The sequence below is a fragment of the Catenulispora rubra genome, assembly GCF_015356825.1.
Classification (GTDB): domain Bacteria; phylum Actinomycetota; class Actinomycetes; order Streptomycetales; family Catenulisporaceae; genus Catenulispora; species Catenulispora rubra.
Genome location: NZ_JAACYW010000049.1, coordinates 1 through 54234, shown reverse-complemented (window position 1 = coordinate 54234; position 54234 = coordinate 1). Strand labels below are relative to the sequence as shown.

Sequence of the window (54234 nt, the reverse complement as noted above, 5' to 3'; positions counted from 1 at the left end):
GGGCGGGGGCGCGGGTGCGGGCGCGGGTCAAGGTGGGAATGCCGTCGGGAGTACTGTCCCGGCGGGGGTGCTGCCGCAGTAGCCTGCGCTCTCCGTGTGACGACCAGGGGTCGGCTGAGGGGGTGTATGTGCTGTTTGTGTGTGGTTTCACAGGCGATCTTTACGGCTTCGCCAATGGTTGGATGGCCTCGCGGGGGACGCAGTTCGGTTGAGCGTGGCAGGTTGCGCTGGCGGCCGCCGGTTGTCGTGGGCACGACCGCGCACCGGCCCGAGTTCGGGCGTGGCGCGCTGGCGGCCGCTGGTGTGGGTGTGGGTTGTCGGTGGCGCGTGCTATATCTGTGTATAAGGGGCGATAATTCCCTAACAAAATGCCGCCATGCCTGACCCGCGCGCTCGGTTGCGCTGGCGGGTGGCGGTTTTCGCGTGCACGATCGCGCGGCGGTCCGAGTCACTGCGCATGCGTTTGGTCTGGCGGGTGGCGGCCGCGTTTGGTGGGTGCGTTGAGGCCTCTGGCGGGCCTCCTCGACGAGGGGGCGACCCGTGCGTCGGGCTTGATGGCGGCGGTCCGTGACTATTCAGTTTTCTGTCCGCTGTTGCCTGCGTTGCGCTGTTTGCTGGCGGTCGCTGCTTGTGGTCGCCAAGGTTCTGGGTCCCTCGCCGCGTCATCGCCGTAAACGGAACCTGCCCGGTTTGGCGGAATCAAGCCGGATCACACTTGCTGTGGTCCATCTCCGTCCGGCTTGACACCGCCAAACCGGGCAGGTTGGCTGCGCCCGCTGACGCGGCGAGGGACCCAGAACCAACACCCCGCATGGTCCGGTCGGACCCACGAACCACAGGGCCGGTCGTGCGCGCCCTGTCGCCACCGAGCCTGAACAGAGCCGGCCCCCGCGCGAACGGGGACCGGCTCGGCGTTCCTCACCTCAGGAAGCTGATCCGCATCGGATCAAGCGTCCGTCCGGTGGCCGTCGCTTCCTCAGCCCGACATCGCGCAGCCGTTGGCCGCGTTGCTCCATGTCGGCTGCATGGCGAAGCTGCCGGTGGGCAGGCTGATGGAGCCGAGGTTGTACCAGGCGCACAGGTCGCCGTTCTCTTCGCCGTCGCCGGCGACCCAGCCGGAGGAGGGCTGGGGGTCGGTGGCGGACTCGGCGTACTCGTGGCCTTCGACGATGCTGAAGCCGTCGAGTTGGTTGGAGACGCTGTTGGCGCCGCAGCTGCTGCCGGCGTCGAGGACGTACGGCATGTTGGTGTAGGACACCGTGCCGTCGTAGTCGTGCCAGGCGCAGAAGCCGGAGTTGGGGAAGCCGTCGGGGTTGGTGCCGGAGGGGCTCAGGACCACGATCTGGGTGTCGCCGGTCGGGGTGATGCCGAAGTGCGAGACGCCGTTCTCCGCCTCGGCGGCGATGTCGGACTGGGCTGCGGACTGCGGGGCCGCGTTGCCGTCGTCCACCCAGGTGCCGGCCAGGACGGCGCCGCCGAAGGTCGGGCCCGAGCCGGAGTTGTCGGTGTACTGGCTGGTGACCGTCGACCAGGAGTCCGAGCTGGTGCCCAGGCCGCTGAACAGGTTCTGCATGTAGCTCTGGACGCCGTTGGAGTCGCTGTCCCACTGGGAACCCCAGAAGACGAGGTACACCTGGACGTTGTGCTGGACGGGGCCGCCGCCGTAGTTCAGCGGGCCACCGGTGCCGCCGGATTCGGGGGAGAAGGTGTGGACCCGGGAGGCCGTCGACGCTGTCGACGTCGACCGCATCGGGACGATGCCGAACCGGCCGTGCGGCTGCGGCTGCGGCTTGTGGTGCTTGGCCAGCGGTGCGGCGTGCGGCGCGGAGGCCGCTGCCGTCCCGCCGCCCAGGGCGGCCAGGCCGGCGGCCAGCGCGACTGCGCCGATCACGGCCATGCCCCGGCGAAGCCGGCGCGGGGCGAGGTTGCGTTCACTCATTTCCCAGTACTCCATTCCGTCGCATCCGGAAGCACGCGGGCAGGGGTGGGCCCGCGGACTGGTGGCGACTGTGGGGGATCCGGGTGGAGCGGGATGGTCCACCCGGCGGAGCGGTGGATCAGTGACTTGATGTCAGGTCTCTGAACCCACTGCGACGGAACCTAGCGCCGCCGGCTGGAGCGGTCGAGGAATGATCGGGTCAAAGATGTCAAGAACGAGTAAAGGCCCGTCCATTGCGTCCAACCCGTCACTCCTGTCACTTGCGTCACATGGGGGTGGGGGTGGCGTGAAGGGAGCCTGTGAGCAGTGCGTGAGAGAACAAGGGCAGGAGGGGGGATTCGGCAAGGGGTGGCCGCGTCGGGGATGCTTGACCCCATGCCCACCTCGCTCAAGGTCACCTTCACCGGCGGCGGCGACACCGCCCTGGCCGCCTGTCTGGAGCTCCCCGACGGCGCCGAGCCCCGTGCGTACGCGATCTTCGCCCACTGCTTCACCTGCGGCAAGGACGCTGTCGCGGCCTCCCGGATCGCCCGGGCCCTGACCGACCACGGCATCGCCGTCCTGCGCTTCGACTTCACGGGCCTGGGCCAGTCCGGCGGCGACTTCGGCAACACCGGCTTCAGCTCCAACGTGCACGACCTGGTCGCCGCCGCCGACTATCTGCGCGCCGAGCACGCCGCCCCGAGCCTGCTCATCGGCCACTCCCTCGGCGGCGCGGCGGTCCTGGCGGCCCGGCACCTCGTCCCCGAGGTCCGCGCCGTGGCGACGATCGGCGCGCCGGCCGACCCCTCGCACGTCGCGCACCTGCTGCGGGACGCCCGCGACACGATCGAGCGCGAGGGCGAGGCGACGGTCTCCCTGGGCGGCCGCGACTTCTGCGTCCGGCGCAGCTTCCTCGCCGACATCGCCGACCAGCCGCAGGCCGAACGTATCCGCGAGCTGAAGGCCGCGCTCCTGGTCATGCACTCCCCGCAGGACGAGGTGGTCGGCGTCGACAACGCCCGGCGCATCTTCGACACCGCGCGGCATCCGAAGTCGTTCGTCTCGCTGGACGGCGCCGACCACCTGCTGACCCGCCGCCCGGACGCGGAGTACGCCGCGGTGGTGCTCGCGGCGTGGGCCTCGCGCTACCTTCCCGAGCCGGACGCTTCCGCTGAAGCGCAACAGGCCGTCTTCGAGGCACAGCAGGACACTGCGGTCATCGTCGCCGAGACCGGAACCGGGCCCCTGCAGCAACTGATCACCGCCGGACGCCACCACCTCGTCGCCGACGAACCGGTGCCGGTCGGCGGCGACACCGGCCCGAACCCCTACGACCTCCTGCTCGCCGCGTTGGGCGCCTGCACCTCGATGACCCTGCGGATGTACGCGGACCGCAAGAGCCTGCCGCTGGAAAAGGTGACGGTCTCCCTGCGCCACGACCGGATCCACGCCAAGGACTGCGAGGACTGCGAAAGCACCGCCGGATTCATAGACCGCATCGATCGCGTGATCCGGCTTGAAGGTCCGCTGACGCAGGAACAGCGGGCCCGGCTTCTGGAGATCGCGGACAAGTGCCCGGTGCACCGTACGCTGACGTCCGAAACGGTCATCCACACCTCGCTCCACAGCGATGATCAAGCCCTGACCGGCGCACAGTAACGAATCAAAGCCCTGTCGCCTCTGGTATTTCTGGAGGCGGCACTTCGTCGTCTGCCGGACACGGAGGTAGAACGACGATGTTCTCGAAGACAAGGTCGATATCGGCGCTGGCCGCAGCGGGGGCGCTGGCCGTGATGACGGCCGGCGGCGCGCAGGCCGCGGCCGGATGGCAGCAGGAGCCGGTGCCGGTCCCGTCCGGCAACATCGCCGCGCTGGTGCGCGTCGCGCCGCACGTCACCTGGGCCGCCGGATTCCAGGTGACGTCGACCGGCGGCAAGACCGAGCGGCTCAATCCGGTGGTGCTCTCCCGCGACGACCGCACCGGCCAGGGCTGGCAGCGCGTGGTGACGCCGGGCGACACGGTGCGCTCGCGGGTGAACGCGATCTCCGCACACGGCAAGGACGACGTGTGGGTCGTCGGCGACAACGACTCCGGCAACCCCGTCGTCTACGGCGCCCCGATCTTCACCGAGCACTGGGACGGCCATGCCTGGAAGACCGCATCGGCCCCGGTGCCCTCCGACACCCTCTCGGCCAACCTGCTCGGTGTCAGTACCCTGAATCAGCACGACGCGTGGGCCGTCGGCGCCGTGCAGCGGGTCGACGGGAACGTGTTCACCGGCGGGAGTATGATCGAACACTGGGACGGTACGTCCTGGCAGCCGGTCAAGATGCCCGTCGACCCCGCCGCCACCTACCTGTCCTCGATCGCCGCGAGCGGCCCGAACGACGTGTGGGCGGCCGGCTCCCTGAACCAGCAGACGGTGATCCTGCACTTCGACGGCAAGACCTGGTCCCGGGTGCCGAACCTGCCGACGGCCACCGGCGGCTCCGAGTTCGACACGATCGCGGCCGACGGCCCGAACGACGTCTGGGCCGCCGGCGACAGCGGCCCCGCCTCCGGCCCGCTCGTCGAGCACTTCGACGGACACCGCTGGAGCCAGGTCGCCGCCCCCGGCACCGGCGAGATCTTCGCCATCACCAAGACGTGTTCCGGCACGGCCTTCATCGGCTACACCCGGAACACCGGCGCGCCCTACGGCGAGGTGTTCGACGGCCGGACCTGGACCGATCTGAACCTGCCGGCCCTCGGCGTGTTCGACTCGCCCTACAGCGCGGTCGCGGACGGCGGCACGCTCACGGTGTCCGGCGCGTACGACACCTCGGACGGCGCCATGCACCCGCTGATGATCAGCCGCCCGTACAACTAACGAGCCAATAGGCAATCGGTGCCCCGCTGACGCGCTCGCTCACGGCCTCGCACGTTCCCGGCCCGGCGTGATCCAATGGTGGACGGCCGCCGACCCGGGAGTGCGGCCGGGCAGGCGCGTCAGCGGGAGAGGCGAGAGAGGAAACCCCATGGACTGCGACGAGTTCATCGAACTGGTCACGGACTTCCTCGAAGGCGCCCTCCCCGAGGCCGACGAAGCCCGCTTCGTCGAGCACCTGACCGGCTGCGACGGCTGCGAGACCTACCTCGCGCAGTTCCGCCAAACCATCGACACCCTCGGCGAGCTGCCCGCGGAGTCCATATCCGACGAGGCGCGCGACAAGCTCCTCACCGCCTTCCGCGGGTTCCACCGCAGGGAGTGAGCGCGGTTCAGCCCCGGCCGCAGTCCCGAAGCGTCGGTCGTACAGCCTCAGCCCCGTGCCGCCCGGAACGCCGCGGCCGGCTGCTCGCGCCGCTGTGCCGCTGCGGCTCGTTCGAAGCGAAGTACGTCTCCAACCGCGTCCGCACCGCAGCCCGCGCCCGATGCAGGATCACGCGCTGGTTCCCCGGCGAGATGTTCAGCAGGTGGCAGACCTCGTCAGACGTGTAGCCCTCTACGTCCCGCAGTGTCACCACCACCCGATGCCGATCCGGCAGCGCCGCCAGCGCCTCGCCGACCACCCGCCGCACCTCGCCGTGCAGCGCCTCGCTCTCCGGCGACGCCCACGCCTGCGGCTTCTGCCCCGGATTCCAGTGTCCCGGATATGCATCGGTGTCCGGCCGGAAGCGCGACGGATCCACCGACGGCCCCTCGTCTTCCGGCAGCAGGCTGCTGAACGGCAGCGTCCGGCTCTCCTTGACGCCGCGTCCCTTGGCGATGTTGACCAGGATCCGGAACACCCACGTCTTCAGCGACGAACGGCTCTCGAAGCGGTCGATCCCCTGGATGACCCCGAGCCAGGACTCCTGCACGACCTCCTCGGCGGAGTCCCCGGTCGAGACGAACGAGCGTGCCAAGCGCAGCATCGACGGCGACCACGCGTCCACCACCAAGCGGAAGGCCGCCTCGTCTCCGACACGCAACCGCGCGACGAGCTCGGCGTCCGGCGGTAGCCGGGACGGATCCCCCACGACGACTCCCTGCGGTGCGGCTGCGGTCTGGCGAAGGAAACCCTAGCCCGTCCCGGCCCTGTTCCATGATCAGTTCCTCGACTCGTAAGGACTCTCAAGTCATCGGGCTGTAACGCCTGGCCCGGAATCGGAACTGCACATGTGTGCGGACGTGAGTCCGCCGTAACTGTATGAACCGCGAACGAGGAGTGCACCCCGTCATGTCCAAGATTTCCCGTCGCACGAGCCTGTCCGTGGCAGCCGCCACCTTCGGCTGCGCGGCCATCGCGCTGACCGCCGCCCCGGCGAACGCGGCCACCCCGGCCGCTGCCACTCCGATCGCTGCAACGTCGACCCCTGCCGCCGCCGCCCACATTGCCGACGGTTCCGACGCCGTCTTCGTCCAGACCGACAACACCGCGGGCAACCAGGTGGCCGCCTACCACCGCGCCGCCGACGGCACTCTGAGCCTGGCCCACACCTACAACACCGGCGGGCTCGGCGGCATCCTCACCGGCAGCGCCGTGGACCACACCGCCTCGCAGGGCGCGCTCACCTACGACGCCGCGCACCACCTGCTCTACGCGGTCAACGCGGGCAGCAACACCGTCTCGGTGTTCGCCGTCCACGGCGCCGGGCTCACGCTGGTCCAGGTCGTCTCCTCCGGCGGGGCGTTCCCGGTGAGCGTCGCAGTGCACGGAGACGCCGTCTACGTGCTCAACGCCGAGAACGGCGCCAACATCCAGGGCTACCAGGTCTCGTACGGCCGCCTTGAGCTCAGGAAGGACTGGAACCGTCCGCTCGGTCTAGACGCCACCGGCACGCCGCAGTTCACCCACACCCCCGGCCAGGTCGGCTTCACCGGCGACGGCCGCCAGCTGGTCGTGACCACTAAGGCCGCGAGCAACGACGTGCTCGTCTACCGCCTCGGCTTCGACGGCGCCCCGGCGCACACCCCGACCGTCAACGCCTTCCCCGGCACCGTGCCCTTCGCCTTCGTCGCCACCGGCCGCCACGAGATCGCCCTCGTCCAGGCCGGCGCCGGCGCGGTCGTGAACTACCGCGTCGCCGCCGACGGCACGCTGACGCAGCAGTCCTCCTACGCCACCGGCCAGGCGGCGACGTGCTGGATCGCCCGCGACGGCGACCTGCTGTTCGCCTCCAACGCCGGCAGTGCCACCGAGACCGGCATCCGCCTCGGCGAGCACGGCGCCCTGACCGGCCTCGGCAACACCGCCACCGACGGGGGCACCGTCGACGCCGCGGCCGCCGGCCGCAACCTGTACGTGCAGACCGGCGCCAAGGGCATCGTGGACGAGTACTCGGTCGCGCCCGACGGCTCGCTCACCGCGATCGGTTCGGTCACGGTGGCCGGGGCGGCCGGCGGCGAGGGTATAGCAGTGGGCTGATCCAGGGCTTCGAGGAGCGGTGGCGTCGGCGGGCAGCCCGATCGGCTCACGGGTCGGCGGGGAGTTCGCCGGCGCGGACGGGCCGGAACTCGGTGCCTGCCCGCAAGGACTGATCGCGGACCGTGGGGCTTCCCCGCGGTCCGCGACTGCGTTCGCGAAAGCGGGGACGGCCACCCCACTTGGGCCGCCCCCGCCGCTCTCGGATCCGCGCTGTCGCCAAGCCTAGCGTCAGGGTACTGATTACGTCCGGTGTTCGGCGATGCCCGTCGAGGTCTGTCGACAACCCCGATGCCGCATGGCGCGGGCATACGTGGGTAAATGCTGTTGTGAATCCGCAGCCTGTAACTTCCCCGCGACCATCTACGAGCACTGCGACCAGCGTGTCGACTGCTCGTTCCGCCCGGAGAGGGACCTGGCTTCTGGCCGCCTCGGCTGCCGCGTTGATGTTCTGCGCCGGTTGCAGCAGCCAACTCCGTTCCGGCGGCGGCAAGTCGGGCGGCACCTCCGGCAGTAGTGCGCCCACCACTACCGCAGCACACGGCGGCGCCGGCTCACCGCTGGCCCGGACCCGGCTGGCGCCCGGCACCGTCACCATGCCCGCCGCTGGCATGCACTGCCACATGACCGGCAGCACGCCCACGACGTACCGGCCCGACCCCGCGTGCACGCCGGGCACCGTCGAGGACACCGTCACGCAGAACAACATCGACTCGACCATCTGCGTCACCGGCTACACCACCAAGATCCGCCCCCCGGCGTCCGCTACCGACAAGGTCAAGCGCGACCTGTACACCGCCTACGGCGTCCCGGACAGCACCTCATCGGAACTCGACCACCTGGTGTCCCTCGAACTCGGCGGCAGCAACGACCCCCGGAACCTGTGGATAGAACCCGGCTCGCTGCCCAACCCGAAGGACACGGTCGAGAACGCCCTGCACAAGGCCGTCTGCGACCACAAGGTGACGCTCGCCGCCGCCCAGCAGGCCATAGCGACCAACTGGACGACGGCGCTCGCCGTCACCGGGGCCGGCAAATAGCTTTCCCAGCCTCCGCGCCGCGACCCGGAAAGGTCAGCCGAAGCTCATCGCGATGTCGTCGATGTAGCCGTCATCGCCGGTCCCGGCCTGCCGCGTGTAGTTCACGGTGAACAGCACGCTGCTGGTCCCGACCGGCACCGTCCCGGTCGCGGTCTCTTGCACCAGCTCGGTCTGGTTGCCCCGCTGCGCCGCTGTGACCGGCGCGAGCGTCGCAGTACCCAGCGACGCACCCGAGGCGTCTGCGCAGACCGGCGTGAGCGGCTCACCGCACATCGAAGACGCGCCGCAGCGCCGGGACAAGGTGCCGCGCAAAGTGTTCACCAAGACCGCGGCTATCACTGCCATAGCCGAAAACAGGCGCCCCCTGCGGCCTCGCGAATCTAAGTCACATTACGGAAGCCGCCCCGAAACCGCTCCTCATAGTGTCCATCGCATGCCACACCGATCCACTGCGTGAGGAGTCCCATGAGTACAGAAATGTCCCGCCGCAAGGTGCTGGCTGCCGGAGCGGTGCTGGCCGGGTCGGCGGCGCTGGTCGCCGGTCAGGAAGGAACGGCGGCTGCCGCGGCCCCGTCCACCACCTCCAAGAGGAGCCCGAAGGTGAAGCCCACGATCGTCCTGGTGCACGGCGGCTACGCCGACTCGTCCTGCTGGAACGCCACCATCGCGGAGTTGCAGCACCGGGGCTACACCACGATCTGCGGGGCGAACCCGCTGCGCGGCATCCCCACCGACGCCCCGTACATCGCGAGCCTGCTGGACTCGATCACCGGTCCGGTGGTGCTGGTCGCGCACTCCATGGGCGGGACGGTCATCACCAACGCCGCCGCCGGGAAGGCGAACGTCAAGGCTCTGGTCTACATCTCGGCGTTCGTGCCCGACGTCGGCGAGACGCAGGGCGACCTCATCAACAAGTTCCCCGGCAGCGAAGTCCTGCCGGTGAGCGTGCCGGTGCCCTACACCAAGGCCGACGGCACCACCGGCACCGACCTGTACCTGAGCAGGGACGGCCAGGCCGCCTTCGCCGCCGACATCCCCGCCGAGACCTTCCGGGTGCTCCAGGCCACGCAGCGGCCGTTCGACGCCGCCTCCTTCACCTATCCGACGACCGCCGCGGCCTGGAAGACGATCCCGGTCTGGGGCCTGGTCGCCGGCCAGGACAAGGCGATCCCGCCGGCGTGCGAGCGCTGGATGTACACCCGGGCCGGCGCCCGCAAGATCGTCGAGGTGCCGACCTCGTCCCACGTGGCGATGCTCAGCCACCCGAGGATCGTCGCCGACCTCATCAAGGACGCCGCCGAGGCGGTCAGCTGACGCTCTGACGAGACACGTGCCCCGGTCTGCCCGCGCGGACCGGGGCGTTCACAGCGCGAAGGTCTCGAGTTCGGCGTCGGCCAAAGCCATGAGGAAGCCGCGCTGCTGCGGACGCTCCCAGTCGCCCCATTCCTCCGCGGCGATCAACGACCAGACGCACCACTCCAGCAGCATGTACCGAAGCGCGACCGGCCACAGCCGCCGCTCGTCCGGCGTGAGTTCCACATGCTGTGCGTACGCGTCGCGGAAGACAGCCCACTCCTTCACGTCGAACAACCGCGGCGGCGCGCCCTCGGCCTCGTTGTGGAACAACAGGACGGCCAGCGCCAGGTCCAGGATCCGCGCGGCCATCTCGGCGTTGTCCGGGTCGATCAGGATCGGGCCGTCCGGGGTGTAGACGAGGTTGTTGGCCCGGAAGTCCATGCTCGCCACGACGACCGGCAGCCCGGCGTCGCGGATCGGCGGCAGCGTCTCGGTCATGAAGTCCTGCAACCACGACGACAGCCGAGGCAGCACGCGGTCCAGCAGCTCCGGGGCGTGGCGCTTGAAGACGGCGGTGAGTCCTTCGACGTCCTCGTCGACCGAGGCCTGGTCGTGGTCCGGCCAGCTGAACCGCGGGATCTCCTCCGGTCCGCCGGCCGCGGCGTGCATGCGGCCGAGCAGGTCTCCGGCGAGCGCGATGTGCTCGGCGGAGCCGTCGTAGGGCGTGCCGGTTATCCAGGGGTACGCGACCCAGCAGCGGTCGCCGACGGCCGCCGGGTTGTCGGGAACCGGCAGCGGCTGGACCACGCGCACTCCCCGCCGGGACAACTCGCCGAGCCAGCTCGCCAGCGCGTTGGCGGCGCCGATCGGCCTGCGCGTCCGCTTCACCGCCGCCTGACGGCCGCCGACCACGGTGCGGAATACCGGGGAGTACACATAGCACGACCTGTCCGGTATGTCAGTGGCCTGAATGCCGAACCGCTCGAAGACCTCCGTGTAGGCATCGCTGGATTCGCCCTCTGTCTCCATCTTCGATTCCCTTCACTCCGCCTTGGATCAATACTAAGATATAGTCATGGAACTGCGGTGGCGTGCCTTGCGAACGTCTGATCTCCACTCCTGGTCGCATCTTCTGGAGCGCATCGAAGAAGTCGACCGCCGGGGTGAGAACTTCGGGCTGGAAGACCTCGCCGTCCAACTCGCCGCATGCACGGGTCCTGATTCGAACGGGGACTCCCTCGCCGCGTTCCATGCCGATCGCCTGGTGGCCTACGGCGTGGTCCGGCCGCGTGGCGGTCATGGCGGCCACGGCGGCGAGCACGCGGTCGTGGACGGCGGCGTAACTCCCGACTTGCGTCGACAGGGTCTGGGCCGGGCGGTCGTGGACTGGTTCGAGCAGTGGGCAGGCGCACGCGCCGCCGTCGCGGGGCACAGCGTCACGCTGCACTGCCGGGTCAGCGACCGAAACCCCGCACACGCTTTGACGATTCTGGAACGGGGATTCGAGCCGGAATGCTGGTTCACTGATCTGGAACGTGACTTGCCTGCGGACACATCGCAGGACCCGATATCGGGGCATGCGGAATCGCGGCATGCGGAATCGCAAGACTCGGTGTGGACTGGGAAAATCATTCCCTACTCGGGTGCCTTCGCCGAGCCGGCGCGCGTGGTCTGGAATGACGCTTTCTCCTCGTCGCCCGGAAACCCGCGGCACACCGCGGATTCCTGGCATCGGGCCACATCCGCCCCTTCTTTCCGTCCGGAATCGTCGTTCCTCGCGCGGGACGCCTCCGGGGTCGTGGTGGGCGTCCTGCTCGCCGACCACTTCCCGACCGACACCGAACGTACAGGCGTCCGCGAGGCCTGGATCACCGGCGTCGGCTCCCGGCGCTCGGCGCGCGGCACCGGAGTCGTCGACGCTCTGCTCACGCACGCCGGTCGCGCCCATGCCGAACAGGGCTACCAGCGTGCCGCCCTCAGCGTCCGCTCCGACGAGCCGGCTCCGCAGCTCGACGTCTACGAACAGGCGGGTTTCCGGCGGGCCCATGTGTGGGCGGGCTATGCGCGCACTTTCTCAGCAAGCTGATCACCTCCTTCTTCCACCGGATCGGCCGGGTCCGCGTATTTGGCCAGGTCGATCTGCGGCACGTCCGGATAGGCGGCCCGCAAAGACCGGAAGTCCGGGAACCGCGCCACCTCCCGCAGCAGCTCGACGGTACCGGCCAGCGACGGCCCGGACCTGGCTCCCATCGCGAGCTTGAACAAGCCCTTGCGGTCCTTGAGCCGCGGCAGGATCGTCTCGCACCGGTGTCCGCGGAACCCGAAGCTCGACCCCCAGTCCAGCAGCAGGCCGCGCCGCACGGCCTCGTGCCGGACCACCGCCAGCAGCAGCCCGTGGTGCGCGATCTCGTCCTCGGCCAGCCGGCACACCACGAACGGCGCGTGCTTCGGCGTCCCGGCCGGCACGTCCGGCAGCGAAGGATGCCCCACCGCGCTGAACAGCCCCTGCTCGGACTCCAGCTCGGCGGCCAGGCGCTGGTTGGCCAGGAACACCTGCCCGGCGTGCCGCGCGGTCAGCGCGGGGTCCAGGACGATCGGCACGTCCAGCGCGGCGGCTGCGTCCAGCGGAACCGACGTCCCGGTCACCGCCCGGCTCATCCGCAGATGGCCCGCGAACTGTTCGGCGCTCGGCGTGCCGGCGCCCTCGTCGACGCTGTGGACCGTCACCAGCCCCAGGTTCCCGAGCTCCAGTCCCTGCTGGTCCAGCTTGAGGCCGGAGCGGAGCTCGACGACCAGCAGCGGGTCGCCGTCGCGCAGCGCCTCCAGGACTTTGCGCGAGGGCCAGGTGAACGAGCTGAGCGTGGTGTCGAACACCACGCAGCGGGGCCGCCCCGCGCCTCTGGCGCGCCATCGGGAAAGGAAGTCCCGCAGGTCCACCGCGTCCAGGTCCCAGTTGTACCGGACGGGTTCCACGAACAGCAGGTCATAAGCACCCTGCGACACGGCCTTGCCGAGGTCGGTCAGGCGCTCCCAGCCGAACAGCGGCGAACTTCTGAACTCGAAGACCATGTCGGTCTCGAAGTAGCTCGCCCAGACCCCGGCGCGCACGGGACGGCCGAAGTCCGCGGGGACCATCCGCAGATAGCAGTTGAGGACCGCGCTGATGGCCGCAGTACCGCTGCCGAATACGACGTGCTCGCTGTGCCAACCGCCCCGGGTTTCGGGCGCGTCCCGTGAGTCCCGCGCGTCCGGGGCTTCCAGTGCACAGCGGCCGAGGCGTTCCTCCAGCCAGGCGGGATCGGCGCTGCGTTCGTAGCTGTATTTCATGGTTCTGCCAGACGGCAGCACCGTCGGACGCTCATGCGTGGGGGAGCGGAAGTAGGGATCGATGCTGCTGTGGGCCCGGGCGAGCAGCGCGTGTCGCAGGCGTTGAGACACCGAGTCCAGGCGCCGTTCCAGGTCCAGCGACCCCGGCTCGGGATGGTCGGCCAGTCGCACCAGGTCCTCGACCAGGCCGTCCAGAGCCGGATCGGGTTCGGCCGCGGCTTTCGCACACCGTTCGACGAGGTCGAGCAGGATCTCTCGCTCGATCCGGTTCCCGTGCACGGCCTCGGCGGTCCGCTCGTACCAGGCGGGCTCGCTCATACCCGTTCTCCTTCGCGGGGTGCGGTCGCGGCGTCGAGAACGCGCAGGATCAAGTCCGCCGCGGTCAGCGTCGAGGTCTCGCGGTCGCCTGGAATGAGCTCCACGAAGTCCATCCCGATCAGGCGCCGGCGGGCGGCCAGGTGCTCCAGGAGCGTGACGAGCTCGGCGTGGCCGAACCCGCCGGGCAGCGGCGTGCCGGTGTCGGGCAGCGCGGACGGATCCAGGCCGTCGGCGTCGACCGTCAGGTAGTACGGGATGTCCTCGGGCAGCTCGGCCAGGACCGCGTCGGGATCCGCCAGCACGGCCGTGCGCCCCGGCCAGACCCGGACGTGCTCGGGCCGCTCGATCTCGTACTCCGTGAGCTGGCGGATGCCGAACTGCGCGAGCACCCCGAGCCTGGCGTCGCCGACCACCCAGCTCATGAAGTTGCCGTGGTGGCAGTCGCGGCGCCAGTCGTCGGTGCGCGCGGCGGCGAAGTCGGAGTGCGCGTCGACGTGCAGTACCCCGACCCGGCCGTGGACGTCCAGCGCCGCGGTGATCAGCGGCAGGCTGATCGAGTGGTCGCCGCCGAGCGTGACCACGAACCGTCCGGCCTGGAATGCCGAGCGCGCCAGGCGGTTCAGGCCTTCAAGGGATTCGCCGTTGCGGGTGTGCACCGGCTGGGAGATGTTCGCCAGGTCGGCGATCCGGACGCCGTCGAGGACGGCCCGGCCGCGCAGTGGGTCGTGCAGTCCGCGCGGGCGTCCGTCGGCGTCGCAGCGGTACTGGAACAGGGCCGTGCTGATCTGCCGCAGTTCGTCCGGCGCGAAGCGGGAGCCGGGGCGGTGCGTGGAGCCGACGTCGTAGGGCATGCCGATGACCACCACGTCGGTCGCGTTCCCGGTCAGCGCTGTCGGTGCGTCCAGCACCGGGGCGCCGAACAGGCCGGTGCCGCTGGAAGCGGGTGTCGGCGCCGGTGCCGCGGCCGCGGCGGCGCGGTAGCCGACGAGCAGTCCCGCCTCCTCCAGCGCGGTCACCGCGTTCCGCGCGGATTCGCGGGCGGCGCCGGGGACCGCGGCGACCACGACGTCCACCGAGGACGGCATCGCGAACCGGGCGGCGAGTTCGGCCAGGGCGTTGCCGAGCCTGATCTCGTGTCCGCTCTCGGGATTCCAGAACACCTGGCCGTCATCGCGGCCGCCGGTCCGGATGTAGCCCGGTGCGACGACGAGGACGCGGCGGGAGTCCGTCGGCAGATCCGTGTTCATGCGAACGGTGCTGCTTCCAGGCGCCGCAGTCCTCCGGCGGCGTCCTCGAACGCGAACTCCTCCGGCGCCGGGATCCGGTTGAACCGCCGCGAGTTCGTCATGGTGTAGGCGCCGGCCGCGGTGATCACGAGCCGGTCGCCGGGGCGGCAGCGCGGGAAGCTCAGCGGCGACAGCTCGCCGTGGATGCCGGTGGCGAAGAAGTCGTTCTCGTACAACGTGTTCCCGGCGATCAGGCCCGGCTCCACGACGCCGCCGTCGGCGGCCGGGTCGGCGGCCAGGACCGTCGGCTTGTGCCAGGGGGCCAGGTTCCAGGCGGAGGAATCGACGGTGACCACCCGCGTGCCGTAGTGCGGATGGTGTTCGGTGACCGACCGGACCTCGGTGAACAGGTAGCCGTGCGCGGCCAGGATGGCGCCGCCGGGTTCGAACCGGAGCGCGATCGCGCGGCCGTGCCGGTCCTGCCAGGCCTGCACCATCTCGGCGACGCGCGCGAACGCGGCCCGGGCCCGTCCGCGGTGGGTGTAGAGGTGGAAGAAGCCGCCTCCGAGGTCGATGGTGTGGACCGCGGGGAACCGCGCCGCGATCTTCAGGGTGTAGTCGGTCTTGTAGACCAGGGCCTCCGGCGACATCTGGCCGGTGTGCAGGTGCAGCCGGGTCAGGGTCAGTCCGTGGCGGCGCAGGGCGTCGTGGACGGCCGGATCGGTGATGGAGACGCCGAACCGGCTGTTGACGCCGAAGGTCGTGTTGGTCTGCAACGCGTCGGGAAGCGGGACGCGGACCCGTAGCCCTATGTCTGTATTCTGATATTCGAGCCCGTAGACATCGAGCTGATCCACGGAATCGAGGTCCACGACGACGCCGGCCGCGCGGAACGCGGCGAAGTCGGTCGGACCGAAGGCCGGGCCGGTCGTCGTGATCTCGCTGAACCCGGCGTCCCGGGCCAACGCCAGCTCGCCGACGCTGGCCACGTCGCCGCCCAGCCCGAGCACGGCCAGATGGCGCAGCACGTCCGGGGTGTGGCACGCCTTCACCGCCATGTTCAACCGCGCACCGGGGACGACGGCGATGTCCTGCCGCATCCGCCGGACCGAGGCGGCGATGCCGGGGTAGTCGTACACCAGCGCCGGGGTCCCCACCTGGAGCGCCTGCGTGAACAACGCGGTCGGCGGGTCGGACACCAACGGCTCGACCGTGGGCGGCTTGAGCGCGGACTCGGGCTCGGCCAGGGGCATGGGCACAGGCCGTTTGGTGGACGCGATGGATGCGGTGGGCGCGGCGGCCATCGCAGGCGTGCCGGTCGGCGCATCGGCGGCGACGTGGGTGGACATGGATCCCTCCGGGCGATCAGGACCGCTTGCGCGGCGGTCGGGCGGGAATGGTCACCAGCGTGTACCGCACCGCGGCCCGGACCGGGTCGACCCAGTGCCAGGCCGCCGGGTCGTGGTGCACCAGCGTTCCGCTCCGGTCGGCGACGAAGGCCATCGACCCGTCGCCGGCCTGGACCACCAGGCCGTCGGTCGCCGAGTCGCTGAGCATGTAAAGACCCTGCTGGAGCTTGTCACGGTGCGGGAGGATGTAGTCCCCGCGGTCGTAGCGGTTGATCTGGAAGTAGAACCGGCTCAGGTCCGAGTCCTCGTCCGCCAGCCCGGCCAGGATCGCCCGGCGCAGCTCCACCGGCATCGCAGTGGCCTGAAGAACGTGGTACCGGTCGTCGTCCTCGTACTCGGAATCGCGGTACGGGTTCAGCGGTTCGTGATCGCCTCGGTGCTCCAGGGCCGCCGCCGACGGATAGTCCTCGAACAGCCGCCGGTGGCGTTCGGCGATCTCGATGATCTCCGCGCAGTTCGGCACGACATCCGGCACCACGATCAGTTCGTCCACAGCCGATCCCCTCCGATCGCCAACGTGTGCCGGACACCGCCGCGCACCGGGCTGGTCCAGCACCACCACTCCGGCTGGAGCCGCAGCGCCACCCCGCAGCGGTCGAACGTCCGGGTGAAGCGCTCGCCGTCCCAGTGAGTCAGCGCGTCCAGATCGGAGTCGTCCAGCGCGCACAGCACCGTCCAGCCGGTCCCCGTGCCGGCGGCCTCATCGCGGAACCGGTGCGCGGGGGTGTAGTCGCCTTGCTCATAGCGACGGAGCACCGCACGCTCCGGCGGGCCCGGCAGCGCCGACTCGTCGATCACGTCTGCCAAGGTGCTGATCAAGCCGCCCGGCGCGCCGCCCAGGTCGACGACCGCGCACCGGCTGCCGACGCCCTCCAGAACCTCGGTCTCGGCACCGTCGACGGTGCCGATGTCCCACAGCCAGGCCTCGGCCAGCGTCCGGATGGCTGCGGCGTCTCGCAGCAGCATTTCGGTCATCTTCATCATCTTCCGCGCACGACCTCCTCGTGAGGCGGCTCCATACCGTGCAGAGACCGCGCCATGCTCGTCACGTAGGCGCCGGCCGCGTTCAGCACCAGCCGGTCTCCCACTCGGACCTCGCCCGCGGCCAGATCCGGGACCAGTACGTCTTCCTCGTAACAGCTGTTGCCGACGAGCCTGTAGTGCTGCGGCGGCTCGTCCCGGTCCGGGACCTGGGCGACGAGCCGGGGCCGGGTCCAGCTCAGCAGGTTCCATCCGGAGGCGTCGGCGGTGACGGCGGAGACCCCGCCGGGATGGGCGTCGACTCCCCGAGCGGTCACCACGAGATAGCCGGCCAGGGCGGTCAGCAGCATTCCGGGCTCGACGATCAGCTTCAGTCGTCGTCCGGTCGTCCCTGCGAACTCGCTCAACGCCGCCGCGATCGATGCCCAGGCCTGCCGTGCCTCAGCCGGGTCGGCGTACAAACCGGCCAGGCCGCCGCCGACGTTGATGGCTGAGACGTCGGGGAACGCGGCCGTGCAGCACTGAAGGAGGGCCTTCGTCAGGGCGTGGGCCCGCCGGGCTGTCATCATCTCGCCGGCATGTGCGTGCAGCCGGGTCACCTTCAGCCGGTGCCGTTTCAGAAGCGCGTGCAACTCGGGATCCGCGGCATCGACGCCGAAGCGGCTCCAGGCCACTCCGGTGCCCGCGCGCTCCACCGGGGCCACCGGAACCCTGATCCTCAGGCCGATCTCCCCGTCCGTCGGCAGTCCGCCGGCCGCGATCCAGCCCTCCAGCTGTGATCGGCTGCTGATGTCGACGGGGACCGCGAGGCCGCTCAGCCGGCGCAGCGCCGCCGCGTCGAAGCCGGGCGAGGTCGCGGTGATCGGTGTCATCCCGGCCTCGACGGCTGCTTCGTACTCCCGGAGCCCGGCCACGTCCGCGCCCACCCCGAGCGTCGCCAGGTGGCGCAGCACCGGCGGATACCGGTTCGCCTTCACGGCGAACAGGATCGTGGCATCGGGGAGGCCGCTCAGGTCCGCGCGCAGCGCGGCCTCGGCCTCGGTGACCAGGTCCAGGTCGTACACGACCGCCGGGCTGGGGACCCGGGCGGCAGCACGCAGCACGGCACGGCTCGGCCTGCCCGGAAGGTTCATGTGTCGATCCCCGTCGCGTGCGGGGATGACCGGGTGGTCGCTTCGCGGCCGGCCGGCCATCCCCGGGTTAGTCCCGTCCCCGTGTGTCACCTGTGGGAGGGTCGGGCCCGTTCTGGACTCAGTTACCGACCGGACGGCTGCCCATCAGATCGTTGAGGTCCATGTTGATCGGACGGATCGAGGTGTCGACCAGCTCGGTCCCGGACTGCTCCGCGATCGCGGCGTCCAGACCCCAGTCGCCGGCCTCGAACGTGGCGGCCAGCGTCGCCTCGAGATCCTGCAGCGTGCTCGATTCCTGCATGGGCTTTCCCCTTTCTCAGGGCACGGTGCACCGGTGCCTTTACTCACAAGCCGAATTTGATCGGCCCGGCGTGAAGCTAGCCAATGCCGGAGTCCATTGTCCATACAAAGCCGATTGCCCGGTTGGACAGTTGAACGCGATTGCGGAGCCAGTCAACTGCTTGAATCCGCTGTCCAGGCGTGCGGACTTCCTGGTTTGCACGGTTGAACGTGACGGCGTCACCGCGTTCATCGCGAGCGGCGCTGCTACTCTCAGGGCATTGGTGGCGCTGTTCACGGGGAGGTGCAGTCATCAGCTCGACTTTGCGCGCGCGGTCTGGGAGATCCGCCTCCACCACGGTGTGGCTCGGGCAATTCGCCTCCGCGGTCGGCGGGCAGATCTGTTGGTTCGCTATCACGTTGTGGGCCTGGCAGACCGATGGCCGCGCGTCTACTCTTTCCTTTCTGCTGCTTTCCAATCTGCTGCCGGGAATCCTTTTCTCGCCTTTTCTGGGCGTGTGGGTCGACCGGCTCAGCGCCAAGTCCGTGATGCTGTCGTGCGACGCGCTTCTCGCTGTGGTGGCCGTGGTTCTGCTGCTCCTGGCGCACAACCACGACCTGCGCACGTGGCACTTGTATCTCGTGGGGGTGACCGAGGGCGTCCTGGAAGCAGCACACTGGCTCGCCTACTCGAAGGTCGTCACCACTCTGGCCGGTGCTGACGGTCTGGCCCGCGCCAACGCGCAGATCGGCTTCGGTGAATCGGCGGGGTCTGTCATCGCCCCGTTGGCGGCCGGGCTTCTGCTGAAGCTGGCCGGGCTTCCTGCCGTGCTTCTCGTGGACTTGCTCAGCTACCTGGCCGGATTTGTCACGCTGGCTCTCACCAGGGTTCCTGTCCATCGCGCGGAGCTGCCGGCGGACAGCGTTGAAACCGTGGCCGGACGGGACAGTGCGTTGCGGACGATGAGAGCGGGACTGAGCTTCATCGCCAGCCGACCGGCGTTGCGCGGGCTGGTGTTCGTCTTCTTCACGCTGAACTTCGTCTCGGCGGTCGGAGCCGTGCTCAGCAAGCCGCTGTTGATGCTGCGGTCCGGGCAGAACGCGGTGCTCCTGGGGTCGGTGTCGTCCGCCGCCGGGTTGGGGGCGGTGCTCGGGGGACTGAGCGCCGTCGTCATCATGCGCCGGGTGAGAAGCAGTGTTCTGGTACCGGCCGGAGTCGCCGCCGCGTGCCTGGCGGGTCCGGTGCTGACGGCGGTCAGCGGACAGGCGCCGTTGTGGCTGGTGTCGTCGTTCTGCGCGGCGTTCGTCCTGCCCAGCGTCACCAGCGCCTACCAGACGCTGTGGCAGACAGCCGTGCCGTTGGAGCGGCAGGCCCAGGTCTTCGGGATCCGGCGCTCGCTCGTGCAGGCGGCGACGCCGCTGGGGCTGCTGATCGCCGGACCGGCGGTCGACCTGGCGCACGCCGACCCCGTCCGGACGAGCGCGGTGGTGCTCGGCGCGGCGGGGGTTCTGGGAAGCATCGTCGGTGTGGCCGCCCTGGTGGCCCCGACACTGCGCGCGGCCCGCTCCGAGGCCGCCGCCCCGACCGGATGAGTGTGGGGGGAATCATGGCCCTGGGAGTCGGTTACCGCAGGTCGCAGGAGTGGGACGTTCGGCCGTACGACGACTTGTCGAACGCGTTCGCCTTCACGGCGCGGCAGCCCTACGTCCTGATCCTCGACAAGGTCAGTCTGTACGTCCTGGAACTCGTCACGAGGCATCCGCGCCCAGCGGCTACGGAGCGGTTCGTGGTGACGGTCGGCGTACGCCTCGGGGCTGCCGAGGCCGAACGCCGCTTCGAGCGTGTTCTGGGAGAACTCAGTGGAGCAGGCTTGATCGAGCTCGTGGAACAGCAGGAGGCCGCACGGTGACGGACGTAGGGCTGGCCAGGCTTCGTGAGCTGGATCAGCATCTGGCGCGCGAGATGTTCGGCGACAGCAGGTCCCTGAGAGCCAACGCCGACGTCTACTACGGCGGCCTCTACGCCTTGTTGGGCAAGGTCTTCCCGCCGTTCGCGGATCTCGCCGAGAAGGCACACAGCTCGCAAAGCCGGTCGTTGCTTCGAGGATTCGCCGACGAGGCGTTCCTCCGGCTGCGCGACCGCGATGAGCGCTCCGACGAGCGGCTGCGGCAGCTAGTCGAGCTGCTTGCTCATGCGCGGAGCTTGGAGCCCGTTTCACCGGTGCGGGTCGCGGCCTCGGGTGCCGCTGGTCTGCTTCGGCCGCCGACTATCGGGGACGTCGACGACAGGCTCGGTCAGCAGCTGGCAGAGCGTTTCCATGCGGCTATGTCGCACGACGGGTTCACCGTCGAAATCGTGCTTCAGGAACCGGCATCGCCTTCGCAGGACTCTGTCGATCGGGCGTTCCGGCTGCTGTACGCGTGCCTGCCGGCGGTGGCTCCCGAGACGGCGGCGCTCGTCGACGGCGTCGTGCTGTTCCACGGCCCGCCGCACAGCGCCTACATCAGCGCCACACCGCTCGTGATCTACCTGAACGAACGCGTCGCCGCCGACCCCCTGGCCGGCGCGGATTCGGTACTTCACGAGTCCCTTCACCAGAAACTCGTCGACTTCGGCTTGGCGCGCCGCATGCTCCGGAGCGGTTATCAGGATGCTGTTAGCCACCGTGCCCCGGTGCCGTGGGGCGGCCCCGGCCGTAGCTTCACTGCGGACCGCACTCTGGCGGCGTTCCACGTGTACGTCCATTTGACGCTCCTCCACGCCGTCGCCCTGTTGGATCGCGAAGGACTCGGAATCGAGCACACCGAAGCCGAACTCACGGACCGGCTGGCAGTGCGGTGGGCCCGCGCGGCGTATCTCGGTTCCTGTTTCGACGCGCCGGAACTCGCGGCTGAGCTGGACGTGGACGGTGCTGCCTTGGTCGCGTGGCTGACGTCGGTTAACGCCGAACTGGGGGATCTCGTACTTTCTTCCGGCGATCGGCTGAAGGCGGTGGCGCGCGTTGAGTGACCGGAGGCGTCGGCCGACTACGGCAGGACGTGGTGCTGCGGTTCGGCGCCTGAGCCTGAGTCGGCGCGCAGTCTGGCCGCGTCCTGCCCGGGCGGTGCGCCGAACAGCCGCCGGTACTCGCGGTTGAACTGTGACGGGCTGCCGTATCCGACGCGGTGGCCGACTGCGGCGATGTCGCCGGCATCGGTGACCAGCAGTTCCCGCGCTTGCTGGAGCCGGATGCGCTTCTGGAACTGCAAGGGGCTCAGCGCGGTGACGTCGCGGAAGCGGCGGTGGAATGCGGACGGGCTCAGGCCGGCCTGTCGGGCGAGCTCGGGGATCCGCAGCGGCTCGTCGTAGTGCTCGCGGATCCACTGGATGGTGCCGCGTACGTGAGTCAGGGCACTGTCGGCGAGGCCGATCTGGCGCAGCACCCCGCCGTGCGGGCCGGTCAGCAGCCGCCAGAGGATCTCCCGCTCGTACAACGGCGCGAGCACCGGTACGTCCGCCGGGCGATCGAGCAGCCGCAGCATGCGGACGAGGGCGTCGAGCAGTTCGGCGTCGGCGATGCCGGTCGCGATCGCGCCTGCCCTGATGCCTGCCTTGACGCCTGTCCTGGTACCAGTGCCGGTCGCGTTGAGGAGCAGTGGCGCGATCAGCGCGGGACGCAGTTCGAGCCCCACGGCCAGCGACGGGGCCTGCGGTGAGAGGTCGAAGAAGTGGCCGGTGACCGGCAGGTCGGCGGTGACCAGGAGCAGGTCGCCGGCCCGGTACTCGAAGACCCGGTCGCCGAGCAGCAGGCGCTTGCCGCCGCGCGCCATCACGACCAGCAGCGGCGAGGTCATCGAATAGTCGGTCTCGGTCGAGCTGACGCGCGAGAGCAGCAGGCCGTCGATCGGTGTGCGCAGGTCCGGCCGCGCGTGGGCGGCGATCAGGCGGCGGAGCTCCTCCAGCATGACTTCACGAAACCATCCGCGACGCGGCTCGGACAACTCGATCCGCGCAGATGGAGCAGGATCGTGCAAGCCTTGGCGCGTTCTGGTCTACCGGCCGCAGCTCAGCGAGGGTTTGATCGAGGGGACACGATGTACCGGTCGCCTTGAGGAGCACGATCATGCCACTCGACAGCTACGTCACCCTCGGCCGTTCCGGGCTGCGCGTGAGCCCGTTCGCACTCGGCGCCATGACGTTCGGCGAGGATCCCGGCGGCGCCGGATGCAGCGTCGCGGAGTCGGAGAGGATCCTGGACGCTTACCTCGACCGGGGCGGCAACTTCATCGACACCGCGAACTTCTACACCAACGGCCACTCCGAGGCGATCCTCGGCGACTACTTCGCCGCCCGGCCCGGCCGCCGCGAGCGCACGGTCCTGGCGTCGAAGTTCTTCTTCAACATGCACCCCGGTGACCCCAACGGCGGCGGCGCCGGACGTAGCGCGATCCGCCGGCAACTCGACCAGACGCTTCGCCGTCTGCGCACTGACTACCTCGACCTGTATTGGCTGCACAACTGGGACCGCAACACTCCCGTCGAGGAGACCATGCAGGCCCTGGACGACCTCGTGCGCGCCGGCCGGATCCGCTACATCGGCTTCTCCAATACCCCCGCGTGGTTCACCGCCCAAGCCCAGACGACCGCCCTCCTGCGCGGCTGGACCCCGCTGATCGCCCTGCAGGTCGAGTACTCACTCCTGGCCCGCACCGTCGAAGGCGAACTCAGCCCTCTGGCACGCGACCAGGGCATGACGCTGGTCCCCTGGAGCCCCCTGAAGAACGGCTTCCTGTCCGGCAAATACCGGCGCGGCACGCAGGTGACCGACTCGGCGCGCACCTCGTTCGTCGGCGGCCCGACCGACGCCGAATACGAGGTCATCGATACCGTCACCGCGATCGCCGAAGCCCTCGACACGACTCCCGCAGCCGTCTCCCTGGCCTGGCTCCGCGCCCAGGGCAACGTCGTCCCCATCATCGGCGCCCGCCGCATCGCGCACCTGGAGGCCAACCTCGCCGCTCTCGACGTCACCCTGAGCGCCGACCACCTCCGCACCCTGAGCGAGGTCTCCGCCCCGACCCTCAACTACCCGGCCCCGATGCACGGCGCGCAACGCGCGATGCTCCAGTTCGCCGGCACCACCGTCGACGGCGAGGAATCGGCGGTCTACCCGCCGCTCCTGCAAAGCGATGTGCGGTACTAAAGAACGAACGTTCTGTTGACTCCTGCCGAGCCAGGCTTCTAGGCTCCGTGTCATGGAGAGAACGAACGTTACTTCTGCTCGCGCCGTCGTCCTGGTCCACGGCGCACTGACCGACGCCTCGATCTGGCATCAGGTCGCCCGGCGACTGCAGAGCTCCGGCCATCCGATCGCCGCTCCGGCGCTGCCGATGCGCAGCCTTGAGCAGGACGTGGCTTACCTCGTGGGCTATCTGGAACGCATCGAAGGGCCGGTGGTGCTGGCTGGCCACTCGTGGGCGGGCGCCGTGATTTCGCATCCGGACATCGCGGCGACCGGCCGCGTGAGTGCGCTGGTGTACGTCGCGGCGTTCCAGCCGGATTCGGGGGAGAGCGCCGGCGAGCTCAACGCCAAGTACCCCGGCACTCTGCTCCTCCCGGAGAACCTTGATGTGTTTCCGAACCCGCTTGGTGGCGCCGACCTGACCCTCAAACCGGAGCGGTTCGCGGAGGCCTATGCCGCCGACCTGAGTCCGGAGGACGCCGCGGTACTCGCCGCGAGCCAGCGCCCGATCGAGCCGGCGGCGCTCGGCGAGGCGTTCACCGGCCGGCCCGCCTGGCGCGCGATCCGCTCCTGGGCGGTGGTCTCCACCGAAGACCGCTCGCTCCCGCCGGAGATCCTGCGCTTCATGGCCGCGCGCGCCGGTTCGAGGATCGTCGAGGTCGATTCCTCGCACGCCGTCCCGCTTTCGCAGCCTGATGTCGTCGCGCGCGTGATTCAGGAGGCGGCTGCCGGGACGGCCGAACCGTAGAGAGATCGCGCGGTGGGCCAACCTGCGCATCGGGTGCGTACGTGGCTTCGGGGGAGCGGGTCCGAGTAAATGGACAGCCTGTCCACCTCTCACTAGAGTGAAGTGGACAGGCTATCCGATATCGCGGTGCCGCCCTCTCTCCTGGCGATCGCGGCGAGTCCGCAGTCGCCCCAGGAAGGACTCCCGATGGAATACCGACCTCTCGGACGCACCGGTGTCTCGGTCAGTCAGCTGTGCTTGGGCGCCATGATGTTCGGCGCCTTCGGCAACTCGGACCACGACGAATCGGTGCAGATCATCCACAAGGCGCTCGATGCCGGGATCAACTTCATCGACACCGCCGACGGCTATTCCGCCGGCGAGTCGGAAGAGATCCTCGGCAAGGCGCTGGCCGGCGGGCGGCGTGAGAACACGGTGCTCGCCGTCAAGTTCGGAGTGCCCTTCGGCGACGACGATCCCAACCACCGCGGTGCGTCGCGGCGGTGGATCACCGAGGCCGTCGAGGGATCGCTGCGGCGGTTGCAGACCGACTGGATCGACCTCTACCAGGTCGGCGTGCCCGATGCCGCCACCGACATCGACGAGACCTTGGCCGCGCTTTCCGATTTGGTGACCGCGGGCAAGATCCGGTCGTTCGGCACGTCGAAGCTCCCTGCCTCCGAGATCGTCGAGGCGCGGTGGACTGCCGAACGCCGCGGCCACGGCCTGATCCGTAGCGAGCAGTCTCCCTACAACATGCTGACCCGTGCAGCCGAATACGACCTGCTGCCGACGTGCCGGCGGTACGGAATGGGCGTCATGGCCTACAGTCCGCTCGCCGGGGGCTGGCTCACCGGCAAGTACCGCAAGGGCCACGAGATAAGCGGACCGGGGTCGCCTGCCCGGCAGCGGCGCTTCCCCGCGCTCTACGATGCCGCGCTCCCGGCGAACGCGGCGAAGCTCGACGCCGCCGACGCCCTCGGCGCGCTCGCCGACGAGGCCGGGCTCACGCTGGTCCAACTCGCGGTGGCCTTCGTCGTCCGGCATCCGGCGGTCACCTCGGCGATCATCGGCCCGCGCACCATGGACCACCTCGCGGGCTACCTCGCGGCGGACGGCGTCGACCTGCCGGCCGAGGTCCTGGACCGCATCGACGCGATCGTGCCGCCGGCCGCCACGATCAACGTCGCCGACAACATGTGGAGCCTGGGGACGCCCGCACTCAGCGCCGCGAACCGCCGCCGGTAGACGCGCCCCTTCTAGCTCACCCCCGCCGAGGTCGCAGCCCGTCGAGCGCGGTCTGAAGGATCGGCTCGACGTAGCGGCCGTCCCGGTGGATCGACGCGATGGCGATGACCAGGTCGAGCGTCTGCTCGAAGGTGACGTCATCGCGAATCTCGCGCGCCGCCGTCGCGGCCGCGAACAGCGGTTCCCCCGCCGCGATGACCCGGTCGCGATTGGCGCCGAAGACGGGGTCGTCCCTGTCGGTGTGCTGCAGGAGTTCCGCGGCGATCGGCCGCTTGCTCGTCACGAACGCGAAGAACCGGTGCAACCACGCGGTCAGCGCCGCCCCCGGCGTACCGCCACCCATGGTCTCGGCCGCGGCGCAGATCGCGTCAACCTCGTCCGCGAACAGTGCTTCGAGGAGCTCGCGCCGCCCAGGAAAGTTGCGATAGAGCGTGGCCATACCCACACCGGCCCGCCGCGCGACCTCAGCCATCGACACCTCGGCCTGCGGCTCACCGAACGCCCCCCGCGCCGCAGCGAGGATCTTGTCGCGATTGCGCGCGGCATCCGGCCGCCGCGCAGGCGGTTGCGGTACTTGCTTCGCAGTCATGGCCATCCCGACGGACACGCTGTCCGTTTATCGATCGAAGGAATCGGACAGGCTATCCGACACCTTTGATCACTATATCCCGCCCCCGGCGATCACCCCGGCGATCACCCCGGCGATCACCCCGGCGATCACCCCGGCACGAGCCCCGAGTCCAGTAGCCTCGGCGACGTGTACAAGGTCCACATCGGCTACCGCTACATCCAGTACAGCGAGGGCGACGACCACCTACTGACCCTGGGCTGGGACTGGGCCGGCACCCCCGACACCTTCTGGATCGACATCCCATCACCCTCCGCCTGGAAGCGCTCGATGCCACCCTGGGCCCGCGCCCGCCGCGAAGAGATCCTGAACCGCATCCGCGAGGAGACGGCGCACATGGGCTTCCGCGAAAACGAAGGCTGACCCTCTCCGAGGAGCAGGCACGTTCCGCGTTGGCTGACGAGTCCTACCTGGAACACCTGGCACACGACGTGCAGAGCAATTCCTAGGCTCACTGGGACGCGAGCATCGACATCCCCGACTCAGGTCGCTGAACGGCCCACCCGCCAAGGGCCTAGCCCCGATCGGCGCTAGGTGTGCGGTGCGTCCGCAGGCTGACGCCCCGCCGTGAGTCCAGCCCCACTTCGCCCGCGCGCGGAAAGCTCCGCTCGGCATGAGAACGCGCTGGCACGGCCTCCGGGTTGGCTCCTCGCCCTGTCGGGTTCTCGCCAAATCAGGTCCCTGACAGACGCTGTGCCTGTCTGGTTGATTGGGTGCGTCCGACCGACCTTCACCAGAGGGAATCAGGGTGCGAAACCATAGAACTCGATCCGCCCGTGTGGCGGCCTTGGGTGTTGCCGTGGCAGCTTTCGCGGCGCTCACCGTCATGCCTGAGGGTGCCTCCGCTGACGCGGCTGCGGCTGCGGCTGCGACTGCGGCTGGGGCTGGGGCCGCGCCTTCGGCGACCCCGGCCTCGTCCGGCTTCACCGGCCAGGTCGTGCTGCCCACAGGCGACACCGTCGCCGTGTCCCCGGCGGGCATGCGGGTGCAGCCCGGTGGGCCGAGCAAGGCCTTCAACACCTTCACCGACGCGCACGGCGACGACTATCTGATCCCGGCCGAGGCCGTGCCGTTCGTCGGCCGGTTGCTCGACCTGTCGCTGTTCGACGTCACCCGGCTCGCTGCCGCCGCGCCGAGCGGGCAGGTCCCGGTGTCGCTCGCGTTCCGGGCCGGGGTCACGCCGAGTGCGCCCGCCGGGGTCACCTTCACGGCGGTCGCCGGGCAGACGGCCACCGGCTACCTGACCCCGGCGTCCGGGGTGGCGTTCGCCGCCGCGTTGCGGCAGCAGATCGCTGCGGACAAGGCTGCGAGTCGGACCGTGGGCAGCGGCGACCTCCTCGGTCTGGCCTCGATGCGGCTGGCCGGTGTCGGAACGCCGGTCACCCCGGCCTACCCGATGCGGATCCTGCAGGTCAACGCCATCGGGACTGACGGGGCGCCGCTCAACGGCTACGTCACGGTGATCAACACCGACGACTCGCGGATCATGGCGCTGAGCGAGCCGGTCGAGAACGGCGTCGCCCGGATCGCGCTGCCCGCCGGGAACTACGCCGCCTACATGAGCGACTACTCCTTCGATGCCATCGGCGACATCACCGCGGACGCGCAGGTCGCGGTCAACGACTTCGCGGTGCCCGCAGCGGGCGACGTGCCGGCGCTGACTCTGGACGCGAGGACCGCCACCGCGCCGGTTTCCATCACTACACAGCAGCCCTCGACGCCGCAGGACTCGATGCAGCGCCTCACGCGGACGCCGACACAGGGCCCTGCCGTCGTCCTCGGGGCGTTTTTCATCTACGCCGGCGCGACGCCGATCACGGTGTCGCCTCAGCCGACGGCGAAGGTCGGGAAGTTCCTGATAGACACGTTCGAGGCCGCGTCCGGTCCGATCGGCTCGGCCGGCGGCGCCTCGAACCAGAGCCAATACCAGTACTTCATGGACTTCCCCTCGGACCACATCGACGCCGACCAGTCGCACCATCTCGCCGACCGCGACCTGGCCGCCGAGACCGAGAACATCGCCTCCGATCCGGCCCTCGCCAGCACCACACGCGGTGTCGACGCCGCACCGGTGGTGCCCGCTGCGGGAGACGCCTTCATGTTCGGCACCGCCATGCCGCTGAAGTCGACGTCGTACTTCACCCCGGGGCGCTGGGTGACCGGCGTCAGCGGCCCCTGGGCCACCGCGCCCGGCGGCCTGGGGGGACTGGTTCTCCAGTCCGGTGCAAAGACTTACCGCGCCGGCCAGGTTTCGGAGCGCACCTGGGCCAAGGCGCCGGCCGCCCCCGTCTTCGGCCGCTTCCCCGAGGCCGCGGCCGGCGAGGACTGCCAGGCGTGCGTCGGCGCCGGGAACATGGACCTGGCGTTCGACGACACCGGCGACAGCAGCCCGGACACCATCGGCGCGGGCATCGGCGACACCACCACCGCTGCCTTCTACTGGAACGGCCAGCAGGTGTCCCAGCCGTCCGGGCCGTTCCAGCCCCCGCAGATCATCTTGCCGAACGTCGGTACCGGCCCGGCGACCGTCCGCGCGGTCCTGGACGCCACCCGCCCGGCCGGGGCGACGCAGTCCACGAAGACGCACACCGACGTGACGTTCCAGTACACCGGCAAGACCGACGCGTGGTCCACGCTCCCGGCCGGGAACTACTGCCCGGCCGCCAGGGCCGCGGGCCAGCCGTCGGCGCCGTGCCAGATCATGCCGATCCTGACCATCGGCTACCAGTACGCCGGGCTGTCGAAGACCAACGTCTCGACCGGTCGGGACCAGGTGCTGGTCCTGGACGTCGGCCACCACTCCTTCGGCGGGCACGGCTCGCTCGCCCCGGTGGTCTCAGCGCAGGTCTCAGTGTCCTTCGACGGTGGCACCAGCTGGCAGGACGTGCCGACCTTCGGCGCCATCGGTCACTACGTCGCGCAGTGGTGCAACCCCGCACCCGGATCCTCGGTCACCGTGCGCGTCACCGCAGCCGACGCGATCGGCGGCTCGATCACGCAGACCGTCACCAACCCCTACACCGTCGGCTGACCGGCGCGCCAGCAAGGAGATCCCCGCAGACATGAAGTCACGAATAAGAGTCCTGGCACTCCTGGCCGCCGGCGCCACCGCCGTTCTCGGCCTGGCGACGTCAGTCGCGCCGACGGCGAGCGCGACAACCACCCACAGCGGGGGAACCCAGCCCGCCGCGCCTCGCTCAGTACCCGTGTGCGCCACGGCCCTCCCCGGCCATGCGAGCTGCTTCGCCCGGATACGGACCGACGTCCACGGCGGAACCGGAGTCCGTGGCCCGGCAGCCGGCCGCGCCACAGCGGCGGCCGCGACCCTGCCGGCCGGCCTGAGCCCGACCGACCTGCGCGCCGCCTACAGCCTCCCGGCCACCGGCGGCGCGAACCAGACCGTCGCGATCGCCGACGCCGGCGACGACGCGACCGCCGAGGCCGACCTCGCCGTCTACCGCACCAGCTACGGCCTGCCCGCGTGCACCACCGCCAACGGCTGCTTCACCAAGGCGAACCAGCGCGGCGCCGCCACGCCGCTGCCGCCCGACCAGGGCTGGAGCGTGGAGATCGCGCTCGACCTGGACATGGTCTCGGCGGCCTGCCCGCGGTGCCACATCCTGCTCGTCGAGGCCGACGACGCCACGACCGACAACCTCGCCGCGTCCGTCGACGAGGCGGTGGCGTTGGGGGCGAACGAGGTCTCCAACAGCTACGGCGGTCCCGAAAGCTCCGACTCGGCACGGCTCGCCCCGCACTACTCCCACCCCGGAGTGGCGATCCTCGCGTCGAGCGGCGACTACGGCTTCCAACCGACCAGCGCCCCGGCCGTCTACAGCAGCGTGATCGCCGTCGGCGGCACCTCGCTGACCCGCGCCGCCAACGCCCGCGGCTGGTCCGAGACCGCGTGGTCGGGCGCCGGCAGCGGCTGCTCGGCCTGGTTCGCCAAGCCGGCCTGGCAGACCGACCCGAACTGCCCCGGACGCATGGTCGCCGACGTCGCGGCCGACGCCGACCCGAACACCGGCCCGGCCGTCTACTGCACGGAGGGCTGCCGAGGCTGGGGCATCATCGGCGGCACCAGCGCCTCCTCACCGTTCCTCGCCGGCGTCGTGGCCCTCGGCGGACACCCGGGACGGTTCCCCGACGCGTCCTACCTGTACGCGCACGCGTCCGGCCTCAACGACGTGATCGGCGGGAACAACTCGGTGAGCGGCATGGACTGCGGCGGCGACTACCAGTGCAACGCGGTGGTCGGCTACGACGGTCCCACAGGGTTGGGAACGCCGAAGGGCTTGGCAGCCTTCTGAGACGAGTCCGTCGACACATCGAGCGTGGACGTCGTGGAACAGCCACGGCGTCCACGCAGCATCACGGTGCCACCTGTCGGCGCTCGTCGCAGCTACCTGACAGTCACGCCGCCCCGACCGGCGGCGGCGCACTGAGCACCCGCCCGAAGTGGTCGGTCGTCCCAGTGTTCGTCTGGAACAGCTTCGCCAGGTCCAGGCCCTTGCCCGCGAGCGCGGCGCAGCCGGGGAGGAGCACGCGTGCCTCGGCGGGGGAGCCGATGTCGGGAAGGTGGCCTCCGCTGAAGCAGGGGTCGACGGTCAGGCCTGTGGACTGGCCGGACAGCTGCTCCTCGCCGGTCGCCGTGCGCCAGCCGGGCAGGTTGGTGTACGTCGTGGTGGACCAGATCACGTACCACAGTCCTGATGAGGCGAAGTAGTCGTTGCCCTGCAGGGTGACGTGCGAGGGGGTGATGGCGAGCACGGTGGCCACCGGTGAGCCGTCCGTGGCCAGGATGTTGTTGCGGACGGTGACGCCGTTCGTGCTCCCGCTCACGAGCAGTGCCGGCGCCTGGCCCCCGGTGCCGGTCATGACCACGGTGTTCTGGTAGACCTGCAGACCACTGATATACGTCCCGTAGACGGCCAGCCCGCCGTTCTGCGGCATCTTGCGACCGTCGTTGTCGCTGATGTTGTAGCGGATCGTGTCGCCGGTGTAGAGGCCGGTGGGCGTGTCGGTGTAGACGTACACGCCGGGTCCGTCGTTGTGGAAGGCCAGGTCGTACTGGATCGTCGACGCCGAGACGTTGTCGTCCAGCCCGAACCCGGCGCCGTCGGCGAGGGAGGCGGTGTGGTTGTCGTACGCGGTGTCGTGCTCGATGACCACGCCGGTGGAGTTGTACGTCCAGATCCCCACGGGCCCGTCGTGCGCGAGGGACGCCGAGTTGGCGCCGTTGTCGTAGGCGCTGGACCCGCTCACCTCGGCGCCGCGGACGCTGCCCAGGCTGATGCCGTTTCCGGTGCTGTGCGCGAGGACCGAGGGGTCGCCGGGATTGCCGTACGCCTCCACCGCTTCGATATCGATGTTCTCGTGCGCGTACGCGGGGTGCGCCGCGTCGAAGGCCGGGCCGTACGTCTTCAGCCCGGAATCCTCGTTGCCGTGCAACCGCGCCTGGCGGACCGCCACGTCGGTGAAGCCGGTATCGCCGGCGGCGCCGATCGCGATCCCCGTCTGGAAGCTGGAGACGTCGACGCCGGAGATGGTGACGTGGCTGGGCTTCGTACCGCTGTGCAGGTCGCTGTAGAGGTTGATACCGCTCCCGTGTGAGTAAGGCGCGCCGATCCCGGTGATGGTGAGATCGCGGATGGCCACGCCGCCGGTGTCGTGCACGTCGATACCGTCGCCGGACGACTGAAGAACGGCGTTTCCGGTGCCATACGAACCGATCACCAAGGGTTGTCCGGCGTTGCCCGCATCGCCGGCGGCCACCATGAGCGTGCCGGAGAACCGGGCTCCGCCCTGAAGCAGGATCTGGTCTCCTGGCCGAAGCTGCACTTTTTGAACGCGTGCCAGGGACTGCCATGCGGTGGCGGCCGAAGTACCCGAGGCGCCGTCGTTGCCGCTCGGGCTGATGTAGTACGTGTGCGCCGACGGTGCGTAGTGAGGCAGACCGGTGCAACCGCTCGCGGCGACCGCCAGGCCGACCGCGGCCACCGCGGCGACGACCCACGGCACGACGCGGGCGAACCCGGTGGCGGTCGTCGACCGGGGCACGGCGATCAGGCCTTCACGAACGCCGGACCGCCGCGATCCGGGGCCCGGTCCGGCTGCCGGCGCCGGTCGGCGAACCACGCGACGGTGCGCTCCAAGCCCTCCTCGATGGAGACCACCGGGGACCAGCCGAGCTGTTCGCAGGCCCGGGCTATCACGGGCTGCCGGTGGGTCGGATCGTCGGTCGGCAGCCGCCGGTACTCGATCCGCGAGTGCGAGCCGGCGGCTTCGAGGACGAGGTCCGCCAGTTCGCGAACGGTGTGCTCACAGGGGTTGCCGAGGTTGATCGGGCCGTCGCGGTCGCTGTCGGCCATCGCCGTGAGGCCTCGGACGAGGTCGTCGACGTAGCAGAAGCTGCGCGTCTGGCTGCCGTCGCCGTAGATCGTCAGGGGGCTGCCTTCCAGCGCCTGCCGGATGAAGGTGGACACTACGCGTCCGTCGTGTGGCCGCATCCGCGGGCCATAGGTGTTGAAGATCCGGACGATGCCGACATCGAGGCCGCGGCTGCGCCGGTACGCCGATGCCAACGCCTCCGCATACCGCTTGGCCTCGTCGTAGACGCTGCGCGGGCCGATCGGGTTGACGTTGCCCCAGTACTCCTCGGGCTGAGGGTGGGTCGCGGGGTCCCCGTAGACCTCGCTGGTGGACGCGAGCAGGAAGCGCGCGCCGTGCCACAGAGCCAGGCGGAGGGCGTTCTCAGTACCCTGACTGCCGACCGCCAGCGTCTCCAGCGGCAGCCGGTCGTAGTCCGGCGGCGAGGCGGGGCTGGCGAGATGGGCCACGACATGCACCGGCGCCGGAACGTCGAAGGGTGCTGTCACGTCGGCGCGAACAGGTCGGAAACGGGGATGGTCGCACAGATGGGCGGTGTTCGTAGGGCTGCTCGTGGAGAAGTTGTCGAGACACCAGACCGTATCGCCTCTGCGCAGCAGGGCTTCGCAGAGATGGGCGCCCAGGAATCCACCTCCTCCGGTTACGACGACATGCATCGTTCTCCTCCTCGCCCGGATGACAACCCGGATGACAACAACGGGGACAGCAACGGTCGGCCAGGCACCCGCACGGTCCAGCCGGCCGACCACCAGGGCTCCGGGTCCAGGCAATTGCGAGCGTCCAACAGCACGGGGGAGCGCACCACCTCGGCCAGCGCCACGGGATCGAGCTCGCGGTATTCCTGCCAGGGAGTCAGGTGCAGCACCAGATCGGCGTCCTCGCACACCTTGGGGATGTCCGAGGCGTAGGTCAGTTCGGGGAAGACGGCGCGCGCGTTGTCGAGGGCCTGCGGATCGTGGACCAGGACGTCCGCCCCCTGCCGGTGGACCGCCTCGGCGACCGCAAGCGCGGGCGAGTCGCGCACGTCATCGCTGTCCGGCTTGAACGCGGCACCGAGGACCGCGACGCGGCGGCCGGCGAATCTCCCGCCGAGCAGCGACCGTGCGCGATCGACGGTGCGCTGCCGCTGCCTGAGGTTGATCCGGTCGACCTCATGCAGGATCTCGACCGACTCGGCGGCTCCGAGCTCCTCGGCGCGGGCCGCGAAAGCCCGGATGTCCTTCGGGAAACAGCTGCCGCCGAACCCCAGTCCGCTCTGCAGGAAGAGGGGGCCGATCCGCGGATCCGCGCCGAGCGCCGCGGACAGGACCGACACGTCCGCGTCGGCTGCGTCGCAGACCTCTGCCATGGCGTTGATGAACGAGATCTTGGTCGCGAGAAAGGCGTTCGCCGCCACCTTCACCAGCTCCGCGGTGGCCGGATCGGTGCTGAAGAACGGGACGTTCGCCCGCAGCATCGGCGTGTAGACGGTCCGCAGGATCGCCTCGGCGCGCGCCGAGACCACTCCCACGACGAGTCTCGCCGGCCGCAGCGTGTCCTCGACGGCCGAACCCTCGCGCAGGAACTCGGGGTTCCAGGCGACCTCGACGCCGGGGGACGTCACCGCGAGCCGCGCGGCCAGCCGGGCCGCGGTACCGACCGGCACCGTGGACTTGCCCACCACCAGGCTGCCGGGACGCAGGTGGGGTGCCAGACCGTCCACGACGGCGTCGACGTACCGCAGGTCGGCGGCCTGACCGTCCGGGCGTTGCGGAGTGCCGACGCAGATGAAGTGCGTGTTCGCGGTCGCGGCGGCCTCGGCCAGGGAGGTCGACAGCCGCAACCTGCCGGAGGCCAGAGCCCGGGCCAGGATCTCGTCGAGGCCCGGTTCGTGGACGGGTGCTCGGCCCGAGGCGAGCGCGGCGATCCGGTCGGCGTCGATGTCGACGCCGAGAACCTCGTGCCCGATGTCGGCCATGCACGCGGCGTGCACGGCGCCGACGTATCCGGTCCCGATGACTGTGATCCTCATAGCGCTGCTCCGATCCGCCTGTCCCTCGCCGACCTGTCCCTCGCCGACTGCCGCCGGCCGTAGCCGTCAGGGTTGAGCCGCTGGAACCGCCAGGCGTCCCGGCACATGTCGGCCAGGTCGCGGGTGGCGTGCCAGTCCCAGGCGCGCGCCACGGCGGTCGCGTCGGCGACCAGTTCGGGCACGTCGCCCGGGCGGCGGGACACGATCCGATAGGGGATCGGCCGACCGCAGGCGGCGCCGAACGCCGCGATGACCTCGAGAACCGACCGGCCCCTTCCGACCCCGAGGTTGTACACGCGCATGCCCGGTCCGTCGGCGATCCGGTCCAGCGCGATCCGGTGCGCCTCGGCTGTGTCCATGACGTGGATGTAGTCGCGGACGGCGGTACCGTCGGCGGTGGCGTAGTCGTCGCCGAACACGTCGATCCGCGCGAGCCGGCCGACGGCCACCTGGGCCATGTACGGCATCAGGTTCGCGGGAACCCCGCGGGCGTCCTCGCCGAGCAGTCCGCTCGGGTGGGCGCCGACCGGGTTGAAGTACCGGAGGCTGATCGCCGTGAACTCCGGGCACCGGCGGCACACGTCGGCGAGGATCTGCTCGCAGACCCACTTGGAAGCCGCGTACGGATTGGTCGGGCGGGCCGGCGTCGCCTCGTCCAACGGCCCCCCTCCGGCGTCCCCGTAGATCGAGCAGGAAGAGGAGAAGACCAGTCGCTGCACCCCGTGCTCGTGCATGGTCCGCAGCAGGCTCGTCGTGCCGCCGACGTTGGTGTCGTAGTACTGCGTCGGCATCCGGGTCGATTCGCCGACGGCCTTCCGGGCGGCGAGGTGAATGACGGCGTCCACCCGGTGCCGGTCGAAGACGGCTGCCAGGGCCCGCCTGTCGCAGATGTCCACGGCGTAGACGGCGCCGGCGCGGCGGCCGGTGAGCTTCTGGATGCGCGGGAAAACTCGCGGCGTGCTGTTGGAGAAGTCGTCGACGACGAGCACGCCGTAGCCATGACCGAGCAATGCGGCACACACGTGGCTGCCGATGAAGCCAGCCCCTCCGGTGACGAGGACGGTTGTCATGGCAGTCACCCGTGCAGAACGGCGAGCGCGTACGCCGGGTAGAGGGAGATGGCCGCGGCCAGAGGCAGCAGCGGCAGCGCGGACACCATCAGCGGGGTGCGTGCGGTGACGAAAGCGCTGCGCAGCCGGGTGCCGGCCGCTCTGGCGGCTTCCCTGACGTGCAACGTGGCGACCACGATGCTGACCACCGTGTACGCAAGCGAGCCGAGGATGCACAGGAAGACGTATCCCACGGCCGGTCCGGTCAGCTCGCCGATCAGCGCGCACACCGAAAGGCCGACCGCGATGGCGACGAACGGCACGACCAGGCCCTTGGGCAGTATCTCGTGTCCCGTGCGGTCCTTGGGGGTGACCTTGAAATAGATCGGCCGGCGCAGCGTCTCCTGCACGATCGCCCCGAGCACGCCCCAGGCGACGTACGGCCAGCGCGCGAGCATGAACAGCCACAGCTCCCAGCTCAGGACCGGCGCGGTGCGCGGCCGTAGCAGCCCTCTGTGACGCAGCAGGAGCAGCAGCGCGAGCAGCCAGATCGTCATCGCCCACATGTGCCCGAGGAACGCGGCGTAGTTGACGCTCACCCAGACCCGGCCGGTCACCGCGGCCACGGCGGGCAGCAGGACGCCGGCGACGGCCCCGAGCGCCAGCAGCGGGTAGTAGATCAGGACGATCGCGAACCGCACCTGCATCCGCAGCGGGAGCCGATGCATGTGGCGCGGGAGCATCCCGAACATCATGGCCACCAGGCTGCGCGACCACTGGTACTCCTGGGTGACCATGTCCGAGAAGGTCATGGGGCCCAGTCCGTGCGCCTCCGCGTCGATCGCGAAGGCGCCCTGCCAGCCGGCCGAGTTGAGCAGGAACGTGGTGGTGAAGTCCTCGGCGAGGTCGGGCCCGAGGCCGCCGATCTCGCGCAGGGCCCGGGTGCGGACCCCGTAGTGCGAGCCGATGCACACCGGGGCGAGCCGGTCGACGTGCCCCAGTTGGAACGGCCCGTGGAACGGGGCCTCCCGGTACAGCCGGCCCCGGGCCGCCCAGGAGTCCGCGGCGTTGGCGTCGCAGATGCTGGGTGCGGCGACGTAGCCGATGGCCGCGTCGGCGAAGGGCCGGACGACCTCGGCCAGGTAGGTGGGGCGCGGCTCGTGGTCGCAGTCGAGCTGGACGACGACGTCGTAGTCCCGGTACCCGCACCGGTCGTAGAAATAGGCGAGGTTGCCTTCCTTGCACTTGGTGCGCCGGGGCCAGGTGGTGCGGTTGTACTCCTCGATCCCGCGCCGCGTGGACACGTGGATGCGGTGCGAGCGGCACCACTGGTCGATCTCGGGGGACGGGTCCTCGTCGCAGAGCCAGACGTCGTAGCCGTAGGGGAAGTCTTGGGCGAGCATGGCCTCCAGCGTGTGGCGCGCCATCGACCACGGCTCCGAGGGGGCCCGGGTCACGGCGATGGCGAGCCGCAGGCGCGGGATCCCGGTCGCCGGGTCGACCTTGGGCAGCCGCGAGACCGCGAGCAGGAAGTAGCTGGCCTGACCGGTGAGGTAGAGCAACAGCAGGCTGGTCAGGACCAGTCCGGCCCAGGTCACCCGGTGCCCCGGGGCCAACCACCACTGCCAGAACGCCACGAAGCAGACCACCCAGCCGGCGGCCAGCACCGCGATCGCGACCCGGTCGCGGGCGGTGAGCGTGGGGACCAGGGTCGATCGGGCGATTCTGGACCGGTGCGGCGGACTTGCGAAGAGCGGGCCGTGCGGCGTGATCCGGGCGACGCGGCCGCCGGAGAGCTCCACGATCTGTGCTTGCAACGATGCGTAGGTAGCGGGGTCCGGCTTCTGGCGAGGCGTGACCCGGCGCTTCCACTTCGCGACGGCGGCGGTGACCTTCATGACGTGCGCTCCACGGAGCGCAGATCGGTAAGGCCCGCGTCAGACCTCGGCCGTTCCGGAACGGAGGCCGAGGTCGAGGTCCCTACGTGTTCGGCGGACATCATGGTTTCACCTGGTTCTCGCCGGAGCGGCTGCGCTGCCGTTGAGACCAGGCTCGACTGGGGATATCCAGCGTGATTTAAGGCATCATCAATTTCTCCTCAAGATGCCGCTCAGCCGGCGACTGTGACTCCGGTCTGCTGAGACGCGATGGCACGTCGGCAGTAGAGGAACTGCTGGATCTCCGGGAGCGCCTGCGCACTGCTCGGCGCGTATTTCAGGCTGTGTTCTTCCAGGACCTCGAAACCGGCCTCGATCGTCAGTCGGCGCAACTGCTCCGGGAAGAATCCGGAGACGTGCACCGACACTCCGAGGAACGGGATCGGCACGTCGTCCATGTCGGCTTCCACCATGGCCAGCGCGAGGTAGCCGCCCGGGCGGAGGACCCGGTGTAACCGGCCCAGCGCACCGAGGATCTGCGCGCGCGGCAGCATCAGCAGTGAGAAGAACGCGACGACACCGTCGAAGGGGCCGATGCCCGAGTCGATCTCCGTGATGTCCAGCAGCCGGAAATCGGCCTGCGGAACATTCGTCCGGGCCAACTCCAGCATTACCGGAGAAATGTCGATGCCGGTGACCCGCGCGCCGGCCGTGACCAGTTGACGTGCCGTGGGCACCCCGGTGCCGCAGCCGACGTCGAGGACCCGCGCTCCCGGCTCCAGCTGCCCGACCAGCCACTGACCGGCGGCGACCTGCCCCTCCTTGTGCGGGAAGGCCTCGTCGTACCGTTCTCCGATGAAGTCGAACGCGGCCGCCTGCGTCTCGCGGCGGTAGGCGCGCATCGCGCCCTCGAACTCGCCTGTCATCGGCGCGCCCTTCCCTGAGCATTTGGCTCCCCATTAGAGGGCTACGCCCGCGCGCCGCTCGCGGCAACCGCTGTCGGCCGCGTATACGCTGCCCAGGTCAGGGCCGTCGGCCGCGCAGACCCGTCGAACCGGCCCGCCGAACACATCGACAGAACAGATCGACAGGACAGATCGACCCACCAGGGAGCGACCCACATGATCCGCGGCGCCGTTCGACACGGCGCGGCCCGGCCCGGATACCGGCGCGCCGCGTCTGCCGCCGCACCGATCCGCCCCGTCGGTGACACGCTGATCACCCAGCCCGATCCTGTGTCCGGAATCCGGTTGACCATCGTGGCCCTGGGCGTCGCCGCGATCGCCGTGGTAGGCGTCGCCTTCGTCATCGCCGACTACCGCATCGCCGTGGCCGTCTGCCTGGTGCTTCTCGGGGCCTGCGCACTCCTCGCGCTCCGATTCGCAGAGTCCTGGCGCGAGACCTGCCGCCGATCCGCAGGCGACGTCGCAGACCTGCTCGACATCGTCGACGAGATCGGCGCGGTGGTCTGCGTACGCGACGCCGGCGGCCGCTACCTCCTGGTCAACAGGCAGTTCGAGCAGCTGAACGGAGTCCGCCGCGAGGACGTCCTCGGACACCGGCACCAGGACCTCTTCCCGGCGGCCGACACCGTCGGCGTCAACGATCGCAAGGCCCTGTTCCACGGCGCGCCGGTGCAGACGCAGGACACCGTCGACCAGATCGACGGCCCGCACACCTACTACACCGTCCGCCACCCGGTCACCGACACCGACGGCCGCGTCTACGCCGTATGCGGCATCTCCACCGACATCACCGATGTGATGCGCGCCGAGGAAGAGGTCCGACGGCTGGTCACCGACCTCGAACAGCGCGTCCGGGACCGCACGGCCGACCTGGAAGCCTCGATCCGCGACATCGACGCGTTCACCTACTCCGCATCCCACGACCTGCGCGCCCCGCTGCGCGTCATCGCGGGATTCTCCGAGATCCTGCTGGAGGACCACGCCGGGCAGCTCGACCAGACCGGCCGCGACTATCTCGATCGGGTACACGCCGCGACCGGGCGCATGACCCGCACCATCGACGCCCTGCTCGACCTGTGCCACGCCGGACGCGGTGAGCTGCGGCGCAGCCGGTTCGACCTCGGCGACCTGGCGCGCGACATCGTGGCCGACCTGCGCGCGGCGGAGCCGGACCGCCGGGTCGAGACCGTCATCGGGCCGATGCCCGTGGCCGGCGATCCCGTCCTGCTCAGCCTGGTCATGCAGAACCTGCTGTCCAACGCGTGGAAGTTCACCTCGGAGCGGGGCGAGGCGCACATCGGCGTCGGGACGCGCGAGTACGACGGCGTCCCGGCCTTCTACGTCGAGGACGACGGCGCGGGATTCGACATGCAGCACGCCGACCAGCTCTTCGCCCCCTTCCAGCGCCTGCACAGCACGGCCCGGTTCCCCGGCACCGGCATCGGGCTGGCCGTCGTCGAGCGGGTCGTCGGCCGCCACGGTGGGCGTGTCTGGGCGGAGAGTACTGCCGGGGGCGGGGCGACCTTCTACTTCACCGTCGGCGATGACGTTGAGTGAATCCGAACGGTCACCGGGCCGAGGGGTCAGTTCGGATCCGGGGGCGCGACGCCGAGCACGTCGCCGAGGGCGCGAAGCAGTGTGGCGGCTGTGAACGGCTTGCGGATCAGGGACAACCCCGCCGGGAGGCTGCCGTCCGCGGACATGGCGCCCGCCGAGTACCCGGACATCACGAGCACCGGCAGGTCGGGCACCAGTGCTCGGGCGGCCTCGGCCAGTTCGATGCCCGACATCCCGGCCATCACCAGATCGGTCAGCAACGCGTCGATCTGCGGGTCCGACTGCTCGACGACGCTGAGCGCGTCGGCGGGCGAGGCCATGCAGATGGCGTGGTAGCCGTGGCGACGCACCATCGTGCCGACCATCTCCCGCACCGCGACATCGTCCTCGACCACCAGCAGCGTGCGGCCCTGTCCGCCCGGCGGGTCGGGTTCGGATACCGCGGGCGGCTCGGCGCGGCCGACGGCCGCGGGTAGGTAGACGCTCACTTCGGTGCCCGCGCCGGGCCGCGAATCGATCCGGATCTCCCCGCCTGCCGCCTTGACCACCCCGTACGCCGAGGACAAGCCCAGGCCGGTGCCGTCGCTGGCACCGCCGGTGTAGTAGGGCTCGAAGGCGTGCTTGCGCACCGTCTCCGACATGCCGACGCCGTTGTCGATCACGCGCAGGCGCACCAGCGGGCCGGGTGCGAGCCGTGTGCTCGGCGCGTCCTCGTCGCCGACGGAGTTGATGGAGCCGACCGCGCCGACCGCGCCGATCGCTCCGATCCCGGTCGGCGGCGTGCGTGGCGTGCTCCGAGCGTCCGGCGGGTCGACGTTGCCGGTCTCCACGATCAGCCGGCCGCCGTGGGGCATGGCGCGGCGCGCGTTGGCCAGCAGGTTGAGCAGCAGCCGCTCGAGCTCGCTGCGGTCGATGGCCACCGGGCGCAGGCCCGGGTCGAGGCGGGTGACGATCTCGACGTCCTCGCCGATCGCGCGGCGCAGCACCCGCTCGGTGTCGGCGACCACCTCATTCGCGTCCAGGATCTCCGGGTGCGGCGGCTCGTGCCGGCTGAAGACCAGCAGCTGCCGGGTCAGGTCCGCGCCGTGGGCGGCCAGGTCGCGGATCAGCTCCATCCCGGGGCGGTGCGGGCTGTCGCCGGGCAGCTCGGCCAGCGCCAGGTCGGTGTTCCCGAGGATGACCGCGAGCAGGTTGTTGAAGTCGTGCGCGATACCGCCGACCAGCCGGCCGAGGGAGTCGAGCCGTTCGGCCTGCCGCAGCCGGTCCCGCAGGGCGTCGGCACGCACCCGGTCGGTGATCTCGCGCAGGATCCCCTCGACGGCCAGGACGCGCCCGGACCCGTCGCGGCGTGCCACCGCCCGCTGCTCGGTCCACGCCTCGGTGCCGTCCGGCCGGCACCAGCGCACCACCAGCGGCTGCGTGTCCGCGGCGTGCCACGCGGCCGCCAGCGGCACCCGGTCCTCCGGCGCGACGAGGGAGAAGAGCCGGCCCGGGTCGCCGCACAGCTCCTCCGGGATCCGGCCGAGCACCGCGCCCGCGGCCGGGCTGAGGTACTCGACCTCGTCGGCCGGGTGGATCCGGAAGCGGAACATCACGTCCGGCGAGTGGTCGGCGAACAGGCGCAAGCGCTGCTCGCTGCGCCGCAGCGCCGCCTCGGCCGCCCGGCGCTCGGCCCGGTCCCCGGCCTGCTCCAGCTCCCGCCGCACCGCCGGGGCGAGCCGGGACATCCGGTCCTTGAGCACCACGTCGTGTGCGCCGGCGCGCATCAACGCCGCCGCGGACTCCTCCCCGATCCGCCCGCTGACCACGATGAACGGCACGTCCAGGCCGCTGGCACGCAGCAGCCGCAGGGCGCTCTCCGCGCCGAAGCCGGGGATGAAGTAGTCCGAGACGATCAGGTCGGGCGGGCGCAGGCGCAGCGCGAGCGCGGCGTCCTCGGCGGTCTCGACCCGCTCGTGGTCCACCGCGAGGCCGTCCTGGCGCAGGCGCCGGACGACCAGCAGTGCGTCGTCCTCGCTGTCCTCACAGATCAGGAGCCTGATGTGGCGCACCCCCGCTCGGAAACGGACAGGCACAAGTCACTCTCATGCTGGACCGCCAAGATCGGCGCCGCAACTTCTTGAGCAGATTTTGAGCGGGACCAGAGGTGACCTTGGGGCGGTCCTCGGATCCTGGTGCCAGGAAGACGGAAAGGACGAAGCACGCGATGGCCGGAGACGACCCATCGGAGACCGGCGGCGAGCCGGTGAGCCGCGCGCACCTTTCCCGGCTGCGCGCCGAAGTGGGTGACGAGACGCTGCGCCGCTACGCGCAGGCCTACCTCGACCTGCTCCCCGAACGGCTCGACCGGATCGGCCGGGCGATCCGCGCCCACGACACCGCCGAAGCCGAACGGGTGATAGTCGACCTCCGGATCAGCAGCAAGATGCTCGGCACCCGGCGATTGGCCGCGACACTCACCGCGCTCGAGTCGTCGCTGCACACGGGGCTCATACCGAGCACCGTGCAGCTGGCGCGCGTGCGCACCGAAGCGCGGCTGGTGGCCGAGATGGTGCGCGCGGCTATGGATCTTGACGGTCTCGGGCGCCCGGATCATGGCGCGCCGACGGATTGATGCGGTCCTGAGCTGTGTTTGGAGCTGCTAGACTCCCGGCTGCCTGCTGCCTGCCGCCCCAGCATGCCCGCGACCCCGCCGCCGCCTGCCGTGGCCTATCCGCCGCCCGCCTGGCTGCCGGCTCCGGCCCGCGCTCCCAGCCGGCCTCGACGTCCCGCCGCGCTCAGCCGCACTCAGCCGTGATTCGGATCAACCGGCGCCGAGCCCCCGAACCGGTAGCCCACGCCGCGCACCGTGTGCACCCAGCGGCCCTCCCGGCCGGTGTCGCCCAGCTTGTGCCGCAGGTTCGCGATGTGCACGTCGATCACGTGGTCGTCCCCGGGCCAGTCGGTGTGCTGCACCCGGCGGGCCAGGGTGTCGCGCTCCCACACCCGGTGCGGGTGGCTCATCAGGGCGGCCAGCAGGTCGAACTCGGTGCGGGTCAGCGCCACTGGGGACCCGTCCAGCGTGACCTCGCGGCTCTCGCGGTCCATCTCCAGCCCGCCGAAGCGCAGCACCGCGGCGCCCTGGCTCCCGGCCCCCGGATCGGCCAGCCGCGGCCGCCGGAACATCGCGCCCACCCGGGCCCGCAGCTCGCGCGGCGAGAACGGCTTGACCATGTAGTCGTCCGCGCCGACTTCCAGCCCGATCAACCGGTCGGCCTCCCCGTGGCGCGCGGTCAGCACGATCACGTACGCGTTCGAGATCGCGCGCAGCTGCCGGCACACCTCGATCCCGTCGATGTCCGGAAGCGCCAGGTCCAGCGTCACCAGATCGGGGCACAACCCCCGCGCCGCCTCCAGCCCCCGGGCACCGGTATCGACGCCGGTCACGTCGAACCCGGCCTGGCGCAGCGTGTCGCACAGCAGCAGACAGATGTCCGCGGCGTCCTCGATCACCAGCGCCCGCCGCCGGCGGTCCGAGGCCGAACCCGTCAACACCCTCGCCCTGCCGATGGACCCGCCTGCTCCAGCTCCGGCTGCTCCAGCTCGGGCTGCTCCAGCTCGTCGAGCATCGCACCCAGCCGGGTCGCGCTCGCCGTCACCACTTGCAGCACCCGCATCTGCTCGTCGTTGACCGGACCGAGCACGCCCTCGGCCAGCATCTCCAGATACCCCATGACGCAGGTCAGCGGATTGCGCAGCTGGTGCGAGAGCGCACACAGCAGCTCGGTCCCGTCGGCATCCATTGAGTGCAGCGTCTCGACCAGGACCAACGTCGCACGCGGCCCGGCTTCGTTCGCGTCGGCGGGCAGCTTTAACGCCACCCGCGGCAAATCGCCCACCTCATCAGGCTAATTCCAGCTCGGCCAACCAGCCACCCGGCGCGCGCTCGACCACCTGCCGTGACACTGTCAGCAGCTTTCAGGGTGGTCGAGCGCGGGCAGCCGGTTGGCGGTGGCTAGCTGATCCAGGGCGCCTTGTAGGTTCCGGTGTCGTCGAGGATCGCGGTCCAGTCGTCGCCGGCCCAGATCTGGCTGATCTTGCCGTCGCGCACGACGAAGATCTCGATGGCGTTCCAGGTGACGCTGTGTCCGCTCGCCGGGATGCCGATGATGGCGCCCTTCTGCGTGCCGGTCATGACCTGGCGCACGACCACCTGGTCACCCTGGCCTATCAGGTCGTGGACGGTGGAGTGCAGGTCGGGGAGCGCGGTCACGATGCCGGTGAACAGGCCCGTGACGTTCGAGCGGCCCGAGACGACACCCAGCGTGCCGCCGTGCCAGGACACGTCCGGGGTCACCAGGTCGGCGGTCGCGGCGCCGTCGTGACCGTCGATCACTTCCTGCAGGAACGTCTGCACGACGCGCTCGTTGGCTCGGAGGTCTGCGGCTCGTGGGTCTGTGCCGTGCCCGGCGCTCGTCGTGGACTGCGCACTCGTCGTGGACTGCGCGCTCGCAGCGTCGGCGATTCCCAGCCCACCGGTGACGGCGGCAGCGGTGACGGCGATGGTCAGGGCGGTGCGGTGCAGCTTCTTCATGGTGGGCTCCTGTGGAATTGACTTGAAGCTTCAAGTTAATGGGTATACTTCGGCGCGCGAGATTCGCGGTTGTCAGGCGACGTCGGACGCCCGCTTCACGGCCGAGGCGAAGTCGAACGAGACCCCCATCTGGGCCATCCTGATGTTCAGCATGGGGTAGCAGTCGAAGGTCTGGATCCTGCCGTCCCGCAGGTGGAAGATGTCGGCCGCGGGGACGCTGGTCCGCGCCCCGTTCGGCGCGAGCAGGCCGGCGGGGGTCGGAAACGGGCCTTGGAAGGTGCCCTGGATCAGGAGCTGGACCGCGACCAGGTCATCGCCGAGGGGATGGACCTGCAGCAGCTCGCGATGAACGTCCGGGAACACGCTGAACATGCCGGTCAGCAGGTCCGCCAGTCGATCACCCTGGTAGCTGTCCCCGGTCGACATCATGTTGAAGACGCCGTCCTTCGTGAAGGAGTCGCGCCAGCCCGTGAGGTCCCGGACGTCACCTTCGGCCGCCCGGTACGCCGCGCGGACGATCTCTTCGTTGCTTGTCATGACTGCTTCTTCCTTCGAGGTCTATCACTGTGCTGGCAACCTGAAGGTATCCCCGGTGACTTGAAGAGTCAAGTGATGTCGGCATGCGTTACGGCGCTCAGGGACGCACCCGGATGACGGTCTTGCCCTTGCGCCGCTGCGTCGGGTTCAGCGCGGGGATGGCGTCGTCGAGGGCTGCGACAGTGCCGATGTGCATACGAAGGCGACCGTCCCGCACGCGGCTGACGATCTCCGTCAGCTGACTCGGTACGGACTCGACGACGAAGTCGATCGCGAGGCCGTCGACAGGGCGGGCCTCGACGGGCCCGACCACTGAGACCAGGGTCCCGCCGGGGCGGATGATGCTCGCCGAGCGTCGCTGGATGTCGCCGCCGATGACGTCGAAGACCAGGTCGACGCCGCCGATGTCTTCGAGTTTGTCCTCGTCGAGGGCCAGGAACTCGTTCGCGCCGAAGTCGAGCGCGGCTTGGCGGTCGGCCGCCCGTCCGGTGCCGATGACGTAGGCGCCCGCCTCCCGGGCGAGCTGCGTCACCACGGATCCGACCGCGCCGGCGGCGCCGTGGGCGAGGACTGTCTGTCCCGTTTGGAGGCGACCGTGCTGGAACAGCCCCTGCCATGCCGTCAGGCCGGAGATCGGCAGGCTCGCACCCATCGTGAAATCGACATCGCCAGGCAGCGGCGCGAGGTTGCGTGCCTCCACGGCCGTGTACTCGGCCAGGGTTCCGTCGCGGTGCCAGTCTGTGATCCCGAATACCCGCTGGCCCACGGAGAGTCCTGTCGTGCCATACCCGAGGGAGGACACCACTCCGGCGAACTCGTGGCCGATGATCGCCTGGGTTCGATCGGCGCCAGCGCGGTCGACCCACGTCGAAGGCCACTCCCACTCCGCGGGGACGAAGCCCGACGCATGGACTTCGACGACGACGTCGTTGATGGCAGGCGTCGGCTCCGGCCGCTCCGCGAGGGTGATGCCGGCTGCTTCCGCGGCCTGATCCGTCGTGATGATTGCCTTCATTGCTGCCTCCGGATATCTCGTGTTCGATGTAATCAGTGCATTGCGATCTCAGTCGGCGATGTGGCCGACGACTTGGGGGATCTCGAACAGGTTGCCGGTGTCCCCGGTGTGCAGGAACGCTACGTTGCTGCCGGCGGCGATCCGGCCGCTGCGGGCGTGGTCGAGCAACCCGGCCAGTCCCTTGCCGGTGTAGACGGGGCCGACGAAGACGCCCTCAGCTCGGGCCAGTTCGCGGATGGCTGCCGAGCTTTCGGGCGACGCGACGGCGTACTCCTCGCCGATGAAGCGCTGGTCGACGTCGATCTCGGCGCGGATCGTCGCGTCGTCGGGCACCGGCGCACCCAAGGTGTCCAGCACCGCCTTGGTCCGTTCGACGATCACGCCGGGGTTCATCCAGTCTCCGTCGTTGTATCTCAGGATGGAGATCGACCTGAACTTCACCGGGTGGCCCAGGCTCAGCTTGGCCGCCAGCATCCCCGGCAGCGCGGTCCCGGTACCGATGGTGTGGTAGACGAAGTCCAGATCGACTCCCGCGGCATCGGACTGCTCCAGCATCTCCCGGAACGTGAGGGCGTGCGCGATGAAGCCGTCGGGGTGCGCGCCGCCGGCTCCGACGATGAGGACCTTGTGTCCCTGCGCCTCCAGCTCGGCCTTCCGGTCCGCGATGGTTTCGGCGACCCGCACGGCCACGTGCGGAGCGTCCCAGGTGCTGCCGATGACGTTGACGACGTGAGTCTCGACCCCCATCGTCTTGTTGAGCAGGTAGTTGCCGCGGAACTCGCCCAGCTCACCGTGCCGGGGCACGTTCCGCGTCAGGACCAGGATCGGCGTGATTCGCGCGCTTAGGCAGGCGGCGGCGAACTGTAGCCCCGAGTTGGTCAGGTACGCGCCCTGGGTGATCACGTGCGTCACGCCGTCCTGGATGGCCCGACCCAGGATGAACTCGGCCAGACGCATCTTGCTTCCGCTGATCGCACTGGGGCCTGCCAGGTCCTCGCGCTTCAAGAAGAAGTTGATCCCGTACGCGGCCGACAGGTTGGGCAAGGCGTGGAACGGGGTGGGATAGAACCCGACGCGACGACGGGGGAGCACGTCGATGGCGGTGTCGAAGTGTGTGAAGTCCATGCGTCCAGCGTCATCCCGACCTCTGGATTAGCACAAGCGATGATCTCTTCTCGATCGATAAGCTACCCTTAACTTCATGTCCTGGCAGTTCGATCCGCGGCATCTGGTGACTCTCGCTGCCGTCGTGCGGCTCGGTTCGTTTGCCGCTGCTGCGGAAGAGCTCGGCTACACGCAATCCGCGGTCTCGCAGCAAATCGCGGAACTGGAACGACGAGTCGGCGCACGCGTCGTGGTCCGGCGCCCCGTCCGCGCGACCGAGGCCGGGCAGGTCCTGCTCGACACCGAAGCCGCGATCAGCATGTCGATGAGCCGCGCCGCCACCGAGCTGGCGGCGCTCGCGGAGGGCACCGTCGGCGAGGTGCGGCTCGGCGCGTTCATCTCCGCGGCAGCCTCCATCGTCCCTCCCGCGCTCGCACGCCTGCGTGCTGCCTGCCCGGGAGTTCACATCGCGCTGCGTGAGCTCGAGCAGCGCGAAACGCACGCGCTGCTGTTCCGGGGAGAGATCGACCTGGCCATCACCTTCGACTACGAACACGCTCCCGTGCCAGTGCCTACCGGGTTGCGACAAGAGCGCCTCATGGACGATCCGATCATGGTCGTCCTTCCCATCGGTCATCCCCTGGCGGAAGCCGACAACGTCACCCCGACGGACCTGCCGTCGGACGCGTGGATCAACACCCCCGTCGACTTCCGCGACTTGGCGGCATCACCCGCCGTCGGCGACCGCGGAAGCGGCCAGCGCCTCGACTTCGACGGCATGGACTTCCGCACGGCACTCAATCTCGTCGCAGCCGGCCTCGGCGTGGCGCTGCTGCCCCGGTTACTGCTGCTGGACGCCCCCACAAGCGTGGTGGTTCTCCCGATGCAGAAGCCCACACTCGTCCGTCGTCTCTACACTTGCCGACTCGATACCCGAGGCGTGACCGCACCGATCAGACGGCTTGAGACATACCTGCGGGAAGCCGCGACGGAACTCTGAAACGACGCGCGGGCCGCCGCCGGGAACGGTCGCGGCGCTGCGGCGGGACACAGATGGGACACGGAGGGAGACTGAGTGACCGTCGTCGACAGCGCGACACCGTGAGACACCGGCGGTACTGACCCAGCCCGCCAAGATCACCAATGACCTGGCCCTTAAGCGCTTCACCAGCTGCCGAGGGCCGTCCCTTGCTCTAGTGCGTTCCGGACTGCCTCTGACCTGTGGCTAAGCGGTTGAGCGGGTCGCGCGCAGGTGAGCTGTGCCGCGTATTTGCCGCGACACTGTCAGCAGCTTTCAGGGGTGGTCGAGCGGGGGCAGCCAGTGTTCATCGTCCCAGCGTTGCTCCAGCTGGCAGATCTCGACTCGCTGCAGCGTGTACTGCAGCAGTTCAGGGCTCCAGGTTGTCAGATGTCGCCCCAGTGATGCGAGTGCGGCCGCTGCTTCTTCGAAGTCCAAGCCGTCGCCGTCCAGAACGGCTGTGACTGTCGCTCCGCCGGAGTAGCAGATGACATGGTGTTCGAGTACCTTGCGGACGGGTGGGACCCGGTCTGCCACTGAACCGATTACGTCGGCCGTACTGAGAGCGACCGCGAAGACCGATGTCCATCCCTCGGTCATGGCTGCGGACAATGCGTCAACGAAATGTTGCCGGCGTTCCACTTCGGGTTCCGGTCCGGTGATGTTGATCCGACCCAGGTATGGCACGTCGTTCCCTCTCGCTGCCGGCGCCGCGGGCGGTGATCGGTAGCCGGACGTCACGCGCCGGGCGGCCGCGTGCGGGTCTTGCTCGACTATGCGGAGGACGCCTTGCTGATCGTCGTGAAGAACGGCGGCGCCCGGCGGCCCGTAGCGGCCGACGCTGCCAGGGCGTCGCTCAGGACGCGGGCCCGGCTCGTGGCTCCGCCGCGCCTTGAGCGGTTGACTCCTCGCGAACGCGAGATCCTGATGCAGGTGGCCCGCGGCATGACCAACGCGGAGATTGCCGCGTCGCTGCACCTGGCCGCGCAGACCGTCAAGACGCATGTCAGCGCAGTGCTGGCGAAACTGGGACTCCGTGATCGCGTCCAGGCCGTCGTGCTGGCGTACGAGTCCGGTCTGGTCACGCCCGGAGACGGTGGCGCGGCGGCTTCGCAGTTCCCCGACTGATCAGGGTTCTGCTGGACGAAGCCGTGCTGACCAGCGCGTTGCGATGCGACTCCGGGTCGAGGGCTTCTGGCTCTCCAGAGCCAGAAGCGACCTGGAATCCGAGTACGCGGGTGTGATGCTGCCGGATCGGGGGCCGCCGTAGCGTCGGGCCATGACCGCAATCCGAGTAGACGGCGTCACCAAGCGATTCGGGTCGATCACCGCCGTCGACGACCTGTCGTTCGAGGTCCTGCCGGGGCGGGTGACCGGATTCCTGGGCCCCAACGGCGCCGGGAAGTCCACGACCATGCGCATGATCGTCGGTCTGGACCGCCCCACTGCCGGCACCGTCACCGTCAACGACTCTCCGTACGGCCGACATCGCCGGCCGCTGCACGAAGTCGGCGCCCTGCTGGAGGCCGGAGCGCGCCACAGCGGACGCAGCGCCTACACCACCTGCTGTGCCTGGCCCAGAGCAACGGCATCGCCCGACGCCGGGTCGACGAGGTCCTGGAAACCGTCGGGCTCACTGGTGCTGCCCGCCGGCGCGCCGGGGGCTTCTCCCTCGGTATGAGCCAGCGGCTGGGCATCGCCGCGGCCCTGCTGGGCGACCCTCCGGTGGTGATCTGCGACGAGCCGGTCAACGGCCTGGACCCGGAGGGCATCCTGTGGATCAGGAGCCTGCTGCGCGGCCTGGCCGCCGAGGGACGCACCGTGTTGGTCTCCAGCCACCTGATGAGCGAGATGGCGCTGACCGCCGACCACCTGATCATCATCGGACGCGGTCGGCTGATCGCCGACGGGAGCACCGCCGGCATCGTCGCGGCGAGCGCCACCAGCCACGTTCTGCTGCGCACTCCGCACCCCGGCCGCTTCGCCGAGATGCTGCGCGCCGAGGGCGCGCGTGTCGAGTCCACCGGCGAGCTCAACACACTGAAGGTCAGCGGCCTGGACTGTGCGGCCATCGGCGACCGCGCCGCCGGCCATGGGCTCACCATCCACGAACTGGCGCCACACAACGCCTCCCTGGAGGCCGCGTATATGGAGGTCACGCGAGACAGTGTCGAATTCACCGCGGCCGGGAGCGGCGCGAGCGCCAAAACCAGTGCTGATGAGACCGCTGAGACCGCTGAGACCGTTCAGACCGCGACAGGAGCACGACTGTGACCGCCGCTACGACACACCCGGGCACGGCGATCAGGCCGACCACGGTCGGGTTCGGCAACCTGCTGATCTCCGAATGGACCAAGCTTCGCTCAGTCCGGTCCACCTACTGGACGACCGTGGTGTCCGCGCTCGCGACGGTCGCGATCGCCGGCCTCGTCTGCGGGCGGTACGTCCACGACTTCGACCACATGAGGCCCGCCGAACGCCAGTCCGACCTGACGAACTTCGGTCTCACCGGGGTCTTCCTGGCGCAGATCGCGTTCGGGACGCTCGGCGTGCTGGCGATCTCCAGCGAGTACGGCACCGGCATGATCCGCGCCACCTTGACCGCGGTACCACAGCGCCGCACGGTGCTGGCCGCCAAGGCCGCCGTTCTGGCCGCGGCCACGATCGCGATCGGCGAGATCATCGGCTTCGCGGCGTTCGGCCTCGGCCAGGCCATCCTGTCCAGCAAGCACACCGGCGTCTCACTCGGCGACCCAGGCGCATTCCGCGCCACCATGGGTGCCGGACTCTACCCGGCTGCGACCGCGATGCTCGGGTTCGGCCTCGGAGCACTGATCCGTCACACGGCCGGCGCGCTGTCAGCGCTGTTCGGGCTGCTGTACGCCGGGACGGCGGTGATCGACCTGCTGCCGACCGACTGGCGCAACAGGCTGATCAACTACATGCCCGTCAACGCCGGCAGCCAGGTTCTGGCCGTCCGGCACACCCCCGGCGCCTTGGGCGCCTGGACCGGCTTCGGCGGCTTCCTCTGCTACGCGGCCGCCGCAGTGATCGGCGCGCTACTGCTCATCAACCGTAGAGACGCCTGACTCCACTCAGCCATGACTTCGCATCCGGCCCCCTTGATGGAACAGGGCACTGACAAGCGCCCGAGACGGTAGGCCGATGGCGGCGACGCCCGGCCCGTGTGACACGCTGGGCGGCCGTTCGGTGAGGCGTTGGCGGCGCAGACGGCGGCTCAGTTCGTTGGATCAGGCGCGTGTCGGTGGATCCGATGCCGCGCAGGCCACGAAGAGCTTGAGTCTGGAGCTACTTGAGGGTGCACACTCACCGGTATGGACGACGATGGCCCTGGCCTGCTGACCATCGGGCAGCTCGCTGCGCGCACCGGCGTGCCGGTCAGCGCTATTCGGTACTGGTCGGACATCGGCGCGCTGTCTCCAGCAGGCCGCAGTGCCGGCGGCTACCGGCTTTACGCCGCTGCCGCTGTTGCCCGGCTCGACCTGATCGCCACCCTGCGCGAACTCGGCCTCCCCTTAGCCGACGTGCGCCGGGTCCTACACCAGGAGACCACGGTCGCGGCCGTCGCCGCCGTTCACGTGCGGGCGCTCGACGCGCAGTTGCGAACCCTGCGGCTACGCCGGGCGGTACTGGCCACCGTGGTCAAACGAAAATCCCCACCGGAGGAGACAGCACTGATGAACAAGCTCGCCCGTCTTTCGGCGGCGGAACGGCAACGGATCATTGAAGACTTCGTGGACGAGGTGTTCGGCGGCACCGACGTCGACCCGTGGCTCTACGATCGGATGAGCCGGGTCAGCCCGGATCTGCCGGACGATCCCAGCCCCGAGCAGGTCGACGCCTGGGTGGAACTGGCCGATCTGGTGCGCGATCCCGACTTTCGCGTGACCATGCGCGAGCTGGCCCGGTCCAACGCCGAAGGACGGACTGACCGGGAGCGCGGCCAGAAGCCCAACGTCTACCAGTGGTTCGCCAAGAAGATCACCTGGCAGGTCGGCGAAGCCCGTGAACGCGGCGTCGCCCCGAACGACCCCGAGGCTGCGCACATCCTGACCCGGCTGCTGGGCGATGACCCGGCCCGCCGCGTGAACGTCCTGACCCGCCTGGAACGCGGCACCGACCTGCGGGCCGAGCGTTACCGCCAACTCCTGGCCGCGATCAACGGCCAGCCGGCCGACCGCTCCCTCGCCCCCGACTTCGCTTGGCTGATCGCCGCCCTCCGTGCCCACTACCTTCCACCGGCCGCCCCCGAAACCCGCGCCGCGTAGCGGGCTCTGCCACCTGGGGAGAGGGCCGCCTTGCCGCGCCGATCGGCGCGCTTCGCGAGTCTGCCGCAAGACCCGTTCGGTGGTGGGGTGCCACGTGGCGCCAAGGACTCGGATGTGCCTGGTGGCGTGCCCGATCACCGCGAGGCCACAGCCTTTGGAACTGTCCAGCAGGTCGACGACGAAGTCGGTTGTCAGGATCGCCTGGTGCAGGAGTGCAGGAGTGCAGGAGTGCAGGAGTGTGGTCCGGGTCGGTATCACGTCGTGTGACGCCGGACAGATTCCTGCGCTCTCGGGGATCTCCCACACGGTGCTTGGGCGACCGGCGCGAGCAGCACCCGCCCCGCCTGGGCGTCCACCCTACTGTTGGCTGGCAGCGCCTTCATCGTCGCGCCGATCCCAGGCTGCGTCACAGCTCATCGAGCAGATGCGCGCCGCCGACCGGGCGGGAGCCGGTGACCTCCAGGCCCGTGTTGCCGGCGGCCGTGGCCGCCGAGGCCGGGTCCGCTCGGCGGCGGTCAGGGCTACCGGGCGGGCGCAGGCCAGGCCAGGCCACGGGCACGGGATCATCGAACAGATCGGCGGGACGGAGCAGGAAACGAAGATCAGAGTACTGTCACGCCGCTCGGGCCGCCCCGCCTCCGGGGCTCCGGAAATCGGGCGCGCGAGACCACGGCCCGCATCGCCGTGGGCTCACCGCATGTGCGACCATCCGCAAGATCGGACCGATGGTCGTCGGCCGCCGGCCCGTCAGGGGCGTCGTGCCCCCGAGCTCTGGACAGCTTCGTCCAAGCGGCCGAGGCACCGGTCTCCGGCCGCCTCAGCCGTCCAGTGCGGCCAGGTCGGCCGCGACCTGGTCGGCTCCCGGTGCGAACTCCAATTCCTTGAAGATCGCCATCGCCTGCTGCCAATAATCGCGGGCGCGCGCCGTGTGTCCGAAATGGTGGTAGACGCGGCCGAGGGTGTGCAAGCAGTCGGCCCGGCGGTGCTCGTTGTTGGCGCGGAGGCTGAGTTCCACGGCTTCCTCGATGGCGGTGACCGCTTCGTCGAACCGACCCAGACCCTGGTAGGCGGCGCCGAGGGTGGTCAGGCAGAAGGAGCGGTTGGAGAGGTCGGCGTCAGGGTCGAACAGGGTCAGGGCATGCTTCAGGTGGTTTGCGGCCTGCTCGTATCGGCCCAGTTCGAGAAGGGCGTGCGAGATGACCAGGAGAACCCCCCTTTCGGGGTGGTTCAGATCGGTTTGCGGTGATTCCGCGAAGTGATCCAGCGCCCTTTGCCCATACGCGAGGGCGAGCTCGTACTGCCTGGCCAGGTTGTAACCGCTCGACAGGTTCCGCAGCGCGAGGCTCTCGCCGAGGCGGTCGTCTGTGGCCTGGTGCAGCGCGAGCGCCGATTCCAGGAAGGACAGGCATTCGGCGGTACGCTGCCACAGGCCGTGGAAGACGCCCATGCGGTGTCGTACCCAGGCCTCGGCCCGGGTATCGCCGTGGTCTTGCGCCACCCGCAGCGCGTGTTCCAGGCAGCTGCCCCAGTCGCGGCTGACGTCGGTGATGGCGTAGGCCATCAACTCGACCGCGATGCGTGGGGCGATGTCCGGTCGGCCGAATGCCGCTGCGATTTCGACGGCGCCGGACAGGGCTTCGTAGTGGCGCGAGCACCAGGCTGTCGCGGTTTCCGCGTCGGGGAACACGGGAGGGTCGGGGGTCCCGGGT

At 69.9% G+C, this 54234-nt stretch carries 51 protein-coding genes and 2 pseudogenes; 24 read left to right on the top strand and 29 right to left on the bottom strand.

The features are described 5' to 3' along the window. Positions 1 to 976: 976 nt before the first annotated feature. Positions 977 to 1939, bottom strand: a complete 963-nt coding sequence (locus GWK61_RS16615) for a hypothetical protein (RefSeq protein ID WP_194909284.1) — start codon at positions 1937 to 1939, stop codon at positions 977 to 979. 375 nt (positions 1940 to 2314) lie between these two features. On the opposite strand from GWK61_RS16615, the gene GWK61_RS16610 reads away from it, so the two are divergent. From GWK61_RS16610 to GWK61_RS16600, 3 genes are all read left to right on the top strand, one after another. Continuing rightward, positions 2315 to 3580, top strand: coding sequence for a bifunctional alpha/beta hydrolase/OsmC family protein (locus GWK61_RS16610; protein WP_194909283.1), 1266 nt, complete (start codon positions 2315 to 2317; stop codon positions 3578 to 3580). Between the two features lie 77 nt (positions 3581 to 3657). Then, complete coding sequence (locus tag GWK61_RS16605) at positions 3658 to 4791, top strand: beta propeller repeat protein (RefSeq protein WP_194909282.1); 1134 nt, start codon at positions 3658 to 3660, stop codon at positions 4789 to 4791. A 148-nt stretch (positions 4792 to 4939) separates the two neighbouring features. Continuing rightward, positions 4940 to 5173 (top strand): anti-sigma factor family protein, encoded by a 234-nt coding sequence (locus GWK61_RS16600; RefSeq protein ID WP_194909281.1) that lies wholly within the window; start codon positions 4940 to 4942, stop codon positions 5171 to 5173. Positions 5174 to 5180: 7 nt separating this feature from the next. Here GWK61_RS16600 and GWK61_RS16595 read toward each other — a convergent pair whose 3' ends face one another. Further along, positions 5181 to 5921, bottom strand: a complete 741-nt coding sequence (locus GWK61_RS16595; RefSeq protein WP_194909280.1) for an RNA polymerase sigma factor — start codon at positions 5919 to 5921, stop codon at positions 5181 to 5183. A gap of 200 nt (positions 5922 to 6121) precedes the next feature. On the opposite strand from GWK61_RS16595, the gene GWK61_RS16590 reads away from it, so the two are divergent. After that, positions 6122 to 7309, top strand: a complete 1188-nt coding sequence (locus GWK61_RS16590; protein ID WP_194909279.1) for a lactonase family protein — start codon at positions 6122 to 6124, stop codon at positions 7307 to 7309. 380 nt (positions 7310 to 7689) lie between these two features. Beyond that, positions 7690 to 8346, top strand: a complete 657-nt coding sequence (locus tag GWK61_RS16585; RefSeq protein ID WP_194909278.1) for a hypothetical protein — start codon at positions 7690 to 7692, stop codon at positions 8344 to 8346. Positions 8347 to 8379: 33 nt separating this feature from the next. On the opposite strand, the gene GWK61_RS16580 is transcribed toward GWK61_RS16585, so the two are convergent. After that, entirely contained in the window at positions 8380 to 8691 is a 312-nt protein-coding gene (locus GWK61_RS16580) for a hypothetical protein (RefSeq protein WP_194909277.1), read from the bottom strand. Between the two features lie 120 nt (positions 8692 to 8811). Between GWK61_RS16580 and GWK61_RS16575 the strand changes: the two genes are divergently transcribed. Further along, entirely contained in the window at positions 8812 to 9660 is an 849-nt protein-coding gene (locus GWK61_RS16575; protein WP_194909276.1) for an alpha/beta fold hydrolase, read from the top strand. Between the two features lie 48 nt (positions 9661 to 9708). On the opposite strand, the gene GWK61_RS16570 is transcribed toward GWK61_RS16575, so the two are convergent. Further along, the gene (locus tag GWK61_RS16570; RefSeq protein WP_194909275.1) at positions 9709 to 10671 is read right to left on the bottom strand and encodes a phosphotransferase enzyme family protein; all 963 of its coding nucleotides are present in this window, start codon (positions 10669 to 10671) and stop codon (positions 9709 to 9711) included. A 46-nt stretch (positions 10672 to 10717) separates the two neighbouring features. On the opposite strand from GWK61_RS16570, the gene GWK61_RS16565 reads away from it, so the two are divergent. Beyond that, positions 10718 to 11728, top strand: coding sequence for a GNAT family N-acetyltransferase (locus tag GWK61_RS16565; RefSeq protein WP_194909274.1), 1011 nt, complete (start codon positions 10718 to 10720; stop codon positions 11726 to 11728). Here GWK61_RS16565 and GWK61_RS16560 read toward each other — a convergent pair. From GWK61_RS16560 to GWK61_RS16530, 7 genes are all read right to left on the bottom strand, one after another. Continuing rightward, complete coding sequence (locus tag GWK61_RS16560) at positions 11701 to 13287, bottom strand: PLP-dependent aminotransferase family protein (RefSeq protein ID WP_194909273.1); 1587 nt, start codon at positions 13285 to 13287, stop codon at positions 11701 to 11703. The genes GWK61_RS16565 and GWK61_RS16560 overlap by 28 nt on opposite strands. Further along, a complete protein-coding gene (locus tag GWK61_RS16555) occupies positions 13284 to 14534 on the bottom strand; it encodes an arginase family protein (protein WP_194909272.1) in 1251 nt (416 codons plus the stop codon). Before GWK61_RS16555 ends, GWK61_RS16560 begins: the two co-directional genes overlap by 4 nt. Beyond that, positions 14531 to 15862, bottom strand: a complete 1332-nt coding sequence (locus GWK61_RS16550) for a diaminopimelate decarboxylase family protein (protein WP_194909271.1) — start codon at positions 15860 to 15862, stop codon at positions 14531 to 14533. Before GWK61_RS16550 ends, GWK61_RS16555 begins: the two co-directional genes overlap by 4 nt. 16 nt (positions 15863 to 15878) lie before the next feature. Further along, positions 15879 to 16415 (bottom strand): 2OG-Fe(II) oxygenase, encoded by a 537-nt coding sequence (locus GWK61_RS16545; protein WP_194909270.1) that lies wholly within the window; start codon positions 16413 to 16415, stop codon positions 15879 to 15881. Further along, positions 16403 to 16897, bottom strand: a complete 495-nt coding sequence (locus tag GWK61_RS16540) for a hypothetical protein (RefSeq protein ID WP_194909269.1) — start codon at positions 16895 to 16897, stop codon at positions 16403 to 16405. Before GWK61_RS16540 ends, GWK61_RS16545 begins: the two co-directional genes overlap by 13 nt. Positions 16898 to 16902: 5 nt before the next feature. Next, positions 16903 to 18036 carry a type III PLP-dependent enzyme domain-containing protein gene (locus GWK61_RS16535; protein ID WP_194909268.1) on the bottom strand — a complete coding sequence of 378 codons (1134 nt, stop codon included), beginning with the start codon at positions 18034 to 18036 and terminating at the stop codon, positions 16903 to 16905. 118 nt (positions 18037 to 18154) lie between these two features. Then, positions 18155 to 18337: a hypothetical protein gene (locus tag GWK61_RS16530; RefSeq protein WP_194909267.1), complete on the bottom strand. Its 183-nt coding sequence runs from the start codon at positions 18335 to 18337 to the stop codon at positions 18155 to 18157. A 179-nt stretch (positions 18338 to 18516) separates the two neighbouring features. Here GWK61_RS16530 and GWK61_RS16525 point away from each other — a divergent pair, with 179 nt between their 5' ends. From GWK61_RS16525 to GWK61_RS16515, 3 genes are all read left to right on the top strand, one after another. Further along, positions 18517 to 19908 carry an MFS transporter gene (locus GWK61_RS16525; protein ID WP_323747596.1) on the top strand — a complete coding sequence of 464 codons (1392 nt, stop codon included), beginning with the start codon at positions 18517 to 18519 and terminating at the stop codon, positions 19906 to 19908. A gap of 14 nt (positions 19909 to 19922) precedes the next feature. Next, a complete protein-coding gene (locus tag GWK61_RS16520; protein ID WP_194909265.1) occupies positions 19923 to 20225 on the top strand; it encodes a hypothetical protein in 303 nt (100 codons plus the stop codon). Positions 20226 to 20344: 119 nt separating this feature from the next. Next, on the top strand, positions 20345 to 21325 hold the full coding sequence (locus GWK61_RS16515; RefSeq protein WP_194909264.1) for a hypothetical protein: 981 nt from the start codon (positions 20345 to 20347) through the stop codon (positions 21323 to 21325). A gap of 17 nt (positions 21326 to 21342) precedes the next feature. Here the strand turns inward: GWK61_RS16515 and GWK61_RS16510 are convergent, their stop codons facing one another. Continuing rightward, positions 21343 to 22260: an AraC family transcriptional regulator gene (locus GWK61_RS16510; RefSeq protein ID WP_194909263.1), complete on the bottom strand. Its 918-nt coding sequence runs from the start codon at positions 22258 to 22260 to the stop codon at positions 21343 to 21345. 158 nt (positions 22261 to 22418) lie between these two features. On the opposite strand from GWK61_RS16510, the gene GWK61_RS16505 reads away from it, so the two are divergent. From GWK61_RS16505 to GWK61_RS16495, 3 genes are all read left to right on the top strand, one after another. After that, on the top strand, positions 22419 to 23498 hold the full coding sequence (locus tag GWK61_RS16505; RefSeq protein ID WP_194909262.1) for an aldo/keto reductase: 1080 nt from the start codon (positions 22419 to 22421) through the stop codon (positions 23496 to 23498). A 52-nt stretch (positions 23499 to 23550) separates the two neighbouring features. Beyond that, a complete protein-coding gene (locus GWK61_RS16500) occupies positions 23551 to 24285 on the top strand; it encodes an alpha/beta fold hydrolase (protein ID WP_194909261.1) in 735 nt (244 codons plus the stop codon). A 186-nt stretch (positions 24286 to 24471) separates the two neighbouring features. Beyond that, positions 24472 to 25512 (top strand): aldo/keto reductase, encoded by a 1041-nt coding sequence (locus GWK61_RS16495; protein WP_194909260.1) that lies wholly within the window; start codon positions 24472 to 24474, stop codon positions 25510 to 25512. Positions 25513 to 25528: 16 nt separating this feature from the next. Here the strand turns inward: GWK61_RS16495 and GWK61_RS16490 are convergent, their stop codons facing one another. Continuing rightward, positions 25529 to 26119: a TetR/AcrR family transcriptional regulator gene (locus GWK61_RS16490; RefSeq protein WP_323747595.1), complete on the bottom strand. Its 591-nt coding sequence runs from the start codon at positions 26117 to 26119 to the stop codon at positions 25529 to 25531. Between the two features lie 150 nt (positions 26120 to 26269). On the opposite strand from GWK61_RS16490, the gene GWK61_RS16485 reads away from it, so the two are divergent. The 3 genes from GWK61_RS16485 to GWK61_RS16475 all read left to right on the top strand — a co-directional run bounded on the left by GWK61_RS16485 (position 26270) and on the right by GWK61_RS16475 (position 30450). Beyond that, on the top strand, positions 26270 to 26503 hold the full coding sequence (locus GWK61_RS16485) for a hypothetical protein (protein WP_194909259.1): 234 nt from the start codon (positions 26270 to 26272) through the stop codon (positions 26501 to 26503). A 436-nt stretch (positions 26504 to 26939) separates the two neighbouring features. Next, complete coding sequence (locus GWK61_RS16480; protein ID WP_194909258.1) at positions 26940 to 29171, top strand: hypothetical protein; 2232 nt, start codon at positions 26940 to 26942, stop codon at positions 29169 to 29171. A gap of 31 nt (positions 29172 to 29202) precedes the next feature. Then, positions 29203 to 30450 carry a S53 family peptidase gene (locus tag GWK61_RS16475; protein WP_194909257.1) on the top strand — a complete coding sequence of 416 codons (1248 nt, stop codon included), beginning with the start codon at positions 29203 to 29205 and terminating at the stop codon, positions 30448 to 30450. Positions 30451 to 30553: 103 nt separating this feature from the next. Here GWK61_RS16475 and GWK61_RS16470 read toward each other — a convergent pair whose 3' ends face one another. From GWK61_RS16470 to GWK61_RS16445, 6 genes are all read right to left on the bottom strand, one after another. After that, positions 30554 to 32200 carry a right-handed parallel beta-helix repeat-containing protein gene (locus GWK61_RS16470; RefSeq protein WP_228562421.1) on the bottom strand — a complete coding sequence of 549 codons (1647 nt, stop codon included), beginning with the start codon at positions 32198 to 32200 and terminating at the stop codon, positions 30554 to 30556. A 5-nt stretch (positions 32201 to 32205) separates the two neighbouring features. Beyond that, entirely contained in the window at positions 32206 to 33186 is a 981-nt protein-coding gene (locus tag GWK61_RS16465) for a UDP-glucuronic acid decarboxylase family protein (protein ID WP_194909256.1), read from the bottom strand. Continuing rightward, on the bottom strand, positions 33171 to 34541 hold the full coding sequence (locus GWK61_RS16460; RefSeq protein ID WP_194909255.1) for a UDP-glucose dehydrogenase family protein: 1371 nt from the start codon (positions 34539 to 34541) through the stop codon (positions 33171 to 33173). Before GWK61_RS16460 ends, GWK61_RS16465 begins: the two co-directional genes overlap by 16 nt. After that, positions 34538 to 35611 (bottom strand): UDP-glucose 4-epimerase GalE, encoded by a 1074-nt coding sequence (galE, locus tag GWK61_RS16455; protein ID WP_194909254.1) that lies wholly within the window; start codon positions 35609 to 35611, stop codon positions 34538 to 34540. The genes GWK61_RS16460 and galE overlap by 4 nt, the downstream gene beginning before the upstream one ends. Before the next feature lie 5 nt (positions 35612 to 35616). Further along, positions 35617 to 37488, bottom strand: coding sequence for a glycosyltransferase family 2 protein (locus GWK61_RS16450; RefSeq protein ID WP_194909253.1), 1872 nt, complete (start codon positions 37486 to 37488; stop codon positions 35617 to 35619). 212 nt (positions 37489 to 37700) lie between these two features. Further along, on the bottom strand, positions 37701 to 38393 hold the full coding sequence (locus GWK61_RS16445; protein WP_194909252.1) for a class I SAM-dependent methyltransferase: 693 nt from the start codon (positions 38391 to 38393) through the stop codon (positions 37701 to 37703). Between the two features lie 195 nt (positions 38394 to 38588). Between GWK61_RS16445 and GWK61_RS16440 the strand changes: the two genes are divergently transcribed. Continuing rightward, positions 38589 to 39989, top strand: coding sequence for a sensor histidine kinase (locus tag GWK61_RS16440; protein WP_194909251.1), 1401 nt, complete (start codon positions 38589 to 38591; stop codon positions 39987 to 39989). Positions 39990 to 40015: 26 nt separating this feature from the next. Here the strand turns inward: GWK61_RS16440 and GWK61_RS16435 are convergent, their stop codons facing one another. Continuing rightward, positions 40016 to 42064, bottom strand: coding sequence for a response regulator (locus tag GWK61_RS16435; RefSeq protein WP_323747594.1), 2049 nt, complete (start codon positions 42062 to 42064; stop codon positions 40016 to 40018). 131 nt (positions 42065 to 42195) lie between these two features. On the opposite strand from GWK61_RS16435, the gene GWK61_RS16430 reads away from it, so the two are divergent. Next, positions 42196 to 42603 carry a hypothetical protein gene (locus GWK61_RS16430; protein WP_194909250.1) on the top strand — a complete coding sequence of 136 codons (408 nt, stop codon included), beginning with the start codon at positions 42196 to 42198 and terminating at the stop codon, positions 42601 to 42603. A gap of 173 nt (positions 42604 to 42776) precedes the next feature. Here GWK61_RS16430 and GWK61_RS16425 read toward each other — a convergent pair whose 3' ends face one another. The 6 genes from GWK61_RS16425 to GWK61_RS16400 all read right to left on the bottom strand — a co-directional run bounded on the left by GWK61_RS16425 (position 42777) and on the right by GWK61_RS16400 (position 47239). Continuing rightward, entirely contained in the window at positions 42777 to 43523 is a 747-nt protein-coding gene (locus GWK61_RS16425; RefSeq protein WP_438939770.1) for a response regulator transcription factor, read from the bottom strand. Further along, entirely contained in the window at positions 43517 to 43867 is a 351-nt protein-coding gene (locus tag GWK61_RS16420; protein WP_194909249.1) for a histidine kinase dimerization/phospho-acceptor domain-containing protein, read from the bottom strand. Before GWK61_RS16420 ends, GWK61_RS16425 begins: the two co-directional genes overlap by 7 nt. A 116-nt stretch (positions 43868 to 43983) precedes the next feature. After that, a complete protein-coding gene (locus GWK61_RS16415) occupies positions 43984 to 44562 on the bottom strand; it encodes an ester cyclase (protein WP_194909248.1) in 579 nt (192 codons plus the stop codon). 72 nt (positions 44563 to 44634) lie between these two features. Continuing rightward, positions 44635 to 45099: an ester cyclase gene (locus GWK61_RS16410; protein ID WP_194909247.1), complete on the bottom strand. Its 465-nt coding sequence runs from the start codon at positions 45097 to 45099 to the stop codon at positions 44635 to 44637. A 97-nt stretch (positions 45100 to 45196) separates the two neighbouring features. After that, positions 45197 to 46114 (bottom strand): NADP-dependent oxidoreductase, encoded by a 918-nt coding sequence (locus GWK61_RS16405; RefSeq protein WP_194909246.1) that lies wholly within the window; start codon positions 46112 to 46114, stop codon positions 45197 to 45199. A 48-nt stretch (positions 46115 to 46162) separates the two neighbouring features. Next, a complete protein-coding gene (locus tag GWK61_RS16400; protein ID WP_194909245.1) occupies positions 46163 to 47239 on the bottom strand; it encodes a 1-aminocyclopropane-1-carboxylate deaminase/D-cysteine desulfhydrase in 1077 nt (358 codons plus the stop codon). A gap of 76 nt (positions 47240 to 47315) precedes the next feature. Here GWK61_RS16400 and GWK61_RS16395 point away from each other — a divergent pair, with 76 nt between their 5' ends. Next, complete coding sequence (locus GWK61_RS16395) at positions 47316 to 48218, top strand: LysR family transcriptional regulator (protein WP_194909244.1); 903 nt, start codon at positions 47316 to 47318, stop codon at positions 48216 to 48218. Positions 48219 to 48512: 294 nt separating this feature from the next. Here the strand turns inward: GWK61_RS16395 and GWK61_RS16390 are convergent, their stop codons facing one another. After that, positions 48513 to 48923 carry a hypothetical protein gene (locus GWK61_RS16390; RefSeq protein ID WP_194909243.1) on the bottom strand — a complete coding sequence of 137 codons (411 nt, stop codon included), beginning with the start codon at positions 48921 to 48923 and terminating at the stop codon, positions 48513 to 48515. Between the two features lie 195 nt (positions 48924 to 49118). On the opposite strand from GWK61_RS16390, the pseudogene GWK61_RS16385 reads away from it, so the two are divergent. From GWK61_RS16385 to GWK61_RS16370, 5 genes and pseudogenes are all read left to right on the top strand, one after another. After that, positions 49119 to 49364, top strand: a pseudogene (locus GWK61_RS16385) (response regulator transcription factor); the annotation flags it as partial. 151 nt (positions 49365 to 49515) lie between these two features. Beyond that, positions 49516 to 49689 (top strand): annotated as a pseudogene (locus GWK61_RS59535) (ATP-binding cassette domain-containing protein); the annotation flags it as partial. After that, a complete protein-coding gene (locus tag GWK61_RS16380) occupies positions 49614 to 50510 on the top strand; it encodes a DUF8746 domain-containing protein (protein WP_323747597.1) in 897 nt (298 codons plus the stop codon). The pseudogene GWK61_RS59535 and the gene GWK61_RS16380, both read left to right, overlap by 76 nt. Beyond that, positions 50507 to 51325 (top strand): ABC transporter permease, encoded by an 819-nt coding sequence (locus GWK61_RS16375; RefSeq protein ID WP_194909242.1) that lies wholly within the window; start codon positions 50507 to 50509, stop codon positions 51323 to 51325. The genes GWK61_RS16380 and GWK61_RS16375 overlap by 4 nt, the downstream gene beginning before the upstream one ends. 246 nt (positions 51326 to 51571) lie before the next feature. Further along, entirely contained in the window at positions 51572 to 52525 is a 954-nt protein-coding gene (locus tag GWK61_RS16370) for a MerR family transcriptional regulator (protein WP_194909241.1), read from the top strand. Between the two features lie 406 nt (positions 52526 to 52931). On the opposite strand, the gene GWK61_RS16365 is transcribed toward GWK61_RS16370, so the two are convergent. Continuing rightward, on the bottom strand, positions 52932 to 53084 hold the full coding sequence (locus GWK61_RS16365) for a hypothetical protein (protein WP_194909240.1): 153 nt from the start codon (positions 53082 to 53084) through the stop codon (positions 52932 to 52934). Positions 53085 to 53342: 258 nt separating this feature from the next. Beyond that, positions 53343 to 54234: tetratricopeptide repeat protein (locus tag GWK61_RS16360; protein ID WP_228562419.1), on the bottom strand; the 892-nt coding region annotated here is incomplete at its 5' end.

Excerpts from the sequence above, each read along its gene's own strand:
- GWK61_RS16615 (WP_194909284.1), bottom strand. The coding sequence starts at position 1,939 with ATGAGTGAACGCAACCTCGCCCCGCGCCGGCTTCGCCGGGGCATGGCC.
- GWK61_RS16610 (WP_194909283.1), top strand. The coding sequence starts at position 2,315 with ATGCCCACCTCGCTCAAGGTCACCTTCACCGGCGGCGGCGACACCGCC.
- GWK61_RS16605 (WP_194909282.1), top strand. The coding sequence starts at position 3,658 with ATGTTCTCGAAGACAAGGTCGATATCGGCGCTGGCCGCAGCGGGGGCG.
- GWK61_RS16600 (WP_194909281.1), top strand. The coding sequence starts at position 4,940 with ATGGACTGCGACGAGTTCATCGAACTGGTCACGGACTTCCTCGAAGGC.
- GWK61_RS16590 (WP_194909279.1), top strand. The coding sequence starts at position 6,122 with ATGTCCAAGATTTCCCGTCGCACGAGCCTGTCCGTGGCAGCCGCCACC.
- GWK61_RS16580 (WP_194909277.1), bottom strand. The coding sequence starts at position 8,691 with ATGGCAGTGATAGCCGCGGTCTTGGTGAACACTTTGCGCGGCACCTTG.
- GWK61_RS16575 (WP_194909276.1), top strand. The coding sequence starts at position 8,812 with ATGAGTACAGAAATGTCCCGCCGCAAGGTGCTGGCTGCCGGAGCGGTG.
- GWK61_RS16570 (WP_194909275.1), bottom strand. The coding sequence starts at position 10,671 with ATGGAGACAGAGGGCGAATCCAGCGATGCCTACACGGAGGTCTTCGAG.
- GWK61_RS16565 (WP_194909274.1), top strand. The coding sequence starts at position 10,718 with ATGGAACTGCGGTGGCGTGCCTTGCGAACGTCTGATCTCCACTCCTGG.
- GWK61_RS16560 (WP_194909273.1), bottom strand. The coding sequence starts at position 13,287 with ATGAGCGAGCCCGCCTGGTACGAGCGGACCGCCGAGGCCGTGCACGGG.
- GWK61_RS16555 (WP_194909272.1), bottom strand. The coding sequence starts at position 14,534 with ATGAACACGGATCTGCCGACGGACTCCCGCCGCGTCCTCGTCGTCGCA.
- GWK61_RS16550 (WP_194909271.1), bottom strand. The coding sequence starts at position 15,862 with ATGTCCACCCACGTCGCCGCCGATGCGCCGACCGGCACGCCTGCGATG.
- GWK61_RS16540 (WP_194909269.1), bottom strand. The coding sequence starts at position 16,897 with ATGACCGAAATGCTGCTGCGAGACGCCGCAGCCATCCGGACGCTGGCC.
- GWK61_RS16535 (WP_194909268.1), bottom strand. The coding sequence starts at position 18,036 with ATGAACCTTCCGGGCAGGCCGAGCCGTGCCGTGCTGCGTGCTGCCGCC.
- GWK61_RS16530 (WP_194909267.1), bottom strand. The coding sequence starts at position 18,337 with ATGCAGGAATCGAGCACGCTGCAGGATCTCGAGGCGACGCTGGCCGCC.
- GWK61_RS16520 (WP_194909265.1), top strand. The coding sequence starts at position 19,923 with ATGGCCCTGGGAGTCGGTTACCGCAGGTCGCAGGAGTGGGACGTTCGG.
- GWK61_RS16510 (WP_194909263.1), bottom strand. The coding sequence starts at position 22,260 with ATGCTGGAGGAGCTCCGCCGCCTGATCGCCGCCCACGCGCGGCCGGAC.
- GWK61_RS16505 (WP_194909262.1), top strand. The coding sequence starts at position 22,419 with ATGCCACTCGACAGCTACGTCACCCTCGGCCGTTCCGGGCTGCGCGTG.
- GWK61_RS16500 (WP_194909261.1), top strand. The coding sequence starts at position 23,551 with ATGGAGAGAACGAACGTTACTTCTGCTCGCGCCGTCGTCCTGGTCCAC.
- GWK61_RS16495 (WP_194909260.1), top strand. The coding sequence starts at position 24,472 with ATGGAATACCGACCTCTCGGACGCACCGGTGTCTCGGTCAGTCAGCTG.
- GWK61_RS16475 (WP_194909257.1), top strand. The coding sequence starts at position 29,203 with ATGAAGTCACGAATAAGAGTCCTGGCACTCCTGGCCGCCGGCGCCACC.
- GWK61_RS16465 (WP_194909256.1), bottom strand. The coding sequence starts at position 33,186 with ATGCATGTCGTCGTAACCGGAGGAGGTGGATTCCTGGGCGCCCATCTC.
- GWK61_RS16460 (WP_194909255.1), bottom strand. The coding sequence starts at position 34,541 with ATGAGGATCACAGTCATCGGGACCGGATACGTCGGCGCCGTGCACGCC.
- galE (WP_194909254.1), bottom strand. The coding sequence starts at position 35,611 with ATGACAACCGTCCTCGTCACCGGAGGGGCTGGCTTCATCGGCAGCCAC.
- GWK61_RS16450 (WP_194909253.1), bottom strand. The coding sequence starts at position 37,488 with ATGAAGGTCACCGCCGCCGTCGCGAAGTGGAAGCGCCGGGTCACGCCT.
- GWK61_RS16445 (WP_194909252.1), bottom strand. The coding sequence starts at position 38,393 with ATGACAGGCGAGTTCGAGGGCGCGATGCGCGCCTACCGCCGCGAGACG.
- GWK61_RS16440 (WP_194909251.1), top strand. The coding sequence starts at position 38,589 with ATGATCCGCGGCGCCGTTCGACACGGCGCGGCCCGGCCCGGATACCGG.
- GWK61_RS16430 (WP_194909250.1), top strand. The coding sequence starts at position 42,196 with ATGGCCGGAGACGACCCATCGGAGACCGGCGGCGAGCCGGTGAGCCGC.
- GWK61_RS16415 (WP_194909248.1), bottom strand. The coding sequence starts at position 44,562 with ATGAAGAAGCTGCACCGCACCGCCCTGACCATCGCCGTCACCGCTGCC.
- GWK61_RS16410 (WP_194909247.1), bottom strand. The coding sequence starts at position 45,099 with ATGACAAGCAACGAAGAGATCGTCCGCGCGGCGTACCGGGCGGCCGAA.
- GWK61_RS16405 (WP_194909246.1), bottom strand. The coding sequence starts at position 46,114 with ATGAAGGCAATCATCACGACGGATCAGGCCGCGGAAGCAGCCGGCATC.
- GWK61_RS16400 (WP_194909245.1), bottom strand. The coding sequence starts at position 47,239 with ATGGACTTCACACACTTCGACACCGCCATCGACGTGCTCCCCCGTCGT.
- GWK61_RS16395 (WP_194909244.1), top strand. The coding sequence starts at position 47,316 with ATGTCCTGGCAGTTCGATCCGCGGCATCTGGTGACTCTCGCTGCCGTC.
- GWK61_RS16370 (WP_194909241.1), top strand. The coding sequence starts at position 51,572 with ATGGACGACGATGGCCCTGGCCTGCTGACCATCGGGCAGCTCGCTGCG.